General features: G+C 40.6%; 44 protein-coding genes and 1 riboswitch (1 of these 45 running past the window's edge). Of the genes, 24 read left to right on the top strand and 20 right to left on the bottom strand.

All coding sequences use genetic code 11. The features are described 5' to 3' along the window. Together FNZ24_RS09440 and rpiA are read left to right on the top strand one after the other, a co-directional pair. Positions 1-335: the 3' end of a mechanosensitive ion channel family protein gene (locus tag FNZ24_RS09440; RefSeq protein ID WP_153914229.1), read on the top strand. It extends 490 nt beyond the left edge of the window; 335 of the gene's 825 nt are visible here — the last part of the coding sequence; the start codon falls outside the window, past its left edge; it ends in the stop codon at positions 333-335. Positions 336-427: 92 nt separating this feature from the next. After that, positions 428-1,090, top strand: coding sequence for a ribose-5-phosphate isomerase RpiA (gene rpiA / locus FNZ24_RS09435; RefSeq protein ID WP_153914228.1), 663 nt, complete (start codon positions 428-430; stop codon positions 1,088-1,090). Positions 1,091-1,287: 197 nt separating this feature from the next. On the opposite strand, the gene FNZ24_RS09430 is transcribed toward rpiA, so the two are convergent. Continuing rightward, on the bottom strand, positions 1,288-3,153 hold the full coding sequence (locus FNZ24_RS09430) for a methyl-accepting chemotaxis protein (protein ID WP_153914227.1): 1,866 nt from the start codon (positions 3,151-3,153) through the stop codon (positions 1,288-1,290). 283 nt (positions 3,154-3,436) lie between these two features. On the opposite strand from FNZ24_RS09430, the gene FNZ24_RS09425 reads away from it, so the two are divergent. The 4 genes from FNZ24_RS09425 (at position 3,437) to FNZ24_RS09410 (ending at position 6,744) form a co-directional block, all read left to right on the top strand. Then, positions 3,437-4,006: an RNA polymerase sigma factor gene (locus tag FNZ24_RS09425; protein ID WP_153914247.1), complete on the top strand. Its 570-nt coding sequence runs from the start codon at positions 3,437-3,439 to the stop codon at positions 4,004-4,006. Beyond that, positions 4,003-4,641 (top strand): hypothetical protein, encoded by a 639-nt coding sequence (locus tag FNZ24_RS09420; protein ID WP_153914226.1) that lies wholly within the window; start codon positions 4,003-4,005, stop codon positions 4,639-4,641. The genes FNZ24_RS09425 and FNZ24_RS09420 overlap by 4 nt, the downstream gene beginning before the upstream one ends. Next, complete coding sequence (locus tag FNZ24_RS09415; protein WP_153914225.1) at positions 4,638-5,597, top strand: DUF4097 family beta strand repeat-containing protein; 960 nt, start codon at positions 4,638-4,640, stop codon at positions 5,595-5,597. The genes FNZ24_RS09420 and FNZ24_RS09415 overlap by 4 nt, the downstream gene beginning before the upstream one ends. 103 nt (positions 5,598-5,700) lie before the next feature. Continuing rightward, positions 5,701-6,744: a LysR family transcriptional regulator gene (locus FNZ24_RS09410; RefSeq protein ID WP_153914224.1), complete on the top strand. Its 1,044-nt coding sequence runs from the start codon at positions 5,701-5,703 to the stop codon at positions 6,742-6,744. 2 nt (positions 6,745-6,746) lie between these two features. Here the strand turns inward: FNZ24_RS09410 and FNZ24_RS09405 are convergent, their stop codons facing one another. Next, positions 6,747-7,643 carry a LysR family transcriptional regulator gene (locus tag FNZ24_RS09405; protein ID WP_153914223.1) on the bottom strand — a complete coding sequence of 299 codons (897 nt, stop codon included), beginning with the start codon at positions 7,641-7,643 and terminating at the stop codon, positions 6,747-6,749. A gap of 450 nt (positions 7,644-8,093) precedes the next feature. Here FNZ24_RS09405 and FNZ24_RS09400 point away from each other — a divergent pair, with 450 nt between their 5' ends. Next, positions 8,094-13,094 (top strand): S8 family serine peptidase, encoded by a 5,001-nt coding sequence (locus FNZ24_RS09400; protein ID WP_228768434.1) that lies wholly within the window; start codon positions 8,094-8,096, stop codon positions 13,092-13,094. Between the two features lie 132 nt (positions 13,095-13,226). Here FNZ24_RS09400 and FNZ24_RS09395 read toward each other — a convergent pair whose 3' ends face one another. Further along, positions 13,227-14,222 carry a LysR family transcriptional regulator gene (locus tag FNZ24_RS09395; RefSeq protein ID WP_153914222.1) on the bottom strand — a complete coding sequence of 332 codons (996 nt, stop codon included), beginning with the start codon at positions 14,220-14,222 and terminating at the stop codon, positions 13,227-13,229. Positions 14,223-14,663: 441 nt separating this feature from the next. On the opposite strand from FNZ24_RS09395, the gene FNZ24_RS21840 reads away from it, so the two are divergent. Further along, a complete protein-coding gene (locus FNZ24_RS21840) occupies positions 14,664-19,601 on the top strand; it encodes a S8 family serine peptidase (RefSeq protein ID WP_153914221.1) in 4,938 nt (1,645 codons plus the stop codon). 83 nt (positions 19,602-19,684) lie between these two features. Here FNZ24_RS21840 and rsuA read toward each other — a convergent pair whose 3' ends face one another. Beyond that, positions 19,685-20,377: a 16S rRNA pseudouridine(516) synthase RsuA gene (rsuA, locus tag FNZ24_RS09385; protein WP_153914220.1), complete on the bottom strand. Its 693-nt coding sequence runs from the start codon at positions 20,375-20,377 to the stop codon at positions 19,685-19,687. Between the two features lie 319 nt (positions 20,378-20,696). Here rsuA and FNZ24_RS09380 point away from each other — a divergent pair, with 319 nt between their 5' ends. From FNZ24_RS09380 to FNZ24_RS09365, 4 genes are all read left to right on the top strand, one after another. Beyond that, a complete protein-coding gene (locus FNZ24_RS09380; protein WP_153914219.1) occupies positions 20,697-22,769 on the top strand; it encodes a M13 family metallopeptidase in 2,073 nt (690 codons plus the stop codon). A gap of 299 nt (positions 22,770-23,068) precedes the next feature. After that, complete coding sequence (locus FNZ24_RS09375; protein ID WP_153914218.1) at positions 23,069-23,863, top strand: RelA/SpoT domain-containing protein; 795 nt, start codon at positions 23,069-23,071, stop codon at positions 23,861-23,863. 149 nt (positions 23,864-24,012) lie between these two features. Next, positions 24,013-24,417, top strand: coding sequence for an SMI1/KNR4 family protein (locus FNZ24_RS09370; RefSeq protein ID WP_055026254.1), 405 nt, complete (start codon positions 24,013-24,015; stop codon positions 24,415-24,417). A gap of 58 nt (positions 24,418-24,475) precedes the next feature. After that, complete coding sequence (locus tag FNZ24_RS09365) at positions 24,476-24,976, top strand: DUF4447 family protein (protein ID WP_153914217.1); 501 nt, start codon at positions 24,476-24,478, stop codon at positions 24,974-24,976. A gap of 72 nt (positions 24,977-25,048) precedes the next feature. Here FNZ24_RS09365 and FNZ24_RS09360 read toward each other — a convergent pair whose 3' ends face one another. Both FNZ24_RS09360 and FNZ24_RS09355 read right to left on the bottom strand, forming a co-directional pair. After that, positions 25,049-25,708, bottom strand: a complete 660-nt coding sequence (locus tag FNZ24_RS09360; RefSeq protein ID WP_153914216.1) for a glutathione S-transferase family protein — start codon at positions 25,706-25,708, stop codon at positions 25,049-25,051. 161 nt (positions 25,709-25,869) lie between these two features. After that, positions 25,870-28,464, bottom strand: coding sequence for a TonB-dependent receptor plug domain-containing protein (locus FNZ24_RS09355; protein ID WP_153914215.1), 2,595 nt, complete (start codon positions 28,462-28,464; stop codon positions 25,870-25,872). A 365-nt stretch (positions 28,465-28,829) separates the two neighbouring features. Here FNZ24_RS09355 and FNZ24_RS09350 point away from each other — a divergent pair, with 365 nt between their 5' ends. Continuing rightward, positions 28,830-30,092: an NRAMP family divalent metal transporter gene (locus FNZ24_RS09350; protein ID WP_153914214.1), complete on the top strand. Its 1,263-nt coding sequence runs from the start codon at positions 28,830-28,832 to the stop codon at positions 30,090-30,092. A gap of 462 nt (positions 30,093-30,554) precedes the next feature. Further along, positions 30,555-31,025 (top strand): DUF1456 family protein, encoded by a 471-nt coding sequence (locus FNZ24_RS09345; RefSeq protein WP_153914213.1) that lies wholly within the window; start codon positions 30,555-30,557, stop codon positions 31,023-31,025. Positions 31,026-31,083: 58 nt separating this feature from the next. Here FNZ24_RS09345 and FNZ24_RS09340 read toward each other — a convergent pair whose 3' ends face one another. Together FNZ24_RS09340 and FNZ24_RS21955 are read right to left on the bottom strand one after the other, a co-directional pair. Beyond that, positions 31,084-31,671, bottom strand: a complete 588-nt coding sequence (locus FNZ24_RS09340) for a hypothetical protein (protein ID WP_153914212.1) — start codon at positions 31,669-31,671, stop codon at positions 31,084-31,086. A 96-nt stretch (positions 31,672-31,767) separates the two neighbouring features. Further along, positions 31,768-31,854: a hypothetical protein gene (locus FNZ24_RS21955; RefSeq protein WP_416384830.1), complete on the bottom strand. Its 87-nt coding sequence runs from the start codon at positions 31,852-31,854 to the stop codon at positions 31,768-31,770. Positions 31,855-32,060: 206 nt separating this feature from the next. On the opposite strand from FNZ24_RS21955, the gene FNZ24_RS09330 reads away from it, so the two are divergent. After that, positions 32,061-33,749, top strand: a complete 1,689-nt coding sequence (locus tag FNZ24_RS09330; RefSeq protein ID WP_153914211.1) for an NAD-dependent malic enzyme — start codon at positions 32,061-32,063, stop codon at positions 33,747-33,749. 70 nt (positions 33,750-33,819) lie between these two features. On the opposite strand, the gene FNZ24_RS09325 is transcribed toward FNZ24_RS09330, so the two are convergent. After that, the gene (locus tag FNZ24_RS09325) at positions 33,820-34,503 is read right to left on the bottom strand and encodes a Crp/Fnr family transcriptional regulator (RefSeq protein ID WP_153914210.1); all 684 of its coding nucleotides are present in this window, start codon (positions 34,501-34,503) and stop codon (positions 33,820-33,822) included. A 31-nt stretch (positions 34,504-34,534) separates the two neighbouring features. Further along, positions 34,535-34,969 carry a DUF3069 domain-containing protein gene (locus tag FNZ24_RS09320; protein WP_153914209.1) on the bottom strand — a complete coding sequence of 145 codons (435 nt, stop codon included), beginning with the start codon at positions 34,967-34,969 and terminating at the stop codon, positions 34,535-34,537. 708 nt (positions 34,970-35,677) lie between these two features. On the opposite strand from FNZ24_RS09320, the gene FNZ24_RS09315 reads away from it, so the two are divergent. From FNZ24_RS09315 to queG, 4 genes are all read left to right on the top strand, one after another. After that, entirely contained in the window at positions 35,678-37,534 is a 1,857-nt protein-coding gene (locus tag FNZ24_RS09315; protein ID WP_153914208.1) for a GGDEF domain-containing protein, read from the top strand. Between the two features lie 6 nt (positions 37,535-37,540). Continuing rightward, positions 37,541-39,484, top strand: coding sequence for a diguanylate cyclase (locus FNZ24_RS09310; RefSeq protein ID WP_153914207.1), 1,944 nt, complete (start codon positions 37,541-37,543; stop codon positions 39,482-39,484). Then, positions 39,484-41,499 carry a tetratricopeptide repeat-containing diguanylate cyclase gene (locus FNZ24_RS09305; RefSeq protein ID WP_153914206.1) on the top strand — a complete coding sequence of 672 codons (2,016 nt, stop codon included), beginning with the start codon at positions 39,484-39,486 and terminating at the stop codon, positions 41,497-41,499. The genes FNZ24_RS09310 and FNZ24_RS09305 overlap by 1 nt, the downstream gene beginning before the upstream one ends. 133 nt (positions 41,500-41,632) lie before the next feature. Beyond that, entirely contained in the window at positions 41,633-42,778 is a 1,146-nt protein-coding gene (gene queG / locus FNZ24_RS09300; protein ID WP_153914244.1) for a tRNA epoxyqueuosine(34) reductase QueG, read from the top strand. 272 nt (positions 42,779-43,050) lie between these two features. On the opposite strand, the gene FNZ24_RS09295 is transcribed toward queG, so the two are convergent. Continuing rightward, positions 43,051-43,260, bottom strand: a complete 210-nt coding sequence (locus FNZ24_RS09295) for a dodecin (RefSeq protein ID WP_055026266.1) — start codon at positions 43,258-43,260, stop codon at positions 43,051-43,053. A 176-nt stretch (positions 43,261-43,436) separates the two neighbouring features. Next, positions 43,437-43,589 (bottom strand): hypothetical protein, encoded by a 153-nt coding sequence (locus tag FNZ24_RS09290; RefSeq protein WP_153914205.1) that lies wholly within the window; start codon positions 43,587-43,589, stop codon positions 43,437-43,439. A gap of 286 nt (positions 43,590-43,875) precedes the next feature. Between FNZ24_RS09290 and FNZ24_RS09285 the strand changes: the two genes are divergently transcribed. Continuing rightward, complete coding sequence (locus tag FNZ24_RS09285) at positions 43,876-44,787, top strand: LysR family transcriptional regulator (RefSeq protein WP_153914204.1); 912 nt, start codon at positions 43,876-43,878, stop codon at positions 44,785-44,787. 136 nt (positions 44,788-44,923) lie between these two features. On the opposite strand, the gene FNZ24_RS09280 is transcribed toward FNZ24_RS09285, so the two are convergent. The 6 genes from FNZ24_RS09280 to FNZ24_RS09255 form a co-directional block, all read right to left on the bottom strand. Further along, on the bottom strand, positions 44,924-45,676 hold the full coding sequence (locus FNZ24_RS09280) for an HDOD domain-containing protein (protein WP_153914203.1): 753 nt from the start codon (positions 45,674-45,676) through the stop codon (positions 44,924-44,926). 184 nt (positions 45,677-45,860) lie between these two features. Then, positions 45,861-47,858: a TonB-dependent receptor gene (locus FNZ24_RS09275; protein ID WP_153914202.1), complete on the bottom strand. Its 1,998-nt coding sequence runs from the start codon at positions 47,856-47,858 to the stop codon at positions 45,861-45,863. A 134-nt stretch (positions 47,859-47,992) separates the two neighbouring features. After that, positions 47,993-48,230, bottom strand: a riboswitch (cobalamin riboswitch). Positions 48,231-48,403: 173 nt separating this feature from the next. Further along, positions 48,404-49,060 carry a hypothetical protein gene (locus FNZ24_RS09270; protein WP_153914201.1) on the bottom strand — a complete coding sequence of 219 codons (657 nt, stop codon included), beginning with the start codon at positions 49,058-49,060 and terminating at the stop codon, positions 48,404-48,406. A 107-nt stretch (positions 49,061-49,167) separates the two neighbouring features. Then, a complete protein-coding gene (locus FNZ24_RS09265; RefSeq protein ID WP_153914200.1) occupies positions 49,168-49,485 on the bottom strand; it encodes a DUF3622 domain-containing protein in 318 nt (105 codons plus the stop codon). A 111-nt stretch (positions 49,486-49,596) separates the two neighbouring features. Next, complete coding sequence (locus tag FNZ24_RS09260) at positions 49,597-51,522, bottom strand: peptidase U32 family protein (protein WP_153914199.1); 1,926 nt, start codon at positions 51,520-51,522, stop codon at positions 49,597-49,599. A 141-nt stretch (positions 51,523-51,663) separates the two neighbouring features. Continuing rightward, positions 51,664-52,230: a phosphoribosyltransferase gene (locus tag FNZ24_RS09255; protein ID WP_102528939.1), complete on the bottom strand. Its 567-nt coding sequence runs from the start codon at positions 52,228-52,230 to the stop codon at positions 51,664-51,666. 205 nt (positions 52,231-52,435) lie between these two features. Between FNZ24_RS09255 and FNZ24_RS09250 the strand changes: the two genes are divergently transcribed. After that, entirely contained in the window at positions 52,436-53,083 is a 648-nt protein-coding gene (locus tag FNZ24_RS09250) for a DNA-J related domain-containing protein (RefSeq protein WP_153914243.1), read from the top strand. Between the two features lie 190 nt (positions 53,084-53,273). Further along, positions 53,274-54,020, top strand: a complete 747-nt coding sequence (locus FNZ24_RS09245) for a thiol:disulfide interchange protein DsbA/DsbL (RefSeq protein ID WP_228768433.1) — start codon at positions 53,274-53,276, stop codon at positions 54,018-54,020. A gap of 128 nt (positions 54,021-54,148) precedes the next feature. On the opposite strand, the gene FNZ24_RS09240 is transcribed toward FNZ24_RS09245, so the two are convergent. After that, positions 54,149-54,679 (bottom strand): cytochrome b/b6 domain-containing protein, encoded by a 531-nt coding sequence (locus FNZ24_RS09240; protein ID WP_153914198.1) that lies wholly within the window; start codon positions 54,677-54,679, stop codon positions 54,149-54,151. A gap of 94 nt (positions 54,680-54,773) precedes the next feature. Next, positions 54,774-55,295 carry a menaquinone-dependent protoporphyrinogen IX dehydrogenase gene (hemG, locus tag FNZ24_RS09235; protein ID WP_153914197.1) on the bottom strand — a complete coding sequence of 174 codons (522 nt, stop codon included), beginning with the start codon at positions 55,293-55,295 and terminating at the stop codon, positions 54,774-54,776. 440 nt (positions 55,296-55,735) lie between these two features. On the opposite strand from hemG, the gene FNZ24_RS09230 reads away from it, so the two are divergent. Both FNZ24_RS09230 and FNZ24_RS09225 read left to right on the top strand, forming a co-directional pair. Then, positions 55,736-56,932 (top strand): MFS transporter, encoded by a 1,197-nt coding sequence (locus FNZ24_RS09230; RefSeq protein WP_153914196.1) that lies wholly within the window; start codon positions 55,736-55,738, stop codon positions 56,930-56,932. Positions 56,933-56,965: 33 nt separating this feature from the next. Beyond that, positions 56,966-57,671 (top strand): TIGR03899 family protein (locus FNZ24_RS09225; protein ID WP_153914195.1); only part of this gene is annotated, 706 nt, incomplete at its 3' end.

The raw sequence follows: 57,671 nt of genomic DNA, 5'->3' as shown, positions 1-57,671 counted from the left end.
CGGTGTCGAATGCTAACAGTGGTGCATTAGATGAAATGGTGGTGGTGACGTTTAATCTCCCCATCAACACTGACCATTTAAAAGCGATGACTCTCGCAAAAGAGGCGACTCAATGCTCGCCTTATACTTTTTTAGATAAGCCAATTACCGTCAATATTGCGACTGATTATCAGTATGGCGAACACCTCATTCAGTTAACGATAAAAGCCTATGTGATGGATATTAGACTAGAGAGAAAGTTTGCCAGTGATATTAATTTTAGAGTGTTAAATGCCTTTAAACAGGCAGAATTTTATTCTATGTCAACTTCTGAGACCGCTGAGGCAATTAATTAAATTTCTGCCATATCTTGAACAGCGTGGCATTTGCTATACTCTTGCCAAATTTAATACTTACCATTGCAAACTTGCCACCTTAGGATGTTGATATGACCCAAGATGAAATGAAAAAAGCTGCCGGCTGGGCTGCGCTTAAATACGTTGAAGAAAACAGTATTGTTGGCGTTGGCACGGGTTCAACGGTAAATCACTTTATTGATGCATTAGCAACCATGAAGCATGACATTCAAGGGGCAGTTTCAAGCTCTGAAGCGTCAACAGAAAAGCTGAAGCAATTAGGCATTGAAGTGTTTGACATGAACAGTGTTGCAGATTTATCTGTATACGTTGATGGCGCTGATGAAATCAATGCTCATATGGACATGATTAAGGGCGGTGGCGCTGCGTTAACCCGTGAAAAGATTGTTGCTGCAGTCGCTAAAAAGTTTGTGTGTATTGTTGATAATACTAAACAGGTAGACGTATTAGGCGAGTTCCCTTTACCTATTGAAGTTATCCCAATGGCGCGTTCTTATGTTGCTCGTGAGTTGGTAAAACTAGGTGGCGATCCTGTATATCGTGAAGGCGTAGTGACTGATAACGGTAACGTTATTTTAGATATGTATAACTACAAAATCCTTGACCCTAAAGCACTCGAAACTCAGCTAAATGCCATTGTGGGTGTCGTGACCAACGGTTTATTCGCAAACCGTGGCGCAGACGTACTACTTGTTGGCTCACCAGACGGTGTTAAAACGGTATTGCCTCAGTAAGCTTTACATCGATGAGCACTGACTCTGTAAGCATTGATTAATGCTGATAAAAGCACAAAAAAGCCCAATCATTGATTGGGCTTTTTCATCTCTAAAGATGTCTAGTAATGAGACTGTCCCATCCTGAGATAGTCCCGTCCTGAGACTCTCCCCTACTGAGATTGTCCCATCCTGAGACTGTCTCGACCTGAGGTAAGTTAACCCACCTTAAATAAGCTAACCGCTTCATGCAGTGATTCAGCTCTAAGCCTGACATCTTGGGTAGCCGCAGAGTTCTCCTCTGTTGCGCTTGCGGTTTCATCAGCGATATCTCGAATGATCACCACATTCTTATTCACTTCAGCCGCCACCATACTTTGCTCTTCAATGGCCGTGGCAATTTGGGTACTCATGTCTGAAATGGTTTGCACGTCTTGGGTAATGGATTGTAATAAATCCCCAGCTCCTGCAGCTTGCTCTACACTGTCACTGCCCTGTTGCTGGCTTGCATCCATCAATTGCACAATTGAATGCGTCCTTGATTGCAATGTCGTGATAATTTTAGAGATTTCTTCGGTAGACTCTTGGGTACGCATAGCAAGGCTGCGCACTTCATCAGCAACGACCGCAAAGCCGCGACCTTGCTCACCGGCCCTTGCCGCTTCAATCGCCGCATTTAATGCCAATAAGTTTGTTTGCTCGGCAATACCTCGAATAACATCTAACACACTGCCAATGGTTTCACTGTCACGCTCTAAGTCACCGACCACTTCAGATGAATCACTTAACTGGCTCGCCAAGGTTTGAATTTTCTCTATCGTTTGTTCAACACTGACAAGACCTTGCTGAGCATGATCGTTGGTCTCGTTAGCCTTAAGGGCTGCTTGTTCAGTATTACTGGCAATTTCTTCAATGGTTGCGCCCATTTCGGTAATCGCCGTAGCCACCATATCGGTTTCGCTTAGCTGCCTTGAAACTCCTTCTGATGCCACCACTGCATTCTGGGTTAGCTCTTCACAAGAGATGTTCATCGCATCAACAGACTCATTAACTTGTTCAATCAAGGTCTGAAAACTCACCACCATGGCATTAAAATGTTTGGCAATTCTAGCGAGTTCATCATTTTTGCTTTCATCACAACGTAACGTCAGATCTTTATTTTTTTCAACCTCAGAAATCACTCGATTAATGTCATTAATTGGGACAACAATACTGCGTAAAATCAAGTAAGCACAAACCGACAACACCAAAGTAATGAGGACAAATATGCTCGCACCTAAAATCAGCGCATTGTTCTCTGCATCTTCAATTTCAATATTGGTTTGGCTTTGTAATTGAGTTAAGTCTTTATCGGTGCGTTGAATGGACTCCCTCAATTTGAGCATGTCACCATCGTAAGCCGTTAAGCCAAATTGTTTTTCTTTGTTGGTAAGTAATTTAAAACTAGCTTGGTAAGCATCGGCTAATGAAACTAGTTGTGCTTTGGTTTGAGAGTTAAGTGAAGAAGTTTGTAATTGGGATTTAAACAGGCTGAGGTTTTTATCGAACTTATCTAAATAACTCTGTGCGCGTCTTAGCATGAAGTCTTTTTCATTACGGCGTAACTGCAGCATGGTGACAGACAAACCCGCTTGGCCTTGCTCTTTCAGTATTGATTCAACATTGTGAACCGACTGACGTAAATCGCCATATAAGCCTGTTTTAGGCGTTAAACCGATTTCATTTTGCAATATGACTAACTCGGAAAATATCGCTTTGTACTTATCTAAGCTTTGTTCAAAACTGGATAAACTTTGAGTTGATAAACCTCGGCTGATGAGTGCTTCTTTAAGGATTGCCATTGTATTGTTGATTTCTACATAAATGGCATCGTGACGTTCGATATACTTAGCGTCTAATCGAGCAAAAAAATCTTTCTCGGTGACTCTAAGCTGCAAAACCTCACGCTCAATTTCGGTAATATTGTTGGCTGCATCTGCCAAGGTTGATTTCACATCACTTGTGTATAGCTGTAATAAAAACATAGCGACAAAAGCCACCAAAGACACAGCAACACTCAACATTAATTTGGTGCGAATTAGCATATAAATCCCTAATAACCTTAAGGTACATTAAAAATATAGATGCTTAATTCATTATTATACAATTTTTAAGCAAACTAAATTTGTGCAGGCAATACAAGCTATTACTTTATTAGCTTTACCTTACGCCTGTATATTTATCGACCAAAGGGGCATTATCTAAATATATTTTTTATAACCGAGTAAACCTTTTATGAACTTGCTAATGTCTAATCTAGTAACTCACACCTAAACGGAAAAAATGGTGAACCTGAACTCCAATAACATCACTGATAATGATCATCAAATGCAGCAGCCTACACAGCAAGCTGGATTGAATGATGATCAACTCGACGGACAAGTGTCTGACGAGGCATTAGTGAACCAAGCAAAGACTGGGGATAAAGCCGCTTTCAAACAGCTTTATCAGCGTCACCAAGGTCGAGTCTACGCGATTAGCTTCCGCTTAAGTGGTAGCCACGATCATGCCGACGAGATCTGCCAAGACTGCTTTGTAAGGTTGTGGCAAAAGTTAGATCAATTTAACGCAGAGAGTCAGTTTACGACTTGGCTGCATAAATTATCGGTTCATCAGGCAATCAATAGCATGAAAGCAAAACAGCGCTTTTGGCATCGATTCTTGCCCAGCAATGATGTCGCTGAATACACAGATTTACATGCAAGTGAGCACCATGAATATCACCGTTTAGATAAGTTGATTATGAAGCTACCAGAAAGAACCCGAGTGGTTTTTGTATTAAGTGCCATTGAAGGCTACCAGCATCAGGAAATTGCAGAAATACTCAATATTGCTGTAGGTACCAGTAAAGCCCAGTACCACAGAGCAAAACAGATGTTACAGGAGATGCTGTCATGAAAAAATCTCGCTCCCCCTTACAGGCGCATTCAAACGAACAGCCACAAAAGCAATCAACACAGCTTGACGATCTCATTGCCAGCTTGCCAAAAGAGATAACGCCTCCAGCTGATTTGTGGCAAGACATTGATGATCAAATAAGTGCTAAAACAACGTCTAATACTTCAATGACAAAGCCTGTTTCAGCAAGTCATCAACAGCATTGGAAAATGCTTGCTATGGCTGCAAGTCTCGCTTTTGTAATGGTCTTAGGTTGGAAACTATCAACTCCAGCCGTCACGCCAATTCAAGAGCCAGTGACGGTCAACAATGCCTTATCGAGTCAATCAACTGAAGATTTAATAGCCTTGGTGGATCAAATTGCTCAGACCCACCAACAACAGATAGCAGCCTTTGACGACAACAAATATACCGTAGGTATGCAGCTTGATAATCAAGCTAATCCTTTCAATAAAGGGTTTTCAGAACTAGAGCTTGCGTCAAAACAGATCCAACAAGCCTTAAAAAATGATCCAAATAACAAGCAGGTGTGGGATTTATGGCTTTGGATCATGAAACGCGAAATTGAATTGTTACAACAACAGCAACGTACTCCAATTAATACGACTCCATCGACTCAAGGAAATCTAATATGAACGCTAAATTTAGCCAACTTCTAGGCCGCATCATTATCGGCTCTAGCGTGTTATTCACCTCATTTATTGCCCTAGCTGTAGAGCAAGTTGACCGTGAAATTTCGGTTTCAGCTAACCCACAGATTGAATTAAAAGTTCAGCGTGGAAAAGTAGAAATTATTGGCTGGAATAAAGATCTCATCAGTGTAAAAGGTCATTTAGATGAACTTTCAGAAGGTTTTATTTTGGAGCAAAAAGGCGACGAAATTAAAATCGAAGATAAGATGCCAAGTAGCTACCGTGGTAATAATAAGCAAGGTTCAAATTTAGTGATTTACGTGCCATCAGAACTAAAGATCACAGCTGAAGGGGTATCTGCTGATTATGCGATGGAGAAACTCACCGGCAAAGTCGAGTTATCTTTAGTAAGCGGCAATATGAAAGTCGAAGATATAGAAGGAAAAATCAGCCTTACTAACGTATCAGGTAACATCAAAGCAGAATCGCTAAACGGTAAAATTGAGTTAGAAACCGTTTCTGGTGACATCAAAGATAAAGATGTAAAAGGAAAGGCAAAGTATCGCTTAGTGAGTGGTGAGCTCGAATCAGAAAACAACCAAGTTACTGACTTAAGCATTGACCAAGTTTCTGGTGATGTTGAAGGCAGTTTTACTGCAGCGGAAAAAGTTAAAGTGGTTACTGTTAGCGGCGATATTGAAGTTAAACTGAGTGACGCCATCACTAAAGTATTATTCGATACTGTCAGCGGTGACATTGAAGTTAAGTTTACCAATATGCCAAATTTAGCATTCGAGATTGATGGTGGCCCAGGTGGAAGAATTGAAAATCGTTTAACTGACGATAAACCAATGAAAACCAAGTACACCTCAAGACAGTCTATTCAATTTAAAACCCAACAAGGAAGCGGCAGCTTTAATGCCAGCACAGTGAGTGGAAAAATTAAATTAGAGCAATAGTCAAATAGCGACAATACCATTTTCTTGATAGCGCTAAACTAAAGCCTTTAACTAAAGCCTTTAACTAGAGCCCTTAACTCAAGTGTTAAGGGCTTTTTAGTTGGTGGGCTTAAAGTCTAGCTATCTAAATGACAACAGCTTCGACATTTCAGCAGTTCCGCAATACACTATAAAAACCTCAGAGCAATTATCTTTAAATACAATGAATAAAACGCCATTTGAAATGCTCGATCTTAATTTGATCACTGTTTTTTTCATCTTGTATGAAGAGCTTAATACCTATAAAGCCGCTGAACGACTCAATATGAGTCAACCTGCGGTGAGCCGCGCCTTACAAAAGCTGCGTGATGCTTTCAATGATCCTATCTTTGTCAAAACGAGACATGGTCTAAGTGCTACAGATAAAGCCCACTATTTAGCCCTGCACTTACCTAATACTTGGCAAGAGCTATCCGACATTATTAATCATGTCGATCAATTTGAAATGTCAGAATTGACAGGACGACTCAATGTCACCTTGCATCCAGCACTAATAGGATTAATAAGTGATAAGTTGTTTTTGGCACTTCACGAGGTTGCACCAAAAGTCGAACTGGTTGTGTCAGTTTGGAATAATGATACTGAAGAGGACTTATTAACAGGAAAGCAAGATATTGCAGTAACGATACTTTCACCAAAATTGTCTAAAGAAATGACGGTAAAATCAATGCCGAGTTTACATGCCCGTGTATATTTAAGTAAGCAGCACCCGCTTGCTAGCAGAGCCATTGATGAACAAGCATTTGCAACCTATCCTCTGGCAGTTTTACATGTACCAGGCTGGAATGAGAACACCACTTTCGTTGAAAGATATCTAGAAAGATCAGGCTTAACCCCAAAAATAGTCTTTAGAAGCCCGCACCCTGAATCAATTTTAAACGTTGTCGCTAAAACTGAACTCATACATGCAGCAGGTGCTGAGTATCATGGTGTAGATTCATCTCAGGTATTAAGTAAGCGCATTCAAATAGAAAACAAACCTGTAAAATTTAACAGCTATTTTTGCCACCACTATCGGCATCGAAACAAGCCTTTATTTCAATGGATATTTGACACTGTTAATCAAATAATAAGCCATCAACATCAAGCGGAAAAAACCATTAAATAAGTTTACTCCGGATTAATAAAATTGATAAATGCTGTTGCTGCTGGCGTGAGTCGGCGGTTTTTTAAATGAACAATGCTAAATGATGCTTGAATGTCTGGCATATCAGCTAGCGATAATGCCACTAAACTACCCGCTTCAATCTCTTTTTTAACCGATACATCTGGTGCTAATGCCACTAAATCGCACTCAGACAATGATTCTTTAACGGCCTGAAACTGTTCAAATTTAACCAAGCCAGAGAAATCGTTTCGATACTTTGAAAACAGATCGCCAAATTGATCATATAAAGGCTTAGGTAAAGCTGATGGGATCGCTATGGGATATTGCTTAAGAGTATCCAAATATAACGAATCTTGTTGGGTTAATGGGTGATCTGCACGGCAACAAAAAATAGCCTGAAAGCTTGGCAATGGAATAACTTCAATATCTTCTCTGTGATCCAACTCGGTCGCTTTGGTTTCTGCAATAAACAACGACACTTCAGCTTTGCATAACTGCTGATATAGCGACAGCCAATTGCCGACCTTCAACTCCACATTTACATTAGGAAAACTATTAACAAATTGGCCAATGCTAGGTCCCACAATACTGTTTAAAGGTATTGCACTGGCACCAACAATTAACTCTCCGGTTTCTAGTCCTTGAATAGCTTTAATTTCACGCTTTAAAAAATCCACATCACGAATAATCCGACTACCATGTTCAACAACCACTTCTCCAAATGGAGTTAATGTCACTGAACGTGATGTTCTTTCTAATAATTTGGCTCCTAATAAGTCTTCCATTTTTTGAATACTTCGTGATAACGAAGGCTGAGCTAAATTCAATTCTAGTGCAGCACGGTGGAAATGTTTTAAATCAGCAACCACCAAAAAATGTTTTAAATGACGTAACTCCATAACAATCCCAAATATATAAAAACAAAACAAAAGCTAGATTAATAACAATCACGTCAACTTAACCAGAAACAACAAACACATCAAATAAAGCTAAAAAATAAAATCAATCATGCATTAACCGAATATTAACTTTAAAGTTAAACATAAACAATAAAATAAAACCAGATTAAAATAAAATAACTAAATCACTGAATTAAAAGGCTTTTATTCAAAATAAATTCGTATCAAAATGTATCATTTAATTTTAACTTAATTGATTACCAATAGGTATTAAATTAATTCAAAAAGTGCATCAATAAATTTTAAAAACTATTCTTAATTAATAGTTTTATTGCATTGTTCAATGCTTAATTTCGCATTGGATTATCAGTTAACAATTTTGCAATATCTATTTAACTGCCAAATTAAATTATTTGCGGTTAATAAAATAATAATTAATAGGGAAGCATCATGAAAATAAAAAAACTGACATTGATGACACTTGCTGCTATTTATGCAGGCGGTGTAGCCAATGTAGCTGCTGATATTAATCAGCAGTCTAAATTGAATACTGAGCCGCAAATACCTTCAACAATTAATATGATGGAGCTACACAAGCAAAAACAATTAGCGGCTCAATCTAAGGTAGAGTCAGTGTCAACTCCTCTGCGTCATAGGCAATCAGCAAATATTCATTATCAATCTAAATCAGCCACACAAAAGATTAATTTAGAACAAGGACTGAGCGGCGAGCACACTTACATAGTAAGAATGAATGACAAGCCAATTGCCACTTACGATGGCACTATTCCAGGATTGCAATCCACTAAGCAAGCACTACAGCGAAAGCGCAGCAACCTAAATAGTTTCAATGCCCAGCCACAACATCAACAAGCCATTGATGGCTATAAAACTCACTTGCTTAATAAACAACAACAAGTAATTGCAACAGCAGGTGTTCAAGCGGAAAAACAATTCACTACAGCCATTAATGCTTTCACAGTAAAAATGACTCAACAGCAGGCTATGCGCCTGGCTGAGCAGTCTGAAGTTGCCTTTATTCAGCGTTCAACAAAATTACAGTTACATACAGATATAGGACCAGAACATGTTGGCGCAACTGGGATCTGGGATGGAACTGCAACCTCAAATGGAATGAAATACCAAGGTGAGGGTATGGTGGTAGGTATCATTGATACTGGCGTTAATACCGATCATCCTTCTTTCGCTGCTGTGGGTGGTGATGGTTATGTGCATACCAACCCGCTTGGTAGTGGTAATTACTTAGGTGGCTGTGCTGAAGCCGAGTTTGCAGATAAGTGTAATGACAAACTTATTGGGGTTTATACCCATGAAAACATCACTGGCAGTTATCCAACTGATATGCAATTTGGTGAAGACTATGAAGGCCATGGTAGTCACGTAGCCAGCACGGTTGCGGGTAATATTTTATATGATGTGGATGTAGTAACCACCGAACTTGGCGGCGGTGCGGGTAACCCTATTGGCGTCAGTATGCCAATGATTTCAGGTGTTGCGCCCCATGCAAATATAATTTCATACCAAGTGTGTGATTCTGATGGTTGTCCCGGCGATGCGATTTTATTTGGTATCGAGCAAGCTATCCTGGATGGTGTTGATGCAATCAACATGTCTATTGGCGGCGGTGAAAGCTTCCCATGGAACGATGCATTTGAAATGGCATTCTTATCGGCTCGTGAAGCAGGTATCGCTGTCGCACTTTCTGCAGGCAACTCTGGTGCAGCCTATGGCGAAGATAGCCTATACACGGTAGATCATACCTCCCCTTGGGTTCTCAATGTTGCAGCAACCACTCATGCTCGCTCAATCAATATTCATGATAAAGCACTTAATAACCTTATGGGTGGCGACAGCAATTTAGCACCTCAGCAACTTGATGGCGCAGGCATCTCAGCGGAATTCAGTGGTGATTTTGTTATCGCTGCCGACTTTGGTGATGCCCGTTGTAACAGCCCATTTGCTGCCGATACCTTCCAAGCAACAGACATTGTTATTTGTGAACGTGGCGATATTGCACGCGTCGAAAAAGCAATGAATGTACAAGCCGGCGGCGCTGGTGGCTTTGTTCTTTATAACACATGGGATGAAGGTGATGATGTCGTTGACGATGCCTACGTTATCCCTGGTATTCATTTAACTGCAAACCAGTACTTTGGTAGCTGGAACGTTACCGGTTTACAGCCTTGGCTTATGTCTGCCAATGGTGAAACCTTATCAGGCACCATAACAGCATCACGTGCTACACGTGATATCAATGAAGATAATGCCGATTGGTTAGCTTCATTTTCATCTCGTGGTCCATCTAGCACAGTTGATGAGTTATTCTCACCCGGCATTGCTGCGCCAGGGGTGAATATTTTTGCCGCTTGGAATGATGAAAGCCCATTTAACCCTCAAGGTGATACCCGAGATTACAATACTATTAGTGGTACATCGATGGCCTCACCACATGTGGCAGGTATGATGACGCTGATTCGTCAGGCCAACCCTGATTGGACTGCGAGCCAAATTCAATCGGCACTACAAATGACCGCTGATAGTATGGCGATCAAAACTCCCCATCCAATGACGGGGGAAACAAAGGTTGCGGGTGTTTACCGCGCAGGACATGGTTTAGCAAATGTTGAACGCGCTATTAACGCGGGTCTATTAATGGATGAAACGGCTGATAACTTTCGCCGTGCTAATCCACAAAATGGCGGTTTAGTTCGTGATTTGAATTTACCACAGCTAATCAACAATGATTGTGGCCGAACTTGTACTTGGCTACGAACCGTCACAGCGACTAAAGACGGTACTTGGAGTGTTGAAGTTAACCAAGCACAGGAAGGTCCTATGTACTGGGATTATTCATTAGATCCAAGTGCAAAAATGACGGTAACACCGGCAGAGTTTAGTTTGAAAAAAGGTGAGTCAATCACCTTAACCATTAACGGCTCTTTCGAAGAATCTGACATGGCTTGGTACGATGGAACGGTGGCAGAAACCCATGGTGAAATTCAATTCATCGCTACTGATGAAACAATTCCAGCTTCACATTGGCCATTCTCGGCCAAGTTTACTGGTACAACACTACCCAATACCATCAATGTAAAAGCCAATGATGATATGGCATCTCATACCATCGAGGATGTGCCATTTGGGGTACCTGCGAGCTCACTTTCAGGTTTTGTCTATGCGCCTGTTGAAGCTATTGTTCATGAGTTTGACTTACCAAGACTGCAATTTAGCGATCAAATGGTTGATGAAAATGGCTTTTGGAATACCGAACTTGCCAATATCAAAACCTTCAATGTAACGGTTCCGCAGAATACGGCTGTTTTCAGAGCTGAATTAACCGACCGTATAAAATCTTCGATGAATACGGCTTATGATGTGTTTGCTGATGCTGACATCATGATATTCCAAGACTATAACAACGACGGCCAGCTTCATTATTCTGAGGCTATTTGTGGCTCGCAATTACCACAAACGACCATTGGTGAATATTGCTCACTGGAAAATCCACAAGCAGGTGAATACATCATCATGGTACAAAACTATCTATTGTACCCATGGGAGAATATCGACACTTATGAAATGTCATATGCTTTAGTTGCCAAAGAACAAACTAATGATATTAGCTTAACTTTCAGTGACTCAGAGGAGCTAAACTCATCATTAAATATTGATTGGAATATGATGATGGGGCAAGGTAAAACCTATTACTCTGCAGCAGCTATTCAAGCTGGTACTAATGAGGAAGGCTCACTAGTTTTAGTACCAATGACCATAAAACGTGGCGTGAACACAGTATCAATCAACAGTTCACAAGATGCTGCACGAGTGGGTGACATTATTGATGTAAGCTTAATTGTGCAAGCGAATCAAAGTGGCGCTGACCGTAATGTAGAGTTAACAGCTTTACTATCAGAAGGCCTAAGTATTGTCCCTGATTCACTGGTAGATTTAGCAGGCATCACTGCAACTGATAGCGGATTTACATTGACCACAAGTCAATTAAATACTGCAGATAAAGCCACTAACTATGTAGTCACGACTAATGAAACCGACCCTATGTGTCGAACCCCATGGAATATTGACTATATGGATGGTACGCCAATTGATGGTAAGTATGTTGATCTCGCTAAGTTCGATATACAGCCTTCTTGGGGCTCAATATATGAAGTGAATGAATGGGGCTGGGGTAACTGGACTCACGAAGTCACAATTCCGACAATTTATAACGACATGAAACCGTTTGATAATGAAGACTACTTTGTGACAGACCAAGTTGTCTTGAGTTCTCGTGGTTGGCTGCAACTGGATTACGTACAATTCAACCCATGGGATATCATGCCGCAACAAGTGCATTTAGAGTTACCTGCAACAAACTACTCAACGCCACCTGACTTTATTGTCGCACCGTTATGGAATGCAGAACAAGACATCAACTGGAATCAGAAAACCACACTAGCGATGTATGAACCTAGCTGGGATGCTGAATTACAAAAAGGTGTATCGATTGCTTACTATGAAGGCTACACCCTACTTGAATGGGATAATGCAGCCACCCATGACTTTGGTTACGATGAAAACTGGAATCAAATCATTACTCCTCGTGATGATAGTTACGACTTCCAAGTATTTATGCGTGAATACACTAGCCATAAAGCCGGTGAGTATGAATTCATCATGGCTTACAACAATGTTGATGTTGGCAGCCAAAGTGGTTCTGGATCAATTGGTGTACGTGGTTACAATGGACCAAGAGCTGGTTTCTGGCCACTTAATGGACACCAAGGTGCATCGTATGCCTACAATGATCTTAACGACAAATTACATGATGAATTAGTGGTTTGTTATAACATCGATGGCCCGCAGTCTAGTCGTGTTGAAGTAAGCTTCCAAGCTGAAGTCATTCAAGCAGCGCTTGGAGTCAATCAATTAATTGATGTTACTGGTACAGTTGATGGCATTGCGGATGCAAACACATCTCAAACTGTTACCGTTGCAGCCAATATTTCAATGCAGTCAATTAATGATCACATGATTGATGAAAATGCCACATTAGCAGGCATTGCAGTTCACTATACTGATAATGATGGCGGCATGTCTGCTAATACAATTACAGTAACGGGCGACAATGTTACTGCAGTAGTCAATGGCCATACATCAGGTTCAACTTTTGATATTACGCCAGATGCTGACTTCCACGGAGAAACCATGGTTACTGTGACTGTTGCTGATAATGTGTTCCCGAATGATATGAGCACGACAACATTCATGTTAATGGTTAACTCTGATGGTGTGGAGCCAACTCCACCAGCGGCAGAGAATCCAATTGAACCTGAAACAACTCCAGATAATGACGATGGAGGAAGTTTAAGTTTATTAGGGTTAGTTTTCTTAGGATTACTTGGCGCAAGTCGTCGTAAAAAGTATCACTAATAAATCATTAATATAATCAATCAAAAGGCCTTCAGATGAAGGCCTTTTTTTGTGCAGACTACTTGGGCATTAACATCAATTTTTTGATGTAAATGCCTCCTCAGTCACTTGCTAATTAGCTTAACGACTCTTTTATACTGTTAACTCTGCAACAGGCGCTTCAGTTTTAGCACGCTCTGATGCTGAAATCTCTGATGAAGTCAGCTCTGGCGATGCTAATTTCACAGTTTCAGCTCGATTAACCAAAAACTCAATGAAGCCTTCCGCCGCTTTCGAATGAGATTTTTCTTTCAAAGATACCACACTAAATCGTGCGTAAATCAGTGGCATAACGTAAGGAGATAATTCGACTAAATTCCCCTTCTCTATTTGACTTCTTACTGATATCTCTGGTGTTAACGCTATTAAATCGCCATTAATAATCGACTCTTTAATCGGATGGAATTGATCAAAACGGACCATACCAGAGAAGTCCTCCCGTTGTTGCTTAAATAAATCTTCAAAAGCATCAGCAATCGATTTCGGCAAATGACGAGGAATCGCTAACGGGTAATCTCTAAATGACGGCAAATATAAACGTGGAAGTTGTGTTAACGGATGTTCAGGCCTACAACAGAAAATAACTTTAAATGGTGGCAGTTCGGTAACAGTAACTAGCTCACTTTTCTCAAGTTCAGTGACTTTAGTTTCAGCAACAAAAAAATCTATATCACCATAAATAAGCTGTTGATAAAGCTCTTCCCAAGCCGCCACTTTGAGCTCGACACTAATGTCAGCGAAATCTCTTAAGAAGTGACCAACAATAGGTCCAACTAGACTATTGGATGGTATTGGACTTGCCCCAATACGTAACTCTTTTTCATCAAAGCCCTGAAACAAAGTGACTTCTTGTTCCATTTCTTCAAATTCTTTGAGAATTTTTTGCCCATGCTTAAGTAACACTTGTCCCAGCGCCGTGACCGACACAGATTTTGAATCTCGATTTAATAATTGTCCGCCTATCAGCATTTCGAGGCGTTGAATACTCTTAGATAATGAAGGTTGGGTAATATTGAGAATTTCAGCCGCTTTGTTGAAATGCTTAACTTCTGCGAGCAAAACAAAATGCTTAATATGCCTTAGCTCCATGTTTTAGCTTCTCCTGCACAGTTCGACTAACACCACTTCATCGATGCCTAATGCGTATTAATTTGATTGTTATATAGGTAACACGACCTTAGCAAATGCAAATAAGTAATCAATCGTAAACAACGAATCAAGCTGTGACCATTTGTATCAAAAAGAACACTTACACCCCAGTAGTAACATCGACAACCAAAATGTAACAACCAAAAACCTAGACATACACTACCCCTTTAATATCCTATTAAACAAGATGTTAAATACACCCACCAAGAATTAACACCAAATTAACAGCAGCCAGCTTGTATCAAAAATTCCCTTTATGCATTCCTTGTGAGCATTTATGCATAGCCAAAAGATATTGGATGTGAATTGTTCTGAAAGATAAAAAGGTGAAGGCAGGATTGTGCTTGACCTGTTCAAACAACAATAATAGGGAAGATTTCAATGCAACTAAAAAAAATAAGTCTTATGACGATTGCTGCAATTTATGCAGCGGGGGCTGGAGCTGCTTCCATCCCCTCTCAACAAGATGGGCCATTATTACTTAATGGTATAGATATCGTACCTGTTGATATTTCTAATGAAGAATATCAACGCATGCAAGACGTTAAGAATAATGCACTCAATCGCCCTGGTTTAACGACAGGACCAAACCAACACCGCGCGATTAATACCAATGCCAAAACACCATTTCATATAGAAACTGATTTAGCTCCAGGAGAGCACACTTATATTATTCAGCTTTCTGAGCAACCTGTAGCAACTTATGACGGTAGCATTGCGGGTTATTCAGCTACAGCTCCAGTGAATTCTGCTCAGCAGTTTGGGAAACAAACAAAAGCAAAAATAAATACCCAATCTTCTGCAAGCCGAAGCTATGTTAATTATCTTCAAACTCAACAAGCAAGTATTCAATCAGAAATCAGTAGCAAGATTGGCGTTGCTGCAGATATCCGTCAATCATACCAATATGCTTTTAATGGCATGAGTATGCAGCTTACACAGGCACAGGCAGCTAAAGTAGCCAGTTTAAGTGGTGTTAAAGCTGTTACTCGCTCAGTTATTTTAGAGCTACATACCGATGTAGGACCACAACATATTGGTGCAGATCAAATATGGAACGGTAATGTCACAGCAGGCACAAAATTTACTGGCGCAGGCATAAAAGTTGGTATTCTAGATACCGGTATTAACTCAAATCACCCTTCATTTACAGCAATGGGTGATGATGGCGTCGCTATCGTCAACCCACTAGGTAGTGGTAACTTTGTCGGTGATTGTGAGTTAGAAGAATTTACCGACATGTGTAATGACAAATTGATCGGTATTCGCTCTTACGCTGAAATCACTGACACCTATGGCGATCCGGTATACCGAGAGCAAGGTTGGTGGGCAGACTGGGAAAGAGCACGCCCTGCAAATGGTGAAGATTATAATGGCCACGGATCGCATACAGCATCAACGGTTGCCGGTAACGTATTATTTGATGTGGCTTACCAAGTTTCTGAAGCAGGCTACGGCGATGAAATTAATGGACGCGACACCAATTTAGTATTCCCACGTGTTTCAGGTGTTGCACCACACGCGAATATTATTTCTTACCAAGTTTGTTGGGCTGGTGGTCAAGGCGATCCTTACGCAGGTTGTCCGCAAGAAACAACCCTTAAAGCTATTGATGATGCTATTGCTGATGGTGTAGATGTCATCAACTATTCAATTGGTGGTTCAGAACAATTTCCTTGGATTGCCCCAACTGAGCTCGCTTTCCTTGCCGCTCGTGAAGCAGGTATTTCTGTTGCAACCTCTGCGGGTAACGCAGGTGAATACTGGATGGACCACGTTTCTCCTTGGGTAACAAGTGTTGCAGCAAGTACCCATGGACGTGTGATTACCTCAAACCCTAAAACCATCGATAATTTTGAAGGTGGTGATGAAAACCCAAGCCCTTACGGGCCAATGAGAGCGGCATCAATTACTGGCGCATATGCAGCTCCAGTGGTGTTGGCTGCTGATTACAACAGCGAAAATGCAGCTTGTGACACGCCTTTTGATGCAAATACATTTACAGCATACCCAGATGGTAACCCATTAACTGAAATGCCAATTGTTGTTTGTCAACGCAGCGACCAACCTCGCGCAGCTAAAGCTGACAATATTCTATCTGGCGGTGCTGGTGGGATGATTTTGTATAACATTCAGCAAGATTGGGAATACCCGTCTCCTGAAGTTGTCAAGGTTGAAGATTTCTACTCAGTACCTACAGCGCATATTGGCGCTTATGATGGTGGCAAGGTCGTCACATGGTTATCTTCAGGTACTGGACATAGAGCAAGCTTAAGTGATGCCTCTTTGTTTACCGAAATGGGAGAAAGTGATTTATTGGCTGACTTCTCATCTCGCGGCCCAAGTACAACTAACCCTAACGTTATGGCACCGACTGTTGCAGCGCCAGGCGTCGATGTTTTTGCAGCCTATGCTAACGATCGTATATTTACCTTAGATGGCTTTGGTATGAACTGGGCAGCCATTAGTGGTACTTCAATGGCCTCGCCACATGTTGCCGGAGCAATGGCTTTAATTAAAAATGCTCATCCAAATTGGACTCCTGCAGAAATTCAATCAGCACTAACCACTACAACGACTGAAGCACCATTCACCTTTGATCAAGGTGGCGCAGGTGTTATCAACGTCGCAGCAGCAGTCAATGCAACCTTAGTGCTTGATGAAAGTGTCGAAAACTACACTAATGCAAACCCAATGGCTGGGGGGGATGTAACAAGCTTGAACACCCCATACATTGTCAACCGAGAATGTAAGGGAACATGTAACTGGTTCCGCACCGTCACTGCAACGGAAGATGGTAGCTGGAACGTGTCTGCAGAAGAAATTGGTTATACAGGCGCATCATTATTAGAGCTCACTGTTTCACCAGCTAATTTCTCATTACAAGCCGGCGAAACCCAGCGCATTATGCTAACAGCTAAAATGCCTGATGTTGACTACCAGTCTGACTCACCATTAGGTGCTGGTAACACTGATGGATTAACTTTATATGGCAAATTAAATCTGACTCCAACAGATTCAAGCAAGCCTATTCAAACTCTGCCAGTGATTACCACCAATAAAAAAGCAGATATTCCTGTGATTGTGGAAGCAGAAATTGCCCGTGAGCAAGGTTCAATGGTCACACCTAATATGATCTTGCCAAGTTCTGCTGAAATATCCGCAACCGTATATGGATTAACTCAAGGTGAACAGAAAGAGTACCACTTGAGTCAGAACCAAGCATGGCCTTGGGATATCATTGATTCACTTCCAACCGAAGATTCTCAAATAGGTTACCGGATGTTCACGGTACCAGAAGGAACGAAAAGGTTAGTTGTTGAAATTACTGAAGAAGATAATATTGCCAAATTCTCAAGCCGTTTAGACTTAGGCCGCGATGTGAATAACGATGGTAATATTAATTGGGAAGAAGAAGCCATTTGTATTTCAGATTGGCGAATGCGTGACTATTGTGCCATCAATAATCCAGAGCCTGGTCAATACTGGTATATGGTGTCTAACCTTAAATTCTCAATTCAATGGGAAGATCCGTATGACAGAGCTGATCGCATAGTCACTAACGTGGTGATGGTCAGTGATGATGTGAGCTCTGAAGTCAGCATTGATTCAATTGACACAAACGGTTTTGACCCTGTTTCACTAGGCATTAACTGGAATATGCCAGACGCTGAATCAGGTGATATCTACCATGGTGTCGTCGCATTAGGCACAGATTCAGCTAATTTAGAAGACATTGGCCTGCTTCCACTTCGCTTAACACGCGCATCAGACGAAGTTGAATTAACCAGCAGTCATACTGGCGCTAAAGTAGGAGACGTTGTAGATTTTGAAATAGTTCATGGTGCTAACTTAAATGGACTAGAACGAGAAATGGCGTTAAATATCGCTTTACCTGAAGGGATGACCTTAATGCCAGACTCTGTCCGCGGCAATGAGTTCTTTGAAACGCTTGAAACCACTACAGATGGTAATCAAGTGGTCATCAGCGGTCTTCAAACCTCATCAAAAGATGCAGAACGTCGTTATGAATATACCACTAGTCTTGAAGACGAAATGTGTCGTCTACCATTTTCGGACGCAACTCATTTCTTAGACTTACCATCAATTGGGGTCCCTCAATTACCTGGTTTTGATAGTGAATGGTCACAAATGTTCGAAATTCCTGACTTTGTTGGGGCTGACAACTACTTCCCGCACATTCCTTTATATGGTGTGGAACGTAAAGACACGACCAATATTATTACTATTCAAGGTGATGGTTTATTAAGATTTGATGCACATGCCGTATTTGCCACACCAGGTGATGGACTAATTTGGGATGGCGCACGAGATCTAATGATTGCACCGTTTTGGCATAAAGGCGGCGTCACTATCAATGAAAGCGGGGTTGATTTCGCTACATTCACGCCATATGAATACGGCGTTTATGCAGCAGCACTTAATCAAAACCAATACCTAGCAGTGCAATGGAAGCGTATGTACGCCTCTACTCAAGAAATGTTTGGTATTACCGTTGATAAAGACACTCATTATAACTTCACTATGCTGGCATCAGCAGATATTGATTTCACGCCAAATGTCTACGAAATCATGTTTAGTTATGAAGAGATGAATCAAGATAAAGGCGCGCACACTGTTGGCTTAAAAGGTTATCAAGGTGTTCGTGGATTCTACTACCCAGTCAATGGTTATCACTTTGATGAATATGCGGTTAATCAACCTGAAAAGCTAGCCAGCAATATGGTTATATGTGCGAACTATCAAGGGCCAGAAAGTACACGTTTGGTGACTCGTTTCTCTGCTAAAGTGAACTCAGCTGCGATTGGAAGTAATAATGAAGTGACGTTAACTTCAGAGCTAACCAATTCAAATACTGTGACGAAGACAGCGTCTGTTCCAGTTGGTGGTAACATTACTGTATTCGATATTGCTAACCATACAATGGCTGAAAATGAGGTCATGGAAGGATTATCAGTAGAATACATGCACAGTGAAAACCGTGCTGTAGCCATGATGGCTTCAGGTGAAAACGTGTCAATTGAAGTTGACGGGATGAGCTTTAATATCACTCCAGATACTGACTGGCATGGCGAAACAGAAATTACTGTGACAGTGATGGATTCAGCTAATCAACATGACCAAGCCAGCACAAGCTTTATGCTGACGGTTAATTCTGATGGTATCGATGCTGCACCACCAGCTGAAGAAGCACCAGAAGAAACACCTGCTAAATCTGATTCAGGCGGTAGCATGGGGATCTTAAGTCTGATATTAGTCGGTTTATTAGGCGCAGCACGTCGTCGTAAACTACACTAATATAGCGTTCCAAAACTAGTGTTTGGGCCTTCTGTAAAGAAGGCCCTTTTTTATGGCAGATTATCAATCGTGGGGGTCGTAAACTATTTAACTGACTTTACTTCTTCATCAGTTAAAAATCGCCATTCACCTTCTAAAAGATCATCTTCCATTTCAATGGTACCAATGGCTTCACGGTGCAAGTTAGTCACTTTGTTGCCAACAGCTGCAAACATCCGTTTTACTTGATGATATTTGCCTTCACTGATGGTTAAGCGGGCATGAGTTGCATCTAGAATTTCAAGCTGAGCGGGTTTAGTTAACCCATCTTCATTTCGCAATTGCACACCTACAGCAAAGGTTTCAATTAAACTTTCATCTAACGGATCGGCCACTTCAACATAGTAGCGTTTACCACAATCTTTTTTAGGCGAAGTGATTTTGTGCGACCATAAACCATCACTGGTAATAAGCACCAGCCCAGTAGTATCCACATCAAGTCGGCCTGCAATATGCAAAGTCTCAACCTTTTCAATGTCCATCAAACTCAGCACCGATTGATACTCTTCATCAATGGTTGAACAAATGGTATCCACAGGCTTATTCATCATAATGTAGCGCTCGCCAATCACTCGAATTTGACGACCTTCAATGCACACTTCAGTATCTTCAGCGACTTTAAAGCTGGCATCTTTTACCACCACGCCATCACAGGTGACTTCACCCGATTTTAAAACTCGTTTCGCTAGTGAGCGAGTCAGCTCAGTACTTTCACAGATAAACTTATCTAAACGCATTGCTACAACCAATTCTTTGTCTTAATTGCGCGCTATTATGAGCTGTCAGCGAATAAATGAACATCAAATATTCAGCCTTGTGCTTAAAACGGTAATTTTTAGTTACATATCTCCCTCTTAAAAGCTCACATTTTCTCAACAAAAACAGTTCTCCCCCTTGTTAAATATCCTTTTCAGCACTTAACATGGGGTTCACAACAATAAAGACTGATTTTCTATTTACACTTTTGCTGTTTAAAAGAATAAATGAAAAATCAGCATCTAAAGCTCATTGAAGAGCTTATTAATACTTGATTTCAAGAATACAAAGGGAAACAACATGAAAAAGCTTGTCATTGGAGGTCTATGTGCCTCACTTATTGCTGGCCTGAGTGCTTGTAGTAATAATGAAGTGCAAACCACCACTAAAACTGCCACTGCTGAAGCGGTGCAAACAGCACTAACATCAGGTATCGACTTTCAAAACATCGATAAATCAGTACGTCCGCAAGATGACTTTTATGAATACGTTAATGGTACTTGGTTAAAAACGGCTGAGATCCCAAGCGATCGTACTAATATTGGTGCCTTTTACGACCTACGTGAAAATGCTCGTGAAGACGTGAAAGCAATCATTGAAGAAGTAGCAGCAATGCCTACTCTCACAGAAGGTACAGACGAGCAAAAAGTCGCTGATTTATATCGCGCCTTTATGGATGTTGAGACATTAAACAAATTAGGCGTCACGCCGATTCAAGGCGAATTTGATAAAATTTCGGCTATTGATTCAAAAGCCGACCTCACCAACTTTTTTGCTTATAGCCAGATAAATGGCTACGGCACACCACTGGCTTTTTACATCAATGTTGATGCTAAAGACTCAACCCGCTACGCCACTCATATCTGGCAATATGGCCTAAGCCTGCCAGAAAAAGACTATTACTTTAACGAAGAAGAACGTTTCGTTAATATTCGTAAAGCTTTCGTTGAGCACATTGAAAAAATGTATGACTTAGCCGGTCTTGCTAATGGTAAGGCGGCTGCTGAGTCTATTTTAGCCCTTGAAACTGCCATTGCTGAAAAGCATTGGGATGTTGTTGAAAGCCGCGATAGCACTAAAACTTACAATAAAATGACAATAGCTGAGCTTGCAGAGCTAGCACCGAACATTGATTGGAACCAATACCTGACAACTATGGGTGTTGCAGAGCAAAAAGATATCATCATCAACCAGCCTAGTTACGTGAGCGGCTTGAGTGAAGTGATTGGTGAAACAGATTTAGACACCTTAAAAACTTACATGACGTGGAGCGTATTAACCCACGCAGCCAGTAACTTGTCTGAAACCATTGATGCAGAAAACTTTGATTTCTTCGCTAAAACTTTAAACGGTCAAGAAGAGCAAGAGTCTCGCTGGAAACGTGGTGTAAATACAGTCAGTGGCACTTTAGGTGAAGTAGTAGGTAAAGTGTACGTTAAACGTCATTTTACTTCTGCAGCCAAAGATCGCATGAGTGTATTAGTTGAAAATTTACGTGGCGCATACGGCACTAGCATCGACTCGTTAGATTGGATGAGCGCTGACACTAAGGTCGCAGCAAAAGACAAACTTGCTAAGTTCAATCCAAAAATTGGTTACCCTGATGAATGGAAAGACTACAGCAAGCTAACGATTAAAGGCGATGACTTAGTCGGTAATGCGCAGCGTGCAAGCGTTGAAAGCCACAATAAAGATATTGCTAAACTAGGCGGCCCAATCGATAAAGGCGAGTGGCACATGACGCCGCAAACCGTTAACGCGTACTACAATCCAACGATGAACGAAATTGTGTTTCCAGCGGCAATTTTGCAACCGCCGTTTTTCAACATGCAAGCCGATGATGCGGTGAACTATGGCGGCATCGGCGCAGTAATCGGCCACGAAATGGGTCATGGTTTTGATGACCAAGGCGCTAAATTCGATGGCGAAGGTAATATGCGAGATTGGTGGACTGAAGCTGATTTAGCCGCCTTTACCAAAAAAGGCAATGCGTTAATTGCCCAATATGATGGTTACCAAGTATTTGATGACTTACATGTTAACGGTGAGCTGACACTAGGTGAGAACATCGGTGATTTATCGGGTGTGACCATTGCGTATAAAGCTTACAAAATGTCTCTGGATGGCAAAGAAGCACCAGTGATTGACGGACTAACAGGTGATCAACGTTTCTTTATGGGCTTCACCCAAATCTGGCGTGTAAAAATGAAAGAAGAAGCATTGCGTAACCGCGTTGCGACAGACCCACATTCACCTGGTCACTTCCGCGCTTTAGGTGCCCTATCTAACATGCCTGAGTTCTACACAACTTATGACGTGAAAGAAGGCGATAAGATGTATATCGAGCCTGCTAAGCGCGTAAAAATCTGGTAGTCACTCACTTAAATTCCCCTTTATCTCTTAAAGGGTAAAACGATTAAAAAGGATATCATTTAGATGTCCTTTTTTATTGCTATTAAAATTCTAGATTTAGCAAATCAAAGCCAGCTCAATATTCAATATCACAGTCTTAATAATCACTTTGTAAAGATTGGTAAACCGCCCCAAACTCGTCAAATTATTCAGCATTGATTCAGCTTCCACCAGCTAAAGTAATCACATATCCCAAAAGGGTTATAACGAATACTTTATTACTCATGCATTCATTACTTAAAGAGTCAGTGGTAACGCAAATGAACAGAATTTTTCGTACCTTTTTTATCTTTTTATTATTACTCACCACCCGTAATGCCGTTGCCGTTACTGTTGACACAAATCCTGTTAAACCGATTTACGATGTTAACCAAACCTTAGTTGATGATTTAGACAGCCTACTTAAATTAGCGAGTACCTCGGGTGGATTACCTCAACAAGATACAAGTGACTTAAACCAGCTATTTGAGCGAGCACCACTTGCTCAAACTGAGCTGACTCAATTGCTGGAAAACATTAGTCAAGACAGCCATACACATTTACTTATTCCAGATATTAAAAGTTACCAAAGAGCCCAGCAAAAGATTGACCGAAAATTTGATGGCGATGCCAGCTACATCACCGACATTGCTAGAGCAACCTTGGTCGCCGATGATGTTAAAACCTTAATGCAGAGTTACCGTACTTTGGCAGAAACCACTGAAGTGGTACAAGTTAAAAACCGCTTTTCAGAGCCTAAAGCATCAGGTTATCGAGACTTAAATCTGTTGGTGAAATTACCTCAAACTAAGATGATTGTTGAAGTGCAACTGCACCTTAGTGAGATTGCTGACATAAAAAGCGGCCCAGAACATCAGGTTTATGAACAAATTCAGAATATTGAAGCTGTGGCTCAGCTAGAGCATCGCCCTTTAACGGATATGGAAATGATGCAAATCGTTAAGTTACGTCAGTCATCACATAAGCTTTATCACAAAGCATGGCTTAGCTATAAACGCCAAAGTCTTGCTCAATTTGACACCACTCAAATAGGAGACCAAACCCAAGCGGCTTAAGCCACTATTTTCCTCATTCATTGTTTTCCCCCTTCCTTTCGCACCTTAATTTAAGGTGCTTTTTTTTACTTTTTTGCCAGTGAGATAATTGGTTAACCGCGCTATTCAAGCTATACTCCCGCCATTATTGCCGATAACTGGATATACTGATGAATGATGTCATCGAAATGCTTCAAGAATTGAGTGAAACGGTCCCTGTACCACTTGAATTACCGACATTCGAGCAACTAGTTGAAGTTGAAGAACAGATTTTAATTTCACTGCCAAACGATTTAAAAGAGTACCTGCTATTTGGTAGCGATGTGATTTATGGTGCCATTGAAATGGTCACTGCATCAGATCCTTATTCGCACACATACTTACCTGAAGTCACCAGCTATGCATGGTCAGTCGGTATGCCAAGAGAATATATCGCTATTTGCCAGCAAGGGGATAATTTTTACTGCATAGATCAAGAGGCCAATATTCGCTTCTTTAAGAATGGTCGCATGGCAGACATTATGTGGGAATCTCTCTGGGATTGGATTCAAGATATTTGGCTAAAACGTAAGTAATTAATTTGATTCACGTATGTTTTGCACCACAACACGACAAGATTAAATAGGAAAAACCATGGCTAAATCAAATACCTTAAACGCAATTGAAATGCAGTGTTTACGCTTATCTTTGGGTTTAAGTGTTGAGCAAATTGCCGAGCTTACTAAAACCACAGCTGATGCAGTGACGGCATGGGAAGCTGGCGAAGCTGATGCGCCTGAAGTGGCGCAAAAGAAGCTCCTTGAAATTGAAGACACCATTGAAATGCAAGTGCTCAATACCACAGATGGTATCGAAGCATTATTTAAAACTGAGCCTAAGCGCCGTTTAGCATTTGTGGTTTACCCAACTCAAGCTATTTACACGCAATACAACCCTGAGTTTTTAAGCTCACTGCCGTTTACTGAACTATACAATACTGCAGCATGGCGCATCAAAAAAGAATGCCAAATTGTATTAGAAGTGGAAGTCAGCCTTATTCCACTTGAAGTTGAAGCTTACAAAAGTTTCCGCGCTGATAATGGTATGAGTGAGTCTCGCGAAAGCCGAGCGAAATGGGCTGCGACTCAGCTTTAATAAGCTCATGAAACATATAGAAAAGGAAGCGTCAGCTTCCTTTTTTTATATCAAAAATTCACGATTTAATCGTTACTCTTCTTGAGCAGCCTTCGCAATCGCTTCAGACTTTTCTAACGCCCTAGTCATTGCAGGTCGTTGTTTCACTCTATCTCGATATGCTGTCAGTTTTGATGGAATAGTTTGTTCAAACACTGTCGCCCACAAAAGCGTTTGAGCCAGCAAGATATCTGCAATGGTGAGTTCATCACCACAAACATAACCTGTTTCTGGTACCCATTGTTCAGCTATCTTAGCCGCTTTATCAAACTCAAATTTTGCTACCGGTAGCATCTCATCTAAGCGCTGCTCTTCAGGCAGCGCAAAACGATGTTTACCCATGCTCCATAAAGGTTGCTCTAATTCGCATATAACAAAGCTAACCCACTGATGGTGCAGACCTGCTTGCGCGGTACCAGGTTTTGGTAAGAACTTTCCTTGGCCATATTTTTCGGCTAAATACAGCAAAATTGCCGCAGATTCAGTGAGTACCAAGTCACCATCGGTAATCACTGGCATTTTACCGCTTGGGTTCAGCGCTAAATATTCTTCAGAACGGTTATCGCCCTTGGCAAAGTTAAGAAAGCAAAACTGCCAATCAACACCTAATTCTTCCAATAGCCATGAAACACGCAACGCTCGACTGCGCGGCGTGCCATATAAGGTAATGCCTGTGCTTGCTACTATTTCCATGCTTTAACTTCCTTTAGCTAATTAACTACCTACTGAACCAGACTTAGTAAAATCAAACAGATTTAAATTGAATGTCATCGAAAATGATATCAATAAAAAGACGAGCCTAAAGCTCGCCTTTTGTCTTAAGTTAGGAGTTAACCTAACATATGTTCGGTCAATTAAAACTGATAACTGACTTTACCGTACCATAATGCACCGATGGCAGAATGAGTCGCTTGATCATACCCCATGAAATCAGCGGCACTGAATGAAGGCTCTTCATTCAATACATTGTTAGCCCCTAACGTCAGTGACCAATGATCGAAACCAATATAGGTGACATTTAAATCTAAAGTCATCATTGAATCTATCGTTCCTGTGGCACCTGCATCGATATTATCTTGATATTCACCGATGTAGTTTAATCGCGCACTGGTTTGCCAATTGGTATAGCCCCAATCCATGCCACCCGTCCAGCGATACTCAGGATGTTGATACTCACCTGCGAGTTCTCGAGTCGAGCCATCTTCTCGCACCTGATCAAAGCTATTGACCCAAGTGAGGTTATAATTAAAACCAAACTCACCCGCGCTTTGAGTATTCATGGTGTATTGCACATCAAGGTCAACACCATCAGTTGTTTGACTACCTAAGTTAGCAAACTGGTCATAGATTTCGATAATACGTCCAGGTACGCCATTGGCATCGGTAGGCTCACGTTTTACAACACTTGGATCATCACCTTGAGTATTAACCAAATATTGAGTATCAGAAGTAATCAAACCTTCTTGATCATAATTCCAGTAATCAACCCCAACACTTAACCCGTCGGTAATTTCCCAAATCCCGCCAAAGTTATAAGAGGTAGACTCTTCAGGCTGTAAATCAGGGTTACCCGAGAAAATAACCGTACGCTCTTGAGCGGTACAATCCTCTTCAAGTCCTGTTAGTGGGCAACGTACTGCATCCACCAAACCTGGAGACTCTTGAGATGGGCCTAAACCTAACTGCACCAATGAAGGCGCTCTAAACGCTTCACCCCAACTCGCACGGAAGGTTAAATTATCTAATGGTGTATAACGTAGAGCAATTTTAGGGTTAGTCGTATCACCAAAATCACTATAATCTTCATACCTTAACGCTAATTGAGCTTCTAGTTTTTCAAATACTGGGACTGCTAGCTCAATAAATAATGAGGTTTGATCTCGCTCACCATAAGCTTCTGTGGCTTCGGTGCCAAAAATCTCTCCTCGCTTAAATAACTCATCAGGATTGTCAGATAGCTCTTCTTCGCGATACTCAAACCCGACTGCCATCGCTACGCTTCCAGCAGGCATATCAAACAAGTCACCCGCAATCTTACCGTCAAACGCATTAGTGGTAGATTTACCATTACGCGTGGTACTGACACTAATATCATCAATCACATCGCCTTGCTGAGTGGTAGCAAGTGGATTAAATTCTCCAGTGTTAATCGCTTCTTGCAGCCTTGGAGTCCATACAAAACCTTGTTCGCCATATTCGTGATTTCGGTTGTACGAATAGGTATAAGCAAGCTCCCACTCCCAATCAGATAACATACCATTTAAACCGAGCACTAAACGCGCACTGTCTGACTCAGAAGATTTTTGACGAGGGCCAGTTTCAGTTAACCTGCGGCGCATAGTGAGATCTTCACCAGGAAAGGGGTTGGTGGCTGCACCGCTGGTGAATAAAGGATTGTCATTGAGCATATAGAACTCACCAAAAGACGGACTTGCAGCGCCTTTTATCACGCTCTCGTTATGCTGATACATCATTTCAGCAAACATGCTCAGATCATCATTAAACTCGTAATCTTGAAATACCGATAAACCCATTCGAGTTGATTCTGGCACTGAAGTCATCAATGGCGCGTAGTCATAACGACAGTAGTTCCCTTTCACACTGCCAGCGGGACAATTCACATCTGGTGTCCAACTGTATAAATCTGATTTAGGTGTAATCGAGCCATCTGCGCCAATAGTAGCTGGGATGTAAGAACCGGGATTACCTGCTGATGAGCGAAAATCATCACCGCCATTGGGAGTTTGATCTGCAGAACTTGAGTAGTCTCTATCAGCGAATAATGTTTCGCGCTCTTTAAAGTAATCTAAAATCACTGTCGTGTGAGATTTGCCATCAGCGCCTTCTGTGCCCCACAAAATAGAACCAGCTTGCTGACCACCACCATCTTCAACGGTTTCAGCAATTTTTCCATTAACCTCGAAACCTTCGAAATCCTTCTTCATGATGATGTTAATCACACCCGCGATAGCATCAGAGCCATAAGTCGCTGACGCACCATCTTTAACGATATCAATTCGCTTAACTGCAGAAATAGGAATCGAGTTAATATCAACAAACGCCGTATCAATCGATTTAGCAAATGATGACACCGCAATTCGGCGACCATTTAATAACACCAAAGTGGCATCAGCTCCTAAACCACGCAGCGATACTGCGGCACCACCATTAGCAGTGTCATCTGAGTTATTACCTTGAGTTGAAAATGTGCCGCTCCCTGACACAGGTAATTTGCTCAGTAATTGCGAAATATCTTGCGCCCCTGAGCGGGCAATATCTTCAGCACTTAGCACCGTCATCGGTGAAGCGCCTTCTAAATCCGTGCGTTTAATGTGAGTGCCCGTCACTTCAATACGTTCGACTTCGGGGTCGGCGGCAAAAGCGGTAGGCGTGAGGATGAGTGAAACAGCAGCAGCGCAGGCGCTCTGCCAAAATTGAGGTCGTGTCATAATTGTCCCTAATATGAATTGATTTTTTAGCTAGGCTTTACATCGTTTTAAAACCTGAACGCCTAAAAAATATTTTAATAAAGCTTCTTAGATCAGCTTTCTCTATAAGTCCTTTTATCGATATGACTTATTCAAGTTACCAACTTAAGAAGCCATCCATGCGCACTTATATTAGTGCATCATGTTTTTCTAACATAAATAATCCACATCAGAAGTCAACGGCTAGTTTTTAAACAGTTGTAACAGAACGCTTTACCACTTACTTTTATGAACAAATTGTTATTTTGCGCATTCAGCAAAATATGACATAGTCGTACATCACCTTGAAACTGAATAGTCATCTCAACTCAAACAATAAGAACATCATGCCGACGACTCAAAACGCCACCAGCAGTAATTACTCAGCCGCGACATTGTTTGCAAGCCTTGGCCCTGGAATTTTAATGGCTGCCGCCGCTATTGGTGCATCGCATTTAGTCTCTTCCACTCGTGCTGGCGCTGAATTTGGCTGGCAACTTGTTTGGGTTGTTTTACTGGTGAACTTACTCAAATACCCCTTCTTTGCCGCAGGTGCCCGATACACAGCTGCCACCAACGAAAGTTTACTCCACGGCTATTTAAAGCAAGGTCGCGGCTATTTATTAATGTTTACTTGCTTGAACACAATTGCAGCTATCGCCAGCACAGCTGGGGTGTGTATGTTAACTGCAGCAATGTTGACCCAATTTATTCCCTTACCAATTGATGTACTGGCTTTCTTAGTATTGGTTAGTTCATTAGCCGTGTTGATTTTAGGCCACTACCAACTGCTAGATAAAATGACCAAAGTCATCATGCTGGCCTTAACATTGACCACCTTGATTGCAGTCGCACTTGCTTGGCAGCATTACCAAGCACCGGTTATAACGGAGGCGGCTGAGAGCCCTTGGCAATGGGCTTATGTTGGTTTCTTGGTGGCTATGATGGGCTGGATGCCAGCGCCGATTGAAGTCAGTGCATGGAATTCATTATGGTTAATTGAAAAGAAAAAAACACAGACAGTGACCAGTAAACAAGCTATTTTCGACTTCAATTTAGGTTTTATTGTCACCGCAATATTAGCTGTGGTGTTTTTGGCTTTAGGCGCACTCGTTATGCATGGCAGCGGTGAAACCTTCTCAAATTCAGGCGCTGTTTTTGCTAGCCAATTGGTGGATTTATACAGTGATGTGATGGGTGAAGAAACTCGTTATCTAATTGGTTTAGTCGCTTTTTTATGTATTTTCAGCACCACAGTAACTGTGATTGATGGCTACAGCCGCACTTTAGATATCGGCTGGCAATTACTCAACAATCAACAAGATTGTTCGAAACGATTAACCAAAGTGATGCTAATCATATCGGCATTGGGTTTGGGGCTGATTTTATTTTTCAAAGGCGCCTTATTACCTTTGCTTGAATTTGTGATGACATTGGCTTTTTTAACAACTGTCGTTTTCGCTTGGCTAAACTTTCGTTTAATGACCTGCGATGCGCTGCCCAAAGAACACCGTTACGGCACTAAAATGAAAATGCTGGCTTGGTTAGGTTTAGTGTATCTGGTTGGATTTTCGGGCTTATTTATCTATTGGAAATTAGCAATACAATAAACCAAACTTAGCTTGTGCTTAAGCTATACTCACTCTAGTTGTTTAGCTTACTCAACATAAGTACGCTTATTGCAGATAATCTGAACTATTACTCCATTTTCAGGTATATACCCATGTTACCTCAAGATGCTTTGTCAGGCGCAATCTCGGATAACAATGCAAGGCGTAAGCTGAGGTAATTGTTGTTCACTTTTCAAAGCTTACAACGTAGCAATGGTTTTCGAAGCAATGGTTTTCGAGCTTGCGCCCCATAGGGCAAGGCAAATAGCACCAATCTGCGTTGTTATAAAATATCGATGTAGAATAACTATACTTCAATTTTATGCCTAGCATCTTGGCACTATTTGCCTTGCTGACTTTGCATCTTGAAGTATCATGGGTATAATCCGCGTCCAATTTTTATTTAATCTCAGGTAATTAAACTTGTGATTAAAAACTGCGCAGCCGCGCCCAGAGACTTATATGATTAACAACGATATTATTCGCCGTCTACGTTTTGTATTTGACTATTCAAATGCCAAAATGATTAAAGTTTTCGCTCAAGCCAATGTTGAAGTCAGCACTGATGAAATCATTAGCTTACTGAAAAAAGAAGCTGAAGAAGGCTATAAAGCCTGTAATGACAAAGTGATGTGTCAGTTCCTAGACGGACTTATTATCGAAAAACGTGGTTTACGCCCAGGCAGTGAAGTACCAGCTCCTGTTAAAAATCTTACCAATAACTTAATCTTCAAAAAGTTGCGCATTGCGTTAGAGCTTCGTGAAGATGACATTATTGAAATTTGTGGTTTAGCTGATTTCGTTATCGGTAAGTCTGAGTTAGGTGCCTTGTTCCGTAATCCAGATCATAAGAACTACAAAACCTGTGGCGATCAGATTTTACGTAACTTCTTACACGGACTTTCAATTAAACACCGTGGTGTTGAGCTGTAATGACCCAGCTTACGTAACATGTAAATGCACAGCAATGGCTGTGCTTTTTTATGTCATTTTATCGCTCGCTCAATGTCACTTCATCCCAATAAATGGCCTGTTTAAACTCCTCGGCTAATAATTCATTAAGCTTTTCAAAACTCTTTACTGCCATTTCTTCACCTTTAACACACGACCATACAAATCGATGGCAGTTATTGTTAAATAAGTCATATTCACGATATTGATATATTGCCTGCTCCGCTCTTTGCAGTGCATGTGGTGATATTAAAGGCTGATGTAAATGATTACATGCTTGAAATATGCGTCTACCTGTCCGGTCTTGTAAAAATCGCTGTGCTGATACGGGCCTTATTAACCCGCTGCCATGAAGCTCGACTAAGTGATTATCGCCCACCCAAATACCACTATGTTCAATGACACCAAAAACAAAGCAACAAACAATGCCTCCAGGTGCAGCTTCGACGCGTACATCACTGGTATGCCAAATACTTGGGGTTAACGGGCTCGCAGACTTTTCACTAGGCACTTTGGGGGAACGCCCCATACGGCGCTCATGCTGTAGCGACTTGCGCTGCTTACGATCATCGGCAAGTAAAATTGCACCTACTGCAGCTGTACCAAGCCAGAAAAGAGGAAGAGCCATTTGCACCTCACTGTATAAAAATTGCGTACATAATCAGCATGGCATCGAATTTAACCAATATCGAGTCTCTTTCGAGTTAAATCAGCAGCTAAAGTGTTACGATTCTTTACTCATTTGCACATACTCAGCTCTATTGAGGCCTCCTATCACGTACCTAATATGAGTGGAGCTAGCATTGAGAATGAAACAAATTATAGTAAAAGCGATTCAATATTCTCAGCTCACAAACAAATAGAAAAAAAGTGTGAAATAGCTCACTTAACAGACCACAATAAATCTAACTTGTGTTAACCTTCACCGATAACAAAAAACGTCTACTATTAGACTGTAATAACCGTCTAATCATAGCTAGAAATAACAGTAATTCGACACTGATAATAAGGTTTCCAATGGACGATAATAAACGCCCTCTCTATCTTCCTTTCGCAGGTCCAGCCATCCTTGAATCTCCTCTGCTAAATAAAGGCACAGCCTTTAGTGAAGAAGAGCGCATTTACTTTAATCTTGAAGGGCTAATTCCTTGGGTTATTGAAACCATTGAAGAGCAAGCTTCTCGTGCTTATGAACAATATAAGAGTTTCAGTAACGATCTCGATAAGCATATTTACCTGCGTAATATTCAAGACACCAACGAAACCTTATTTTACCGATTAGTGCGTAACCATATCAGTGAGATGATGCCGATCATCTACACCCCAACTGTTGGTTTAGCTTGTGAGCGTTTCTCTAAAAACTATCGCCGTAACCGTGGTTTATTTATCTCTTACGACAACAAAGATCGTATTGACGATATCTTAAACAATTCAACTCGCCACAAAGTGAAGGTTATTGTGGTGACTGATGGCGAACGTATCTTAGGTCTAGGTGACCAAGGTATTGGTGGTATGGGGATCCCAATAGGTAAGCTATCTTTATACACCAGCTGTGGCGGGATCAGTCCTGCGTATTGCTTAGCGATCACCCTTGATGTGGGTACTGATAATCCAAACTTATTAGACGACCCTATGTATATGGGATCTCGCCATCCACGTATTGGCGGCGAAGAATACGCTGACTTTATCGAAGAGTTTATGCAAGCGGTGAGTCGTCGCTGGCCTGATGCATTAATCCAATTTGAGGATTTCGCTCAGAAAAATGCGATGCCATTACTTGAGCGCTATAAAGACAGATTCTGTACCTTCAACGATGATATTCAAGGTACGGCTGCTGTTACTGTTGGCTCGTTATTAGCGGCATGTAAAGCTGCTGACACTCAACTTTGTAAGCAACGCGTCGCCTTTCTAGGTGCAGGTAGTGCGGGTTGCGGTATTGCAGAAGCAATTGTTGCGCAAATGGTGGCTGAAGGCATATCTGATGAGCAAGCTCGCTCACAAGTATTTATGGTTGACCGTTGGGGCTTACTACTCGACAACATGCCTACACTGTTAGATTTCCAAAAGAAACTCGCTCAAAAAACCACTAACGTTGAGCAATGGGATGGCTTTAGCGATCATATCTCATTACTTGATGTGGTTAATAACGCTAAACCAACCGTATTGATTGGTGTTTCTGGTGCACCTGGATTATTCACTGAAGAAATCATTCGCGCCATGCACAGCCATTGCGAACGCCCGATTGTATTCCCACTATCTAATCCAACGAGTCGAGTTGAAGCAACACCGAAAGATGTGCTGCACTGGACATCTGGCCAAGCCCTTGTTGCAACAGGTAGTCCGTTTGAGCCTGTGGTTATTGACGGTGAGTCTTACGAAATAGCTCAATGTAACAACAGCTTTATCTTCCCAGGTATCGGCCTAGGTGTATTAGCCAGTGGCGCGACTCGCGTATCTGATGAGATGCTAATGGCGTCAAGCCGAGCATTATCAGAATGTTCTCCATTAGGGAAAAATGGCACAGGGTCTTTACTGCCTGCACTTGAAGACATTCAAGAAGTCAGCAAGTACATTGCCTTTGCTGTGGCGAAAAAAGCAATAGAACAAGAATTAGCACTACCTTGTCCAGATGATCTTCTGACTCAGAAGATCGACAGTAACTTCTGGGAACCTGAATATCGTCGTTATAGAAGAACTTCTTTCTAAGGATAATTGACATGAAAAAGCCTAGCAATTGCTAGGCTTTTTCTTTATGCCAACACTCAGTCTGCCAACGTTATATCACAACTCTCGATTCTAAATATTTTGCTAAAGTGGCATAATCATTAACATAGAGCTTGCCACGCACTAACTCAATCATATCCTTTTGAGCCAGTTTATTGAGAACTTCGTTTACTCTCGGGCGACTAACATTAGCGATTTCGCTTAATTGTTGTTGAGTAATTTTGATTTCAATTCTCGGTAGATTAGTGCTTTTTTTACTTCTGACTAACTCAAGTAAGAAATGGGCTATGCGCTCTTCAATACCATAGAATGACAGATGCATGCCCTGAAGTATTTTAGGACTGTTCGTGCGCATAATACTGTAGAGTAGCTTGTAAACTTCAGGATTAACTTTTGCCAGCTCGTTGAGACCTTTTTTCGGAAAGAACAAACTTTTAATCGGCTCAAGTTCACAAGTATAAAGATTGATCTTGGGATAAACCTCAATTGCGACGGCACCCACCCACATTTCTTTACCAAAAATGAAGCTCGCTAACGGTCGATTATCGATACTGGTGGTTGCAAATGTTCCAAGTCCTTGAACACAATAATAGATACCGCGCTGCTGATCGCCATCGATGAGAGTTGAATATTTTTCGATCCCATCAATTTCAATAGCCAAATCCATAATTTCAGACTTAGTGTTGTCACTTAACTCACAAGGCCAATGGATTTGATTACTTAACACAAAAGACATTTACACTCCCCAAAACGATGCCAACCGGTTTTTAAGCCGACATCACTTGTTTAAAACTATTTAACAGCGAACGATCTGTTCGTGCTTTCTTTAATTTTCTAATACTTTCTTTTAGTGATTGCTCTGCTAAACGACCGAATACACCGTCGTACTCCTTCTCATCAATTGCTTCATCTGAGTCTGCATCATCTGCAATTTCTTGAGCTACACGGCTTAATTGCATCCACGCATTGGCAATATAAAAACCATGAAACTCTGCTTGAGGCATTAGCTTTTGCGCACTGGCCGGCATTGCTTGCCAGCTTTTGAGGAATAACCCAGCATTATCTTCAATTAGCTCTTTAAATAAGCCTTCGTAAGCTTCAAGTAATGTCTCTGGTAATTTATCCATTGGCAGTACTTTATTAGCAACATTGAAAGACACTTGCTTTGCTACTGCTTTATATTCTTCAGTCAGATGACTCATTTTGATTCTCTCTGTTTTTAAAAGTATTAAAGGACTTTAAGCGCAATCTAATGGTTAAACCCACTGTGCGTATTAATTAAAGGCGCTTACCTTAATGCCTTCACTCTAATCAGTAAAGTAACATTGTCTAAGCAAGTTAACTCTCAGAGATCATAGCCTAAGCTAACCATACTGTAGGCTTCAAAATAACCGACAAAAGCTCAGTTATTTCTCAAGGTGAATGAAGTGCTAGCTGTTTAATAATAGTCAAAAATACTGTTTAAACTTAGTCAAAATAACTGTTTAAGCTTAACCAAAATAATGACATAAGTGATAAATAGATAAGCAGGTTTCAGTTACCTTTGAATCTATCCAAGGCAGTAAAACAGAAACAGGCATTTTAGAATCAAAACTTGAGGCCTATTAAATGCACAAAATAGATTTCACATATGAAGAAGTGCACGGATTGAAGAATATCAAGCGACTATACAGCTGACTAGCACATTAACTTTCATTCATTTAGAATTAACACTTGTATCGAAGTTATTATTATTTAAGTAACATCAACCCATTAAATTAATTAAAATAATCAATCATTTTTTTACATAAAACTTACCGATTCGCTTTAATTGAACAAACGAAATTATATGTCATAATAATGTCAGACAAATAAATCCACATGAGACATATTCGATTAAAACCCTGCAGCAGTTTGTATTAACTATTATATTGGCGATTGCTGTTTTTACGGCTTCAGCCACGACAAACGACAATAATAGTCACCAAACGAACCAACAAAGAATCGATCAATTATTTGATATATTCAATGAAGGTGAAGAAAGTGATCTTAAAAAGCTTGCTACTTATTTAGCCGAGTTAGAAGACCTCATTCCAGAAGAAGATACCAAACAAAGAGCACTACTTATTCCATTGCAATGTTGGTATCACCCTTCAGAAACGTCAGAAGAATTTAAGCAAGCAATTAAGCACGCTGAAGACCTGATGAAGCTCCATGAAAAAAGTCATCCATCAGCACTTCATGCAGACTTATTACTTTGCCGCGCATCGCACTACCAATACTCCGGAAATCCCCAACAAGCCAAATTAGATTACGATGCAGCAATTCAAGAAGCCTACCAAATAGAAAATTTGCGCTTAATTGCTGATGGAAGAAGCATGCGAGGCGCTATGCTCTCCTATGAGGGAGATTATACTGGCGCGCTTGAAGATCTAATCCCTGCGCAATCTATGTATGAACAGCTCAAGCTAGATTACTGGGCAAGAGTCAATCTAAGTGAAATCGCCAATAGTTTTCGACGCTTTGGCGACCCGCAAATGGCGTTAAATTATCAACAGAAACTTGAGCAAGCGTATCTTGAAAATAACCAAGAGTTGGATGCCATAGACGTTAATACTCAAATTGCCTATTCCTATGAAGAATTAGGCAATAACGAAATGGCACTTGAGCGATTCCAAAAGAGTTACCATTTTTGGCAAGAACAAGATAAACCGATACCAGCAGCAGGCGCAGCTGTTGACATTGCCGGTATTCAATTGAAATTAGGCCAAGTGGATGCAGCAATTGAGACTTTAAATGAAGCTGAAAAAACAATCACCAAAGAATTCGATGGTTTGTTTAGCTTTATGAAGCTGTTTAGAGCGCAAGCAGCATTGCTCAAACAGAAACCCAATGAAGCGTTAGATTACGTTCAAGAAGCTGAGTCATCGTTTTACGTGAGCAATAATGAACGTGGCTTAAGTCAAGTTTTCACCCTTAGAAACGAAATATTCTTATTCTTAGAAGATTACCAGTCTGCTCATAGTGCGCTAACAGATTACCTAACCTTGCATCATAAGCTGGATCAGAAAAGTCTAACTAGCCGTAACAGTGAAATGCGAGCTAGGTTCAACACCGATAAAATTGAGTCGGAGAATCAGACATTACAAGCGTTACAGCGAATTAAAGAGCAAGAATTAAAAGCATTAGAAAAGAACAAAGAATTACAGCAAGTGATTATCTTTCTAGTCGCGATTATATTGCTCATCATGACCTTATACGCTGCCAAACAAGTCAAAAGAAAGCAGTTATTCAAAAGCCTAGCACTTACTGATGAGTTGACGCAATTAGCCAATCGTCGTCACACTTATAACTTGGCAAAGAGTTATATTGAACAAGCACGCAAAGATAATACAAGTTTTTCATTAATTTCATTCGATGCGGATCATTTTAAGAAAGTAAACGATACCTTAGGCCACGATATTGGCGACAAGGTGCTGGTACAACTTGCAGAAGAATCACGTAAATTAATGCGTAAGTCAGATACAGTGGGTCGTGTAGGCGGTGAAGAGTTTTTAATTTTATTGCCCGGTGCCAATGAGCAGCAAGCGCAGGAAATCGCCGAGAGATTAGTCAGTAAAATAGCCAATGCTGATTGGCAAGAAATAGCTCCAGAGCTTAAACAAACCATTAGTGCTGGTGTTAGCCAGTTTGCTAATGACAGTCATTTAGAAGCATTGCTATTACGTGTCGATAATGCCCTTTATCAAGCAAAGTCTGCCGGAAGAAACTGTGTTAAGACGGTATAAATAACCTTGCAAAAACGAACCTATTGCTACGATGAATATAGCTACCTCATACGGACATTTTTGTTTGTATTAGTGCTTATAGGGCAAATACCTTTAAATGCCTCAGCTAATACGATACAGAACCTTGCAGCCGATGAATTATTCAGTCAATTTGATAGCGATCAATTGACGGGCTCCTTATATGTAGGCGAAAAATTATTAGAGCTTAAAGCCCTTATAGCAACAGACGACGTTGCCCGATTACAAAAGTTGAAAACCCTTACATGCCCTCGAATTCCATCAAATGATATTGATAAGTTACAAGCCTTTGCTGATGAGTATTCAGACATTGAGCAACAAACATTTTATGCTCCATCCACACCAATACTATTAAGTTTGTGCCGTTCAAGAGCGCTGATGTATTTAGGTGAACTGCAACAAGCAAATCATATAAACCAACAAGCCCTGTCGGATGCTCAAACACTAAAAGATGCCAAGTTAATAGCTGATGCTTATTTTGCCATTGGACAATTAAGCTTATTTGAAAACCAGTTTTTAAGTGCAATCGACAGTATGTCGCTGTCTTTTGAGCTTTACCAAACACTTGGTTACTTGAATGCTGCCAATATCAATATTATCTCTCTGGCGAGCGCCTATCGTCGTTTGGGAGATAATAAAAAAGCCATATATTATTATCGTATTGTTGAAAAGTATTTCACTGAAAACAACCAGCCCAATTTATTAGCTATCATCGAACAATCAATGGCTTATATCAAGTTAGATAATGGCGAGTATCAAGAGTCGCTAGATTATTTCGAAAAAATATATGCTGTTGCTCTCAAGGGTAACCGGCCAGTTTACGTAGCTGAAATGGCTGTCGATATGTCAGCTCCTTTAATCAAGTTAAACCGATTAGACGAAGCTGAGAAATGGCTAGACCAAGCTCAACCTTTAATGACCCCTAACAATTATTCTCATTTTGGCTATATGCACAGTTACTATTTAGAGTTACGTATACGCCAACAAAGATTTGAAGAAGCCGTTAATCACTTTAACCAAGCTAAACAAAACTTTGATAAATATAATAATAAGAAAGGCTTAACTATTATTTACCCTTTAATTGCCGAGCTATTCGCACTAAAAGGTGATTATGAAACGGCTAACCATTGGCACCATGAGTTTTTAATCATTCATAATCAAATGGATGAAGCCGCACAGGCAACTTTTAATTCAGAAATGCGTATAAGGTTTGACTCTAAACAGTTAGAAGAACAGCAAAAGCAGTTGATTGAGTATCAAGCGATGAAAGTCGCTCAACTAAATGCCCTATCGACAAAGCAGCGTTTGCAGTATATTGCGATTGTATTAACCTTTATTCTGGTGGTAATCCTTACCATTTTCTTTATTAAATTGATAAAAAAATCAATCCAATACAAGCAACTCGCTTTAACTGACCCGTTAACAAACGTCCCTAACAGGCTCTTCGCTTATAAGGTCGCTAAAGACCTATTTAATAAGCATGGTAACTTCTCAGTATTATTGATTGATGTTGATCATTTTAAGCTGGTTAATGATAAATTTGGACATGATGTTGGTGATATAGCACTGCAATTAATTGCACAAAGTATTAGTGAAATATGTCGAAAAGAGGACACGCTAGCGCGTATTGGTGGTGAAGAGTTCTTAGTCATTATGCCTAAAGCTGTAGCTGACGATGCAGTCAGTTTAGCTCGCAGAATCAATCAACAAGTCAAAGAAATTAATACCGAAGATTTACCGCTGACAGATAACTTCACTGTCAGTATTGGTATTGCAACAGTCACCAATGAAAAGGCAATATCTCCCCTACTTAAAAAAGCAGACATTGCACTTTACCTCGCTAAAAATGCGGGAAGAGATGGTTATATTGATTACCAACAAACGCGCCAAGATGACTCCACTTTGCTCGCGACTGAGCAGGAGAGTCACTGATGAAATCGTATATCAGCGCAAAACTTATCAGCAAAGTCCTGCAACCATGTTTAACGGCATTGATATTACTCTCCTTGCCAACACATGCGACCTCGTTACCCCCCATTTCTTTGCAAGGAGCATCTTTACAAGAAGCACCTTTACAAGAAACATCCGCACAAGAAGCATCATTAAAAGAAGTCGCATCAGAAGAGTTGCCTCAAGCCTTCGACAACCCTGAGTTTGAGCAAATATTTGCACAAATTGATAATGGCGATATAAATGATGAGCGCTACCCCATTCTTATCGAGAAAATGGCGTCATTAATTGCTGAAGGTGATATTGAGCGCACATACCGTTTATTACCTAAACAGTGTATGGCCTATAACTTTTTAGAACAGCAACAAAACCAGAATGCGACAGAGTTCCTTGCTAATGCATTTACCCGCTACTCCGAGATGCCAGCAGCCATTTACATCGAGCTCAAACTTTGTGAAGCCACACTACTTCGCTATCGAGGCGAAATCACTGAAGCTAACACTATGATTCAAAAAGCACTTGTTGATGCCGAGAAAATTCAACATCAGCGCCTCATTGCTGATGCCTACTCAATGTTAGGCCAAATAGCTTCATATACCGGTGACTTTGCTTTTGCATTAAAGAATTTATTACAAGCCTTTGAGCGCTATCAGCAGCTGGAGCTCATCACCTTAGAACGTTTAGGTTTATTAGATTTAGCCATCACTTACCGCAGACTTGGCGAAACAGAAACGGCGCTTAAATATTACTCAGAGCTTGAACTTGCTTTCAGCCAAAGCGATCAAATAGCCTTAGTCATGTTAGTGAAAAATGATATGGCCTATGCATTTGAGGATATAAATGAATATCAAAAAGCGGCTGACTATTACTTAGCTATTTTTAATTATTACCAAGAGGTACATACTGACCCCACCTTTGTAGCTCGTGTTGCAGTAGACATGTCTTCAGCCTTAATACAGCTTGGACAGTATCAAAAAGCCCTTGATTACTTAGATGAATTTGAACCAATAATTAGCCCGTCAGTCGATACGCATTACAGCTTTTTACACCTCTATAAAGCACAAGCTAAGCATGGATTAGGCTTAACAGAAGAAGCCTTAATTCACCTTGAAAAAGCGACCGCTGGATTTAGTAAAAACCACAATAAACGTGGTCATGAAATGCTACTCAAGCTCAAAGTAGAAATTTATGAATCCTTACAACAATGGCAAGATGCTTATGAAGCTCAACTTGAGCTATATGACATTCACCTTATTTTAGATAAAGCGTTAGAAAACCAAGCCAGTACTGAGATGCGGGTGAAGTTTGATAGTGAAAAAATAGAAGCTGAAAATGCCGAGTTAGTGGCATTTCATCAATTAAAAGATCAACAGCTCAGCATCCAACAGGACAACGAAAGGTTACAGATCTTGGCATTGTCACTGGGGTTTGCATCTGTTTTAACGCTGATTTTATTTAGTCTTTACTTCAACAAAAAGTCACAGCAATTAAAAGAGCTGGCGCTAACCGACTTATTGACTCAACTACCAAACCGTTTAAGTTTTTACCGTAAAGCCCAAAACGCATTTACACGCTTATCAGAAAAGCAACAGCCTTTGTCTGTGATCTCAATTGATATTGATCATTTTAAGCAAGTGAATGATCAACATGGCCATGACATTGGCGATAGAGTGTTAAAAATCGTAGCTAATATTTGTCGAAAAAAATTACCAGAGAACACCCTAGTCGGGCGTGTTGGCGGCGAAGAGTTTTTAGCATTACTCCCCAACTCTCGCTCACAAAATTCGCTTAACGTAGCCCAATCTATCGTGGATGAAGTCAACCTTTTCGAGTTTAGCAATTTCAGCGAAAACTTAACGGTTACCATCAGCGCTGGGGTGGCAACATTTAAAGATGAAGCAAGCCTAACTGAGTTAATTAAGAAATCAGACTTAGCGTTATACCGAGCTAAAAATCAAGGTCGTAACCAAGTGGTTTACTTTCATGATGATGCTTAAGGCGTTAACGAGTATAATTATGCTTGGAAACTCTAAAGAATTGTAACAGCCAAACATGCCAGACTCTAAATCTAATATTCAAGCTCCTGCTACAAACTCAATAACTGATTCAAGTTCGAGTTTAAGCCGTGATATGACATCCAAAGAAATGTCAGACTTATCGCGTCAAATTAAACAGTGGGCACTAGAGTTAGGCTTTTCACAGTTAGGTATTACAGATACCGATCTTACCGCTGAAGAGCCCAAACTTCAGCAATGGCTCGATAATGATTATCACGGTGAAATGAGCTACATGGCGAATCACGGCATGATGCGTGCGCGCCCCCATGAGCTTCATCCTGGTACGGTACGAGTGTTAAGTGCCAGAATGGACTATTTGCCACCACAGGCTGGTTTTGCCACCAATCTAGCCGATCCTAACTTAGGTTATATTTCCCGTTATGCTGGCGGACGTGACTATCATAAGTTAATTCGCAAGCAACTTAAGAAACTTGGCGATAAAATCGTCGAGCATTGTGACTCTATTGGTATCACAGGTGTTGATTTTCGCCCTTTCGTAGATTCCGCTCCAGTCCTTGAAAGACCACTCGCAGAAAAAGCAGGATTAGGCTGGACGGGTAAACACTCACTTTTATTAAATCCAGATGCTGGTAGTTGGTTCTTTTTAGGTGAGGTGTTAATTAACATTCCATTGCCGATTGATATCCCCATTACCCAGAGCTGTAATACATGTGTTGCCTGTATAAAATCATGCCCAACTAACGCAATACTTGAAGACAATGTCGTTGATGGCCGTCGCTGTATTTCCTATTTAACGATTGAGCTGCAAGGGGCTATTCCTGTTGAGTTTCGCCAAGCAATTGGTAACCGAATTTATGGCTGTGATGATTGCCAATTAGTGTGTCCAATCAATACTAAAGCCCCGTTAACAGAGCAAACAGACTTTCATACCCGCAGCCAACTGATTCAACCTGAGTTATTAACGCTATTCTCTTGGAATGAAAAACAATTCCTATCACTCACTGAAGGTAGTCCTATCAGACGAATTGGACATAAAAACTGGCTAAGAAATATCGCAGTGGCATTAGGAAATGCACCATTTAGTGAACAAATTATTCTAGCGCTGCAATCTAAAAAAGCCTCCGATGAAGTGGATGAAATGGTTTCGGAGCATATAGATTGGGCGATCAGCCAGCAGCAAGCGCACACTGAATTTCTCAGCCGTAAAACTCTACGAGTGGTCAGAGCAATTGAGAAAGGGTTACCAAGAGACGCATAGTTCTTTTTTAGCTCAAGTTGATAGGTTGGTTTATATCAATAGCACTGCAAGTTAGTAGCAATAACACTGCGAGTTAGTCGCTATAGCACTGCGACTATGTAGGTTTAGTTCAGCTGTATTCTTTAAACAAAAATGCAGCTGAAGATCCCTTTAGCTGCATTTTGATTATATAAGTTATTAGGGTAGATATTATCGACGCACGATTTATCTTACTCGCTTTTAGCACACTAACTTTTAAAGCATTAACTTATAAAGCATTAACTTTTAGAGAACTAGCTTTGATCTAACGTAAAGCCCACTTTAATGGTTACTTGCCAATGAGCAATCAAGCCTTCCTCTAAATGCCCTCTCGTCTCAACCACTTGAAACCAGCGCATATGCTTTATTGATTTGTTGGCTGCTGCGATCGCATTTTTGATCGCATCATCTGAGCTAATAGGTGAAGATCCTGTCAATTCAATTAGTTTGTAGGTATGGCTCATTGTTACTCCGTCAGTATTTGTAAAACATTTATTGAGTATAGATAAGCTTCAAAAATCTGCGTAACTTCAACACAATGAATCAATACAACTCACGTAGAGCTCCACCTCACTCTGCTCTATAAGCGTCCTTAGTGCCCTAAGCAAAAGAATTTAATGCCGTTCTTTAATCCAGTTCTTTAATACAGCGCTTTAATGAAATGCTTTAATGCTACTTTGCGACCCAAAACCTCAGCGAATTGATGGTTTAACTCTCTGACTTCCCTATCTAAATTGTTCCATATTTGCTCAGCTGCCACTTTTTCATCCGTTTTATCTATTAAAGTGATCATTAGTTCAACAACTGCGATATTTGGTGAATGGATATCATAAAAGGTAAATAATTTCTCCTGACAGCTCCCCCTTCACTCATATATTACCTTTATTGTCCTTCGTATGATGAAAGGCCTAAGCTTGTAATTTCTATATCAAAACAAGCCACCAATTAACATTTGTAGTACATTTCTGTAAATTAATTACACAGGCGTCTGGACGTCTAGAAGTTTATTGTGTTACTCTGCGTTTAAGCAATCGAATAGATTTCACCCGAAAGTTGAACAAAATTCATGTGAGGATAATATGATAGAGCTGAGACACCTTCGTACTCTAATGGCGCTTAAAGAAAGTGGTAGCCTAGCTGGTGCCGCCAAAAAACGTTTCGTGACTCAATCAGCGTTATCACATCAGATTAAAGAATTAGAAACCCGCATAAATTCGGCTATTTTTATTCGAAAAAGTAAACCTCTGTCTTTCACCCAAGAAGGCGCGAGACTGTTAAATCTTGCTGAAGAAATCTTACCTAAAGTGATGGTCACTGAATCGGATCTCAAAAAAGGCTTAGATGCAGAATCACAATCATTAAAATTAGGCATTGAATGTCACAGTTGCTTTCGCTGGTTAATGCCTGTTACAGAAGCATTTAAACAACTTGCTCCTGATGGCAGAATTGACCTTTCAAGTCGCCACTTATTTGATTCATTAAATGCATTAGAAATGGGTGAATTGGACATAGTACTGACATCAGATCCTGTGCCTGGGCATGCTTTAGCGTATCAACACCTATTCGATTTTGAAGTTAAGCTGGTTGTGGCCAATGACAACCCGCTTGCCAAAGAAGCATTTATCAAACCTGAGCAACTAGCAAAGCAAACACTGATTTCATACCCTGTGCCGTTACAGCGTTTAGATATCTATAAGCACTTTTTAGAACCTGCTGGTGTTGAAGCTGGTGAGCAAAAACAATGTGATTTAACTGCAATGTTATTACAACGAGTAGCATGTAATGATGGCATAGCAGCATTACCTAGCTGGTCAATAAATGAAAGTCACGGCTTAAATTTATCATCAGTAAAACTCGGCGCAGAAGGGCTGAAACGGCCGCTATTTGCTGCATACCGTCGTAATGCTGCAAACACTAACTTAATACAGAAGTGGTTAACCTTAGTGGCCGCTGAAGGACTAAAACTCCAAAGCTTAAGTCAGCAACACTAATCTAAACAGTATTCATCTAACTGCATTTAAATGAATACCGTTTAAAAGACTGCAGTTTGCATGTTATAGACATAAAAAATGCCACTTATTAAGTGGCATTTTTGTATTTAAGCTAATCATTTCCGTTTAATAAACTCTACTCACATTCAGCAAGTGGATTTATCAGTACGTTGCGCTTTGCTAGCACATGCCTTAACACCATGCCTGCAGAGTTAGGATTATCTGTTTGATTAATATTGTGAGCGACCATAAACTCATTACGTAGGTCGTCATCTAACCCTAACGCTTCAAAGGCCTCAATGGATAAGCTTTGCTGCTGAGTATCAATCAAGTTTTTAATCACTTGCAGAGCAATGGCTTTTTCCGACGCCGCATTTAAAAACGCAAAAGCACTTAGGGTTATCACTTGCCCGAACACACTAAACAAAGCTAGCGTTTGCACCTCGTCAGCATCAATATCAATCGGTTGATCACTCTCTTCAATATCTCGAAGATGCTGAACAGCATCAACTGCAATATTTTCAGTTAAGGTCCAGTAACCTTTAACCAATTTGCTGTAAGGCTCTTTCAACTCATCTAAACGCTCTTTTAAGTAAAATGAAAAAGCATAACGATAAATATTTACTTGGCCTAAACGGATTAGCGCATCTTTAATACTGCGGTTTTTGGTCGAAATAATACCACCAGCTTGAGCGGTATTGCTGCGCCATAACAAATGCGCAGCCAAAGCGGGATCACTTGAAACAATATCGATTAAAACCCGAATATCAGCTTCGTTAATGAGTGCTTTCTTTAAAGGGATCAAAATACCACGACGACCAATTACTTGCTCTTCGTTACCGATAATGGCTTTGACTTGAGTTAGCACCTGTTGCTCAAGGTAGGTCATATTGTACAGCTTCCCTTTTATGATTTTTATATCTCTAGTAGGGAATTTATCCACATAAGCGGCACTAAGGTCAAGTAATTAATCTGTAATCAAACAAAAAGCCGACAAGCAATTTGTCGGCTTTTGTTTTTTAGTCATTTTCACTGCTATGCAAGTGGAACATTGCACACAAAATCGTCAATCATTAAAAGCGGTAACCTGCAGTTAAACGAATTGAGCGGCCATTACCTGAATAATATCCATTGCCCCAAGCTGAGTAATAACCTGCGCTAACATATTCTTCATCTAACAAGTTGTCTGCGCGCAAGCTTGCTGACCAGTTATCACGAGTATAATTAAGGGCTAAGTTTGCCAGTACATAGCTAGATAATTTTGGATCGACATTCGCATTATCACCTTCGATGAATCGCTCACCGGTGTATATGCCTTCAACAAAAACCTGCCACTGTGAAGCAATATCATAACTTAAGTGCGCACGACCATTATGTTTCGCTACCCAAGATAATGCTTTCCCTTCATTTTCTCCTTCAGTGAACTCTGCATCAATGTACTCGTATGACGCACCTAACAGCCAATCAGCCGACAACTGAATGTCATAGCTAGTGTTGATACCATATCGGCGTGATGCATCTGCATTAACGTTAGCACCGCCCCCTTGTGGGCCGTCAGTGCGACCAGCGTCATAAACAATTTCATCTTCCAAATCTAAACGGTACGCGTTTAATTTGAATGCTTGCGATGTCGTTGTCCAGTCCCAACCAGCTTCATAAGAGCGGCCTGTTTGTGGATCTAAACCAAGTGTTGTAACTGGGGTGTAAGCTTGCTCGTCTACTTTAGCGAAACGGAAGTTATCATTAGCGCGGATGTAGAAGCGGTTTTCAATACTTGGGCGATAGTTTAAACCTAACTCAAATGCATGGGCATCGTTATCAAGCTCAACCCCATTTGGGTAAAGTGTTTGATCGGTTAAATCATCGGTGACTTCACTGTAGCGGCCACCCACGACATAAGATAAGGTTTTAGTTAATGGCACTGAAGCTTGGGCGTAAATACTCGCCATCTTTTGTTCATTATTTCTTTGGGTATAGGCCAAATCGAAATCAGCCTCGCCTACACTTAAATCAATACCTGCAACAATATCTAAATCGCCTTGTTCAAGTTGATAGTTAGCGGTAGCTTTTGGCGAGAAACTTAATAGGTTGCGTTCAATGCGGCCTGCGCTGCCCCATAAAAAGTTAGTCGTTAACGTGTCTGAATAGGTTAAATCAGCGGCTAATGCCCACTGTTGATTTAACTGATACTCATAACCACTGCGAAGCGCTGTGGTCATTTCATGAGTATATTCACCTTCAGTAAAAGGTGCGGCCTGGGTTGGGTCTTGTTCAAACTGTTCAAGTGTTAACGCACCAGGTGCTTGGCGGTTATCATCAAAGTAGTTTGCTTCAACAAAAAATTGCTGCTTATCTGACTGATACTGTAAGCGTCCCAGCACTGAGCCAGTTTCACTTTCATTATTGTCACGGTAGTTGTCACTTTGGTTATAGCTCGCCGCTAAGTAATAACGCCATGCATCATTAATCGCTCCTGAGATATCACCTTTGGCTTCATAAGTATCAAAGCTGCCACCACTGAGTGCAAAACCGCCGCCAGTCCCATTAGGCGCCTTGGTAATGATATTAATCACACCGCCAACAGCTTGGTCACCATAAAGTACCCCTGCAGAACCATATAACACTTCTACACGTTCTACCTGGTTTAATGGCACCGCATTGATGCTTGGGGCTGAGATATCGATATTGTTTAAACGACGGCCATCAATCAAGATTAATGTATTGCTGGCAGCTTGTGATGCAGTAAAGCCGCGCATGGCGAAAGTTGTTCCTGAATTATTATCAGAAACTTGAATCCCCGCCTGACTGCGAAGTAAGTCAGTTAAACTTACTGCCCCGCTCATTTCGATATCGATTTGGTCGATAACATTAACATTGGCAGCAATATTTAATGGATTAGCTTCACTACGACCAATAACCACAATGGTTTCAGTATCTGCGCCAATGGCAACAGAGTCAGTCGTTGATGAAGTATTAGCAGTTTCAGCAGTTGCGCTTGAAACAAAAGAGACAGCAGAAACGCTTAAAATAAGGCTAAGTGCTGTTGCGATTTTAGTTGGATTAGTACCCATTTACCTTTAACTCCTAAAAGGAAAAATGGGGCATGGTTGCCGCAGCAAAGAACTTCCTGCAATAAAAAACCTTAATACGGTTTGTTTATCACAATGATGAAGAGAGGCTACATTCTGAGATCTGCCCACCGAAATCTCAAAATCATCTTTTGGGCCGGTCTCCGGACTCAGGTTGATGCCATAAACATGACAAACGAAGCTGAATTTTTAACGCTTCTTTATGCTGGTTAATATCAACATATCGAGTGCGCACTCAGTTCTCACCATTACCGTTGCGGGGGCAGCACTAGATTTTCACTAGTTTCCCGATTATCTCGTGACAATTCATCAAATAGACAAATTCCCACAAGCACCACAAAAGATTGACTATATTTTTCATTGTTACGATTGCGATAGCGCAAGTCCATATAACAATTGGCGTCATTATAACTGGTTAACGGCACATTTTAATATAAAGAATAAGGATCATTCATATTATTCAACTCTTAGTTATAAGGCTTGAATAATATGAACAAAGCGAAATGGGATTTTTGCGGTCTAAAAATCTAACGCTGAAATTTAAGTTGCAGCATTTTAGAAATGAAATCACGATGATTGGAACCATTCAGTGGTGGGTTTGACTCACTAAACACTTCGCCTCTCATCGACTTATGAATTAAATACAAATCTTCGGTATCTTTAAGTACTGCGTAATAGCCAATTTCACCCTGACGAGTTCTGGAAGTACCACCGCCATACAAGTTTTTCATATTAGTACAGCCAATGATGCCGTGGTAAGCCTCTTTGCCACCAATTTGCGTCATACCAAGTTTTTCGTATGTCACACTTCCTTGGCAGGCTTGTTGATATGTACCGGCAAATCTATCCAGAAATTGAGTGCTATCAATATTTGCAGCTAATCCTTCAAACCCTTGAATACAAAATAGCGCAGACCAATCATTAAGGGTTTCACCAGCAGGAACAAACTCGGCTTTGTACATGGTGCCTTGTTCAGAATTAAAGGCCATTTTCCAACCAACTGGCAGCTCAAAGGACACTTTATTAGAAAATATGGATAACTGTTTCTGTTCTGAACCACCATCTGCGTCAGAGTTTGCAGTAATAGTGTGGATATGAGGTGGTGGCTCTGTGGCCACTACATTATATGAAGGGCTCAATAACAACAGCCCCCCAGATATTATTAGGGTAGCGCTAGCTTTCATACCGAAATCATCCTTGGTATTGGTGCTGAAAGGTAAACTTAGTTAATTCAAACAGAAATACAGCAACTATGTCACCAAAATGTTGTATTACTGTATTATTTTAACTGTTAATCTTCAAGCTCATCCGCTGAATCAGTCAGATCTATTTCACTTTGTTCATCAGTTAGCGCTTCAGCAGCAATGGCGTCAGCGATAGATTTAGCTTTAATTTTCTTTTCAGTTTTACGCTTGTTACGCTCAACTTGAGTGGTCATAAATGCCGTTAGCTCTTTTTGACCCCATGCAACAGCTTCATCTTCTGTCGCAAAACCATCATGACTTTTTGACACTATGGTTTTAGTCGCACTCATACGACGAGTGATTTCTGCTTTAAAAGTATCGCCAACTGCTAACACTCTGAAATCGTACTTCTTACTTTTGCTCATTATTCGGTTTTTCCTAGCTATACTCAGCTTAAATTCAGGTCGCGCAGTGTACGCGAACATTGTCTATTTAGCACTCACTTTTGAGCACTGTTTAATATAAAAATAATGCTACTACTTAACTAATTGGTTCGAGCCAACAATCATCATTTCACATTTCTGGCAATCAAAGACCAGTTTCAATCTATCTTTACCAATATCTAACACCATAGGGTCAGCTTTAATGCCTTCAACTTCTTTTGGACATAAGTTAAAGCTGTAGCGTAAACAGTGTTTTGTCACCATTAATGGTGCATCAGTTAATACTTGGTTTTTCTCGTAAGTATCTTCCATTTGAATGACGCCATGCTGCTCGTAAAACTCACGAGACTTATCATTAGCCACGTTAGATAAAAAACTTAAATACTTCTGCGGGAAGCGTGCTTCTTTATCATGCTCACCTCTGAGAGGGCGTTGATAACCGTTTATACGCGCCTCATCAAATGCTGCAATCGCATCGCGTCTTAATCCATTGATAACTGAAGCGGGTAAAAACCAGCGGTTAGCACAGTTTACCTGAAGCTGATTTAAGCTGTAATCACTGTTCCCCAGTTTAGCTAACTGAGTCCGTAAGTTAGCATCAGCCTTGGCATAATCTTTAGCTGGCTCTTTTGCCCATTCAAGTTCAACCGTCACCGAATGTTGGTGCTTATCTGAAACTGTAAGCGAAATCCCCGTCTCGGTGTCATCTAAGATCATATCCACCATAATTTTACGAGTAGCAGAGTCTTTTGATAACAAGGCATCAAACTGGTGATCAAAGTTTCTGAAAAGCTCAACACCCACTTTAAGATCTTTACTAACATCAGTTAAAAACAAGGTATTCCCATCGGCGCGGTTTACCCGCAAACCTTTGGTTTTGTTATCTGATAAACGTTGCTTTTGGTACCCATCAATAAAGAAACACAAACCATCACCATTATTAAACTCAATGGTTTTACCGGCTTTTGCACTGTCGACCTTAATGAAGTCGCGGCCAACACCCACAATGGTACCGACCTTTTCACCAATGTATTTAGGCGAACTAAAGTGCTCAATCAATGCGGTGCGCTGATTGATAAAATAATCTGTTTTACCACGGTTAAAGCTTTTTTCAGGATCAGGGGTGAACGTGAACTCACTACGACCATGGGACATAGACTCTAGATCGCTGCGGCGATCAATAATCGCATCAAGCTGCTGACGGTAATGTGCTGTGACATTTTTAAGGTAGCTAATGTCTTTTAAGCGACCTTCGATTTTAAATGATGTCACGCCTGCATCTATCAAGGCTTCTAGATTTTCAGTTTGGTTATTATCTTTAAGCGATAATAAATGTTCATTTTCAGCTAATACTTCACCATCACGGGTTGAAAGATCGCATGGTAAACGACACATTTGCGAACATTCACCGCGGTTCGCACTGCGATTTGAAAAAGCATGGCTAATATTACATAAGCCGCTGTAGCTCACGCATAAAGCACCATGAACAAAATATTCCAACTTAAGCTTGGTGGTGTCGGCAATTTGCTTAATCTGTGGCAAGTTTAACTCGCGAGCTAGCACGACTTGTGAAAAACCCACTTGCTCTAAAAAGACCGCTTTTTCAGGTGTGCGATTATCCATTTGGGTACTGGCATGCATAGCAATGGGCGGTAAATCCAATTGCAATAAGCCCATATCTTGAATAATCAGCGCATCAACACCCGCCTCATACAAAGACCAAATTAAGCTTTGTGCTTGCTCAATTTCGTCATCCATTAAAATTGTATTTAATGCAACAAAGACTTGAGCGTGATATTTATGAGCAAATTCTGCTAGCCGTGCAATATCTTCAACACTGTTACCCGCATTATGGCGTGCACCAAAAGCTGGACCACCAATGTAAACCGCATCAGCACCATGACGAATGGCTTCGATACCATAGTCAGCATTTTTTGCAGGTGCGAGTAGCTCTAACTGTTTCTTTTCAGTCGGCTTACTTGGGCTTGGTGTCGGCGAAAATATTTCTACAGAGCTCATAATGAATGTTTATCTTTTTCTAGGTAATAAAAAATGCATCAAGATAGTAGCTAAACACGGACTAAATTCACGTGTATGTCACTATCATTGACGCACTGTTCAGCTTGCTAGTTTAGCAAAAAATAACCAGTTTCGCGGCTTTTACTTAAACAAATGCTGAATATTCTTAAAATCACTTTTACCTTCAGCGATTTCCTGCGGGTTTAATCCCGATACTTCATGTGGGAAAACCAACCACTCTTCAGACTCGTGAATGAAGTAATCAGGCTTTAAATCTACTGCGGTGTTCTTTGGTTTGTAGTAAGGGCAAGCCACACGAATATCAGTAGGGATATTCTTACGCATGAACTTTTGCAGTTTATCGATTAATGCATCAACACTACGACCTGAATCAAAGACATCATCAACAATCAATAAACCGTCATCGGCGTTGGCATTTTCAATGATGTAATGTAAGCCATGTACTTTGATTTTCTTACTTTGTTTGTCGGTACCAATGCCATAGTAAGAAGAGGTTCTGACTGCAATATGATCAGTTTCTACATTTTTAAAATCATAGAACTCTTGCACTGCAATACCAATTGGAGCGCCACCACGCCAGATACCGACAATAAATTGTGGTCTGAAGCCACTGTCATAAACCTGCGCTGCAAGTTTAAAAGAATCTTCCAGTAGCTGTTGTGCACTGATGTAATGTTTATCTGTCATTGGTTTTGGCCCCTATCATTTTTATTGCGGCGAATTTTATACCAAATAAGGATAGTTTGTCTGTGAGGAATACGGTTTATCGTCATATTTGTTAAACAAAATGAACATTGACACTGTTTCGCATATTGAACAAAAAAACATCATTGACACATTTATCCTCTGTGGCATAGTAAATTTAATGCCAATTCATAGCGAAACCAACACTATGCTTGCAGCAAATGATGCACGACTTCGTCAACAGACCGACACAGATAGATTATCTTTAAAAAGTGATAATCCACTGATATGGCCCCTTCTCACCCTACTGCAAAGTTCATGTCAGAGCTGGAAAGTCCATCATTTAGCCAGTGAACTACAGCAAAAAGGCTTAATGCATAACCTTGATCCCGAGCCAGAAAAAGACCTCTTTAAACGCAACTTCTTATTGATGAATGCCTTGTTTGAATTGCAAAGTTTGTTGTTGCCTAACCAATGGCTTCAAGTGCAAGCGATGGATATTCAAATTTTCAGAATTTTGCCTCACGATATTGCCCAGCAACAACACCATGATGCCGCATTAAAAGAGTATTATCTTGATTGGCAGCAATACGATACCTGCGCCAATGTGGTCAAAGAAATGCTCGAATCGTTCTGGTCAAGCTATCAAGAATATATCGGTGTGAATCAAGTATTAATGCACGACAATCATGCGCTAACTGTTTTTGAATTAGATGCGAATGCCAGCAATAAAGATATTCGTAGACAGTGGCGTAAACTTGCCTTAAAACTTCACCCCGATAGACCTGGTGGAGATGCAGAGCAATTTCGTCAAGTTTGTGAAGCATGGCAAACTTTACGCTCGAAAGTAGGTTAACGCCACATTTCATCTTGGGGATTATTTACAAAAAAGCCGCATCACATCACATATTTAGCCCTGAAATAATTAATCGTTTAGTTCATAATTCTTGTTAACATTAAGGCAATTAAGTATTGTCTTAATTAAGACTATTTTAAGACTTCTCGCGACCACCAGAGTGTAACGCGACACTTTTATTGAGGCTGAAATGATTAAGATTAAACATATTGCATTCACTATGGCAGTTGCGGCGTTCACATTCTCCCTAACGGGCTGTGGCAAACCTGCTGACGTAACGACAGAAGTCTCTGCAGAAAAAAATGTTGAGCAAGTTGTTGAAAAAGCAGTTGTAGTTCCATCTAGATTTGTTGAAGGTCAGCATTACACTCAAATTTCTGATGCTCCTGCATCAAGTGAGCCTAAGATTTCTGAGTACTTCTCTTTTTACTGTCATAACTGTTACAACATGGAAACCAAGTACCTGCCAGAAATTAAAGGTAACTTGAACAAAGACATTGGCTTTGAAACTAAGCACGTTGATTTTATGAACAGCGAGATTGGTACTGAAGTTATGCGCGCATTAGCTGTTATCCATGAAGTGGGTAACGAAAAAGCATTAAACGCAGCGATGTTTCAAGCGATTCAAGGCGAAGGCGGTCATCACGATCATAGCGCTCCTGGCCACAGCCATGACGAACCTGAAATCAATAACCGCGACGACATCAAAAAAGTGTTTGCAGCCAACGGTGTTGATGCTGAAACTTATGACAAAATTGCAGACAGCGAAGCAACTGATAAGAAGCTAGCACTTTGGCGTCAACAGCAAGTGATGTTCCAAGTACAAAGCGTTCCAACATTTATCGTTAACGATAAGTATGCAATCAACATGAGCGAAATGCGCACCTTAGGTGACTTGATTGATGTAATGAATTACTTAGCGTTAGAAAAGAAGTAATACATGATGTCATCAAGCTTCTAAAATATTGAAGCGCTGATAAAGAACATTAAAAAGCCCGGCTTTATTAAATTAAAGTCGGGCTTTTTGTTTGTTTCATAAATGACAATTCTAACCATATCAGTAAGTTAAGAATTTCGTACCATATCGATAATATGAAATGCTGCAAACACTATGTGTATCATTAAAAAGCCTACAAAACCTTGAGCGAACATAATGTGATACTTACGCCACATCAATGCGTCACTGGTTCCTTGAACAATAAACCAAGCAATACCAGTAATACTGACTAACGCCATCAAAATAAGGCCTATTCCTTCAACAATACTGAAAATGCCCTTGCCGCCAGAGCTTGGCAACTTGCCGTGTTTCAATTGCTTTATTTCATCAACACATTGTGAAAAGTCTAATTTAAGCCAAGGAAAGAACTGACGCCAATGACCATTGAGTAAGTTTTTCAGCAAAAACAATAAGCCAAATACTGCCGCTATCAAGCCTATATAAACGTGCAAACTGTCCCAAATACTGGCTTTAGCACGTAAACGGCTACCGATTAATATCCATGGGCTAGTCACCACTAGAAACACACTCAAGGCCACGACAATGACATGAAGTTTCTCTGATATCAGCTGAATTAATTTGGGTGAACTCTGGCTCATAATGCTCCTTACTTTACGTTCAGCGCGTTAGGAAAACGAAATTGGGTCATAAAATCAATAAAGCCAACAAGTTAATTGTTGGCCTTAAACTTATTTACGCTGACTGAATTTGCGCAACGTAGTTATCTACCTTCGCCCAATCAGTGTATTCAACTTTGGTATTTGGATCCGTTGGGCCTTTAGTGATCCACATGATGAAGCGAATGATATTGCGGTCCATTGGTCCGTAATATTGATAATCTAAATTACCACCAAATACTTCTAGTACCTTTGGTTGCCATTCACTTTGTTTTAAAAATGCCTGCATATACATATTGGTATCTGGAGTATTTTTACCTGGCTTTCTTGCTACTAAACTCACTGAAAAGAAACCATTAGCCTTGCTATCAAGCACCTCTTTGTTATCAGCAACAAACTGATAAAGCTCAGGGCGATGTTTACCATGACGAATACTGGCACCAATAAAAACTTTATCAAAGCCACTCAAGTCAGGTTTATCCTGCAATGGCGCTAATGTGACAGTATCACCTGCTGCTGTGAGCTTTTCTTCCATGTAATCGCAAATCTTGCGGGTTTGACCGTGGACAGTTGAATAGATAATTAATATGTTGCTCACGTTCACCTCGATGATAATAAAGAAAAAGCGGGTTCGATTATTTAAACCTTTGTAATACTCAGTAAGATTTTATTCAACCATGCTATTACATCTAAGCTTAATAGAAAGCGAAATATAATTACATGAATCAGATCACGGCAAATTAGCAACATCGACTATTAATAGTTAAGACTTTTGAGTGGCTCACAAAAAAGTGGATAACTCTGATGAGTTATCCACTTAATTTTTTCATAATCAGCAATTTAAAATTGCTGATTATGAAGTTGTTATTACCTGACCCACTAGCAAATTCTCCATCATGAAAATTGAACTTCACACATCAAGTAATAACTAGTTTTACCTTTTTACTTTCCGTTTTAAGCCACAATAAATTTACACTTAGATTAAAAATCCAAAAAATGTAACTATACAAACAATATATAAATCAGGAAAAACGCCTTATGTCAGTCAGTTCCCGCAAAAATCCTCAGCAGCTTTTATTGTGGATGACCTTCGTGATGTCGATGGTTTTTGCTGTCTGGCAAGCGCTTCTCAACAATTTTGTTATTGAGAAAGCCGCTTTTAGTGGTGCTGAAATAGGAATGTTACAAAGCTTGCGTGAAGTGCCAGGTTTTTTAGCTTTTACCGCTATTTTCGTTTTACTACTTATCCGTGAACAGACTTTTGCTTTAATCTCTCTCGCGGTTTTATCAATTGGTATCGCTATTACCGGCTTTTTCCCAAGTGTTTTGGGCTTATATCTCACCACTGTATTGATGTCGATTGGCTTCCATTACTTCGAAACCATCAACCAATCATTAACCTTACAATGGGTAGATAAAAAAAGTACCGCTAGCTTTCTAGGTAAAGCGCTCGCTTGGCGCTCTGCTGCTGCCCTGCTGGGCTATGGCAGTATTTGGCTCATTATGAGCTGGTTCAAACTCGACTATGTTTGGATGTACGGCATTATCGGTACGCTAGGCTTAATCGCAGTTTGTATCATGGCGATTTACTATCCAAGATTTGAAATTGCAGAACCTCAGCATAAAAAGCTCATCTTTAGACAACGTTACTGGCTTTACTATGCGCTGACATTTTTATCTGGTGCAAGAAGACAGATTTTTATGGTGTTCGCAGGTTTCATGATGGTCGAAAAATTTGGCTATTCAGTTTCGGAAATTACAGCCCTATTCTTGATAAATTACCTGGTGAATTTGTTTTTTGCTCCTGCCATTGGCCGCTTTATTGGCCGTATTGGCGAGCGAAATGCTTTAGTAATTGAATACGTCGGACTAATCATTGTCTTTGCTAGCTACGCAGTGGTAGAACACGCTGAAGTCGCTGCTGCACTTTATGTTATTGATCATTTACTGTTTGCAATGGCCATTGCGATGAAAACCTATTTTCAGAAAATTGCTGACCCTAAAGATATTGCTGCAAGCATGTCCGTCAGCTTTACCATCAATCATATTGCCGCAGTCATCATCCCTGCTCTACTGGGCGTCTTGTGGTTAAGCTCTCCTCAATGGGTATTTATGATCGGTGTGCTGTTTGCCTTATGTTCACTGGTGCTTTCGTTAAATATTCCCTCAAAACCTGAGCCTGGACACGAAACAAATTGGGGCAAATCAACTAAAATGAATAGTGGTACGATGTAATGTGGACAAAGCGTTAAGCCTAAGAGAATAACAATGACAGATAACCATCCTAATCAAACAGAAAATACTGCGAATACCAGTATGTCAGCCCGAAAAAAAGCACTTCTTTTGGGAAAAATGCTCGGTTTAGCCAGTGAAGATGAGTATCGCCCCTCTCAAGCCTCTATTGGCGAAAGAGCGCAATTTAGGCTCCAAAAGAATCATGTTTTACATCAACTTAATTTGGAAACGATTTTTTCACTCGCGCTCAATTACACCCCATCTGATGTTACTGGTGAAGATTTAGATCCTGACTGGAGTTACCAGTTTTTCCAAATGGCTGAGCAAATTAGTTCTCGCAGAATGCAGGATTTATGGGCAAGGATCCTTGCCAGTGAAATAGTTAAACCTGGCAAGTTTAGCCTCAGAACATTAGCCACTTTAAAACAACTAACCCAAAGGGAAGCACAAATACTCGAAAAAGCACTAGGAATGTCTGTAAAACTCAATACTGAATCTCGTTATAAATTACTTAATGGATATCGTATCCATGGAGGTTTACAACAGTATTTCAGAAAGGCTTCTAGTGTTAATGTTGGCCTTTCAAAGTTCGGGCTACCCTATTCAAGTATCCTGACTTTAATGGATGCAGGTATTTTACATAGCAGTGAATTCGAGACTGGCATGCTCGATAAAAGTGCCCCTATCTTACTAAGCATGGCTGATTACCAAATCAAAATTACTCCAAAGAGCAATAATC

This window comes from Shewanella sp. TC10, from assembly GCF_009663145.1.
GTDB lineage: Bacteria > Pseudomonadota > Gammaproteobacteria > Enterobacterales > Shewanellaceae > Shewanella.
Note: the sequence above shows the minus strand (reverse complement) of the source record. Positions and strands in the feature narration are given on the sequence as shown.

What these genes read in the sequence shown, in the direction of transcription:
- rpiA (WP_153914228.1), top strand. Translation starts at nt 428, where the DNA reads ATGACCCAAGATGAAATGAAAAAAGCTGCCGGCTGGGCTGCGCTTAAA.
- FNZ24_RS09430 (WP_153914227.1), bottom strand. Translation starts at nt 3,153, where the DNA reads ATGCTAATTCGCACCAAATTAATGTTGAGTGTTGCTGTGTCTTTGGTG.
- FNZ24_RS09425 (WP_153914247.1), top strand. Translation starts at nt 3,437, where the DNA reads ATGCAGCAGCCTACACAGCAAGCTGGATTGAATGATGATCAACTCGAC.
- FNZ24_RS09420 (WP_153914226.1), top strand. Translation starts at nt 4,003, where the DNA reads ATGAAAAAATCTCGCTCCCCCTTACAGGCGCATTCAAACGAACAGCCA.
- FNZ24_RS09415 (WP_153914225.1), top strand. Translation starts at nt 4,638, where the DNA reads ATGAACGCTAAATTTAGCCAACTTCTAGGCCGCATCATTATCGGCTCT.
- FNZ24_RS09405 (WP_153914223.1), bottom strand. Translation starts at nt 7,643, where the DNA reads ATGGAGTTACGTCATTTAAAACATTTTTTGGTGGTTGCTGATTTAAAA.
- FNZ24_RS09400 (WP_228768434.1), top strand. Translation starts at nt 8,094, where the DNA reads ATGAAAATAAAAAAACTGACATTGATGACACTTGCTGCTATTTATGCA.
- FNZ24_RS09395 (WP_153914222.1), bottom strand. Translation starts at nt 14,222, where the DNA reads ATGGAGCTAAGGCATATTAAGCATTTTGTTTTGCTCGCAGAAGTTAAG.
- FNZ24_RS21840 (WP_153914221.1), top strand. Translation starts at nt 14,664, where the DNA reads ATGCAACTAAAAAAAATAAGTCTTATGACGATTGCTGCAATTTATGCA.
- rsuA (WP_153914220.1), bottom strand. Translation starts at nt 20,377, where the DNA reads ATGCGTTTAGATAAGTTTATCTGTGAAAGTACTGAGCTGACTCGCTCA.
- FNZ24_RS09380 (WP_153914219.1), top strand. Translation starts at nt 20,697, where the DNA reads ATGAAAAAGCTTGTCATTGGAGGTCTATGTGCCTCACTTATTGCTGGC.
- FNZ24_RS09375 (WP_153914218.1), top strand. Translation starts at nt 23,069, where the DNA reads ATGAACAGAATTTTTCGTACCTTTTTTATCTTTTTATTATTACTCACC.
- FNZ24_RS09370 (WP_055026254.1), top strand. Translation starts at nt 24,013, where the DNA reads ATGAATGATGTCATCGAAATGCTTCAAGAATTGAGTGAAACGGTCCCT.
- FNZ24_RS09365 (WP_153914217.1), top strand. Translation starts at nt 24,476, where the DNA reads ATGGCTAAATCAAATACCTTAAACGCAATTGAAATGCAGTGTTTACGC.
- FNZ24_RS09360 (WP_153914216.1), bottom strand. Translation starts at nt 25,708, where the DNA reads ATGGAAATAGTAGCAAGCACAGGCATTACCTTATATGGCACGCCGCGC.
- FNZ24_RS09355 (WP_153914215.1), bottom strand. Translation starts at nt 28,464, where the DNA reads ATGACACGACCTCAATTTTGGCAGAGCGCCTGCGCTGCTGCTGTTTCA.
- FNZ24_RS09350 (WP_153914214.1), top strand. Translation starts at nt 28,830, where the DNA reads ATGCCGACGACTCAAAACGCCACCAGCAGTAATTACTCAGCCGCGACA.
- FNZ24_RS09345 (WP_153914213.1), top strand. Translation starts at nt 30,555, where the DNA reads ATGATTAACAACGATATTATTCGCCGTCTACGTTTTGTATTTGACTAT.
- FNZ24_RS09340 (WP_153914212.1), bottom strand. Translation starts at nt 31,671, where the DNA reads ATGGCTCTTCCTCTTTTCTGGCTTGGTACAGCTGCAGTAGGTGCAATT.
- FNZ24_RS09330 (WP_153914211.1), top strand. Translation starts at nt 32,061, where the DNA reads ATGGACGATAATAAACGCCCTCTCTATCTTCCTTTCGCAGGTCCAGCC.
- FNZ24_RS09325 (WP_153914210.1), bottom strand. Translation starts at nt 34,503, where the DNA reads ATGTCTTTTGTGTTAAGTAATCAAATCCATTGGCCTTGTGAGTTAAGT.
- FNZ24_RS09320 (WP_153914209.1), bottom strand. Translation starts at nt 34,969, where the DNA reads ATGAGTCATCTGACTGAAGAATATAAAGCAGTAGCAAAGCAAGTGTCT.
- FNZ24_RS09305 (WP_153914206.1), top strand. Translation starts at nt 39,484, where the DNA reads ATGAAATCGTATATCAGCGCAAAACTTATCAGCAAAGTCCTGCAACCA.
- queG (WP_153914244.1), top strand. Translation starts at nt 41,633, where the DNA reads ATGACATCCAAAGAAATGTCAGACTTATCGCGTCAAATTAAACAGTGG.
- FNZ24_RS09295 (WP_055026266.1), bottom strand. Translation starts at nt 43,260, where the DNA reads ATGAGCCATACCTACAAACTAATTGAATTGACAGGATCTTCACCTATT.
- FNZ24_RS09290 (WP_153914205.1), bottom strand. Translation starts at nt 43,589, where the DNA reads ATGATCACTTTAATAGATAAAACGGATGAAAAAGTGGCAGCTGAGCAA.
- FNZ24_RS09285 (WP_153914204.1), top strand. Translation starts at nt 43,876, where the DNA reads ATGATAGAGCTGAGACACCTTCGTACTCTAATGGCGCTTAAAGAAAGT.
- FNZ24_RS09280 (WP_153914203.1), bottom strand. Translation starts at nt 45,676, where the DNA reads ATGACCTACCTTGAGCAACAGGTGCTAACTCAAGTCAAAGCCATTATC.
- FNZ24_RS09275 (WP_153914202.1), bottom strand. Translation starts at nt 47,858, where the DNA reads ATGGGTACTAATCCAACTAAAATCGCAACAGCACTTAGCCTTATTTTA.
- FNZ24_RS09270 (WP_153914201.1), bottom strand. Translation starts at nt 49,060, where the DNA reads ATGAAAGCTAGCGCTACCCTAATAATATCTGGGGGGCTGTTGTTATTG.
- FNZ24_RS09265 (WP_153914200.1), bottom strand. Translation starts at nt 49,485, where the DNA reads ATGAGCAAAAGTAAGAAGTACGATTTCAGAGTGTTAGCAGTTGGCGAT.
- FNZ24_RS09260 (WP_153914199.1), bottom strand. Translation starts at nt 51,522, where the DNA reads ATGAGCTCTGTAGAAATATTTTCGCCGACACCAAGCCCAAGTAAGCCG.
- FNZ24_RS09255 (WP_102528939.1), bottom strand. Translation starts at nt 52,230, where the DNA reads ATGACAGATAAACATTACATCAGTGCACAACAGCTACTGGAAGATTCT.
- FNZ24_RS09250 (WP_153914243.1), top strand. Translation starts at nt 52,436, where the DNA reads ATGCTTGCAGCAAATGATGCACGACTTCGTCAACAGACCGACACAGAT.
- FNZ24_RS09245 (WP_228768433.1), top strand. Translation starts at nt 53,274, where the DNA reads ATGATTAAGATTAAACATATTGCATTCACTATGGCAGTTGCGGCGTTC.
- FNZ24_RS09240 (WP_153914198.1), bottom strand. Translation starts at nt 54,679, where the DNA reads ATGAGCCAGAGTTCACCCAAATTAATTCAGCTGATATCAGAGAAACTT.
- FNZ24_RS09230 (WP_153914196.1), top strand. Translation starts at nt 55,736, where the DNA reads ATGTCAGTCAGTTCCCGCAAAAATCCTCAGCAGCTTTTATTGTGGATG.